The organism is Gracilibacillus pellucidus (genome assembly GCF_033949965.1).
Taxonomy (GTDB): Bacteria; Bacillota; Bacilli; order Bacillales; family Amphibacillaceae; genus Gracilibacillus; species Gracilibacillus pellucidus.
Genome location: NZ_JAWZSR010000001.1, coordinates 288356 through 346026, shown reverse-complemented (window position 1 = coordinate 346026; position 57671 = coordinate 288356). Strand labels below are relative to the sequence as shown.

The following is a 57671-nucleotide window of genomic DNA, read 5'->3' as shown; positions in this document are numbered from 1 at the left end:
AGGAATACCTAGTTTTTTGTATTGTGCACCAGTTGTAATGATTAATGTTTTTGTTTTATATTCTTTTGATCCTGCTACTACCGTTTTGTAGTGACCGTTATCGATTACTTCTTTAATATCACCGTACGCATATTCAGCACCGAATTTTTTCGCATGATCGAACATTTTGTTTGATAAATCTGGTCCAAGTATATTGTCATATCCAGGGTAGTTTTCGACATCTTCCGTATTAGCCATTTGTCCACCTGGAATTCCTCTTTCAAGCATTAATGTATCTAAATTTGCGCGTGATGTATATAATGCTGCTGTCATACCAGCAGGACCAGCACCCGCAATAATAACGTCATAAATTCTCTCTTCAGTCATTAATTGTCATCCTTTCTCTTCTAACTTAATTCCATTATGCTACGCATGTTGGAAAAGGTCTACTATTCTGCTCAATTGTCCCGCTTCCACGGCGGAGCCTCTACTGCTAAAATATTATGCTGCTTGCAACCTTCCTGCCATAGATCATTAGCCGCTTGCTCCATCCCTAAATAATATTGGCATGTACTATACCATCTATAATAAGAAGGGTGACCTTTTAATTTTGATTTGCGTAGTAATCTAAATCGATGTAGTGCCTTTTCATGTAAACCGATCTGCGTAAAAGTCACCGCAAGTCGTAGTTTTTGCTCTTCGTGAACTGGATAAACATTATCAAGTCTTTCCATACACATAGTAAGCCTTTCTTCCTTATTTTCGTATGCATAGAAAATCGCCAAATTCATGCAACTAAACAATGAATCTGGATGCTCACTCCAATATTTTTCTTCTAATTCAATGGCTTCTTCCCGTTCTCCAATGAAGAATAACGCATAATGATATTCATGTCTAGCTTGCGAGAATTCCGGAAACAAGGTGAGCATTTCATGCAATACCGCAATTGCCTCTTCCCACTCTTCACGTTCTAAATGATAAAACGCTGTTTCTTGATAGATTAATAGATCGTCCTCTTCTTCTAACATCCAATCGTCTTCATCATCTTCTTCACTTAGATTTAACATCTCCACTAATGTTTTGGCCTCTTCTGTAAAATCACCATCTGGGGCTTTTTCCATATATAGCTCTGCATACTTAATCGCGTCTTGCAATAAACCAAGATGTGCATAATTATTGGCAAGTAAATAATAACAATCTATATAATTTTCTCCATGCTTCTCCAATACTTGTGTTAACAATTGATTTGCATTGTGATAAGAACCTATTTCCGTGTAAACAATTGATGCTTGACATTGATAGAGAGGATTATCAGGCTTATCATTTATCGCTTTCTTAAACCATTTTAAAGAGAGATCAAATTTACGTTTTTGGTATGCTTCAACACCCTTCGCAAAATAAAAATCTCCTTCAGGTATGAAAGGTATAATGTTTCCTTCTAGTTGAAATTGATTTGTCACGCTCTGCCGTCCCCTCCTCTTCTTACTATTTTTTATATGATCTTTTCATTGTTTAAATATAATGACTAATGCATTATAACACACTTTAGCTACAATGAAAGATGTTTTAGTTAAAAATGCACAGATCACCTAATTGTAGGTACTATATTAAAAAAGAAGCAACTAATCTTGTTATTGATCAGTCGCTTCTTGAAAAAAAATATCCTTCTGTCTACGTTCTTCCATTTCTTGTTTTGTATACACTACTCGCATCGGGTTACCCGCTACAAAGGTACCTGCTGCTACATGATTATGGACAACTGTTCCTGCTGCAACAACCGCTCCATCACCAATTTCTACTCCAGGAAGAATCGTACAGTTAGCACCTATCATTACTCCATCGCCAATTTTTACATCACCCAATCGATACTCATCAATTAAGTATTCATGGGCTAAAATAGTCGTATTATAGCCTATGATTGAATTCGTTCCTACATGTATTTTCTCTGGGAACATTGTATCAATCATCACCATTAATCCAAAAGAGGTTTCCGTACCTACATCCATTTTTAATAAGGTGCGATACATCCAATTTTTCCATTTTAAAAAAGGAGTATACCTGGCAATTTGGGCAACGATAAAACTTCTCATAACCTTCCAAAATGAGACGGTTTTGTACATCTGCCATAAACTATTTGGTCCATGAACACGATGGCGCTCTGTTTTTCGCATTCTTATTCCACTCCAACAATTTGTAATAAGTCACGCATCTCTTCCAACATATAATCTGGCTCATGATCTTCTAATACTTTTCTACCTTTAATGGTCCATGCAACACCTGCAGTTTGCACGCCTGCATTATGACCTCCTTCGATATCATGGTAGTTATCACCAATCATCATGGTTGTCATTGGATTAGCTTTAAACTCATCAATTGCTTTTAAAATTGGTTCCGGATGTGGTTTCGCATGTTCCACATTGTCTAAACCGACAATCACATCAAACATTTGGTCCATTCCTGTTATTTTTAAACCTAATTTAGCTGTATCACTTAGCTTCGTTGTAACGATACCAAGTTGAAATCCTGCTTCTTTTAATTTTTTAATCGTCTCTACAACTGTCGGGAATGCTACTACATATTTCTCATGGTTAGCTAAATTATGTTCTCGATAAGTTGCCATCATTTCTTCCACTTTTTCTGGGTTTACTTTATTGAAACTGTCCACTAATGGTGGTCCGATAAACGAAAGAATATCTTCTCTCGTATAGCTTTGTTCAGAATATTTTTCTAAAGTATGTGCAAAGGATGCAATAATTAATTCATTCGTATCAATTAATGTTCCATCTAAATCAAATAATAATGTTTCTACTTTCATGACTTATACCTCCAAATGACGTGAAACGAGCTTTTGCCAAAACCTAAGCAAAAGCTCTATTTGTTATTGTTTAGTTGAATTGTTTTTTACTTTTTTCCCATCATACGTGCGATCTGCTAAACCTTTGTATCTACGGTAGAGCATCATAAGAATAGCAGCAACAATCAGTACAATAGATAGAAGCTGTGCCGTTCTTAATTCACCAATGATATATAAGCTATCTGTTCTCATTCCTTCGATAAAGTATCGACCAATGGAATACCAAATAACATAACTTAAGAACAGTTCACCACGGCGTAAGGTCAACTTACGACGTAAAATAAGCAAAATAACAAATCCAATTATATTCCAAAACGATTCATATAAAAAGGCCGGGTGATACATTGTTCCATCAATACACATTTGATTCATAATAAAATCTGGTAAGTACTGATGGAAACTTTGATATGTAGCTTCTGAAATCGGTCCACCATGCGCTTCTTGGTTCATAAAGTTACCCCAGCGACCAATTGCTTGCCCCAAAATAAGACTTGGCGCTACGATATCTGCTATTTGCCAAAAAGAAAGTTTTCTCACACGCGTATAAATGATTGCTGTAATAACTGCACCGATTAACGCACCATGAATTGCTATACCACCTTCCCATATAGCAAACACTTTCCACCATGGTCCATCTACATAACGCTCCCATTCAAATGCCACATAATATATTCGGGCAAAAATGATTGCGAGCGGTATCGCGAACATCACTAAGTCGACTATATAATCCTTTTTCACACCTAATCTGTCTGCTTCTCTTGTTGCTAGCCATAGAGCTATAAAGGCACCAGATGCAATAATTACACCATACCAATAAATAGATAATGGTCCTAACTGTAAAAACACAGGATTAAGCGCAGGTGCTTCACAAGCCAAAGTCGATCCCCTCCATCCATCATTTAATCCATTTCGAAGTCTGAATCATATTCAGATATATCTTGTTCTCCATTCTGAATCATTTTCGTTAATCGTTGAGAGAACTCCTCAGCCGCATTAACCCCCATTCGTTTCAAACGGAAATTCATTGCAGCTACTTCTATAATAACAGCTAAGTTACGGCCAGGTCGAACAGGAAGTGTTGCCATCGGGACTTTCACATCAATGATTTGCATCGTTTCTTCCTCTATTCCTAGTCGATCATACTGTTTATTTTGATCCCATGTCTCTAAATTTATCACAAGTGTAATGCGTTTATGCGAGCGTACAGATCCTGCACCAAATAGCGTCATTACGTTGATAATGCCCAGCCCTCTAATTTCTAGTAAATGCTCAATTAATGGAGGCGAACTTCCGATCAAGCGGTCATAATCCTCCTGTCTAATTTCCACACTATCATCCGCAACAAGTCGATGACCTCTTTTTACTAATTCAAGCGCTGTTTCACTTTTACCAACACCACTTTGTCCCGTAATAAGGACTCCAATACCGTAAATATCCACTAATACACCATGCACCGCTGTAAAAGGTGCAAATTTCGCTTCTAAAAAGTTTGTAATTCTACTGATCACTCTTGATGTTTTATATGGTGATCGCATTAATGGTACACCTGACGCTTCACACGCTTCCATTAATTCTTCCGGAACGTCCATATCACGTGTCACAACAACACCAGGTGTAATATCTGTACATAAACGATAGGCTCGATCCTTCTTCTCTTCATGTGTTAACTCTGCAAAGAAAGATAACTCCGTTTTTCCTAGTAGTTGCAGGCGATCTTTCGGATAGTATTTAAAATATCCTGTAAGTTCAATCCCAGGACGTGAAACTTCACTCATAAAAATTTCACGGTGAATCCCTTCTTCTCCTGCGATCAATTCAATTTGAAATCGTTCTAACAAATCTTGTGTACGCACTTTAGCCATTGCATAAGCCCCCTCTTTAACGAGCTGGATGAGCTTTGTCTCTCCCTGCCCCAGTTCTGCTACATCTCTTTTCTGTAACTATTGTAGCACTTTTTAAAAAGGATAGTACAGATTTACTGAAAAAAATTGCACCATTGAGCAAAAATTCACACTAATAACGAGAAAAAAAACCGTTATGCAAACACATAACGGTTTAATCTTTCATCACGCTGTTGATAAATAAGTTCATAATGGAGAAAAGGATCGCTGCGATAAATGCCATTCCAAAACCATCAATGACAAAATTACTACCTAATAATCCCTGAGTCATCCAAAGCGTAAAAGCATTGATTACTAGTAAGAATAACCCTAAGGTAACAATCGTAATAGGTAATGTTAAAATCACTAGAATTGGCCGGACAATCGCATTCAAGACTGCTAAAATAACACTAGCAATCAGCGCAATCCAAAAACCATCAATCGTAAAACTATCGAATAAATAGTCAATCAACATTAACGCTAAAGCATTCAATATAAGTGATAATATCCAACGCATTTAATACTCACCGCCTCTTTTAGGAATAATAATAGTAGCAGCAACATACAAAAGGAAAAGTGGCACACCATATGTGAATATTAACAGTAGAACGAAAATCAAACGTAAAATCGTTGCATCTAAATGAACCATTTCGGCAATGCCACCTAACACTCCTGAAATCATTACATTTGTATTGGAACGATATAACTTTCTTTCCATCTTAGCGCCCCCTATTATTGAGTCTTCTGGAGAAATATTGGTAAAGCAACAACATTCTCCAAAAAAGAGCCATCAAACGATGAACTTTACTAAGGAATTTGCAGGCATTTATTATTTACTCAGCTTTCTTGTTAAACTTGAAGCAGTAAAATGATGGACTCATACACCATGATAAACTTAGTATACTACACAATGCTTCATACGATGAACGAAGATTAGAATTTCCACGTGTAAAATGTTTCTTTACCAAAAATGACTTTAGCAGCTTCTTCTAAATCCTCTGCTTCATTGCGAACAGTTGACAACATCCCATCAGCTTGCGATTTGTGAGCAAGAATAGATTTGAATTTTGTCGTAAACACATCTGTCACATCATTTTGAATATCGGGCTCACCAAGCATTTCCAGATGATCTCGACTAAAAGCCTGTGCCCATACGGTTGGACGTTCCTCTTCCGCCATCATCTCCACCGCTCTGATCGCGGCTGCTCCGAATGCATCATGGTCAGGGTGAACAGCATATTTCGGATAATGTGTAATCACTAATGACGGTTTGATTTCATCTAAATAAGAGAAAAGGTGCTTAGCAACTTCCTCTGTTGATTCAAATTCCAATGTTTTATCACGGTAACCAAGCATCTCTAGATTCATATCTAATACTTCACACGCTTTGATTAACTCTTCTTTTCTAATGTTTGGCAACGTTTCTCTCGTCGCAAAAGTAGGGTTCCCCATATTACGCCCCATTTCCCCTAACGTACCACATAAGTACGTTACAGGTATTCCTTTTTCTCGAAAAGTTGCAATCGTTCCTGCTGCTCCAAATGCTTCATCATCTGGATGTGGATAAATAACAACTACATGTTCTGACACGATAAATCCCCTCTTTCCTATTACTCAAATGGTGTTTCACTAATTTGTAAGGCTACCATTAATCTACCTTCACGGTCATGACCAGCCATTAAAACACCTGTGTCTCCAACTAATTCGAACTGGTTCACACCCTCAGCATAAATCCAGCCAATGTCTAATTTTAATCCGACACGATAAGTTGTACCTGCCCCTACTACTTGTCCACGTTGATAAATAACTTTCGCGTTACGAATAAAGGCACCTACATTATAAGCCTCTTGATTATTATGACTTGCATATGCCCCATTAGTTGTTTCCAAATGAACATATACTTCTTTATTAGCAAAACGATCAATATGTTGTTGTAATTGACTAATTTCAATTGGTTCCATAGAAAATGGACTCCTCCTCTTCCTACATTCTGCTTTTCTATTTTATCATAGTCTGCAGAGAAGTTCTTGTTTGCGAATCGTACAATATTTCCACACATTTTTTAACTTAATAAATACTTTATCTACACTTTCGTACTTGTTCCTCTGTCTTTTTGTAAATAAACAGATTCCGAGTCGGTTTACCTATTTATTGGATTCACGAAAAAGATGACTGCCCAAATCGGACAGTCACTTTTTTAACTTCCTATTTTCGTTTCCATTCGTGCTTTATCTCGTTGTAGAATTGGTTTTAAATATCTTCCTGTATGTGATGCTTCAACTTCTGCGACTTCTTCAGGGGTTCCGGTTGCGACAATAGTTCCTCCACCGTCTCCTCCTTCAGGTCCGAGGTCAACAATATAATCTGCTGCTTTAATCACATCTAAATTATGCTCGATTACAATAACGGTATCACCATTATCAACAAGGCGCTGAATCACCGCTAGCAAACGAGAAATATCATCGATGTGTAAACCAGTTGTCGGTTCATCCAAAATATAAACAGACTTACCATTAGAACGACGATGTAATTCACTTGCTAGCTTAACTCGTTGTGCTTCTCCACCAGAAAGGGTAGTTGCTGGTTGTCCGAGTCTAACATAACCCAATCCTACATCATAGATTGTTTCTAACTTACGTTTAATTTTCGGGATGTTTTCAAAGAATTTCATCGCTTCTTCAATCGTCATATCAAGAACATCCGCAATATTTTTTCCTTTGTACTTCACTTCTAATGTTTCTCGATTATAACGTTTACCTTCACATACTTCACAAGGCACATATACATCCGGCAAAAAGTGCATCTCAATCTTAATAATACCATCGCCTCGACATGCTTCACAGCGACCACCTTTTACATTAAAACTAAAACGACCTTTCTTATAGCCGCGAATTTTAGCTTCATTAGTTCGAGCAAACACATCACGTATATCATCAAACGCACCAGTATATGTCGCAGGGTTTGAACGTGGTGTTCTACCGATTGGTGATTGATCAATATCAATTACTTTTTCTACATGGTCAATTCCTTTAATCTCTTTGTGTTTTCCAGGCTTCTGCTTACCACGATGTAGTTTAGCTGACAGACTTTTGTGTAATATTTCATTAATTAAAGAACTTTTACCCGATCCTGATACACCCGTCACTGCGGTAAACAGACCAATTGGAAGCTTCGCATCAACATTTTTCAAGTTATTCTCTTCCGCTCCGAGTATTTCAAGGAAACGCTCGTCCGCTTTTTTCCGCTCAGCTGGTACTGGAATAAACTTATCTCCTGCTAAGTACTGACCAGTTAATGATTTTTTCTTTTTCATTACTTGTTTCGGTGTTCCTTGTGCAATTACTTCTCCACCATGCTCACCTGCACCAGGTCCTATATCGATCAAATAGTCAGCTGCTAACATTGTATCTTCATCATGCTCAACTACAATCAATGTATTGCCTAAATCACGCATCCGCTCTAACGTTTGAATTAATCGATCATTATCGCGTTGATGCAACCCAATTGATGGCTCGTCAAGTACATATAGTACACCTGTTAAAGCAGAACCAATCTGTGTTGCAAGACGAATTCGTTGTGCTTCTCCACCAGATAACGTACCAGCAGCACGAGCTAATGTTAAGTAATCTAACCCGACATTTCTCAAAAAGGTGAGACGGTCATCCAATTCATTAATAATTAATTGCGCAACTTGCTGGTCTTTTTCTGATAATGGTAATGTTGTGAAGAATTGATGTGCATCTGTAACAGATAAAGCTGTTGCCTCACCAATGTGCATACCATTTATTTTAACTGCTAACGCTTGTTTATTTAAACGGTAGCCATCACATGTTGGACAAGGTTTCGTCGTCATATATTTTTCCATTTGTTCACGAACGAAATCAGATGATGTTTCATGATAACGACGCGAAACATTATTTAATACACCTTCAAAATAAATATCATTTTCACGAACGACACCATAGTCATTCTCATGGCGAAAATGAATTTTTTCTTTACCACTACCATTCAAAATTTTATCCATCTGCTTTTTAGGGAGTTTGCTTACAGGAGTATCCATATCAATGTCATAGTGGTCACAAACACATTTCAGTAGTTGCGGATAATATTGTGAACTAGTAGGTTCCCATGCAGCAATTGCTCCTTGGTTAAGCGTTAATTCTTTATTTGGTATCACAAGGTCTACATCGACTTCTAACTGGGAACCAAGCCCATCACATGTTTTACATGCTCCCCATGGACTGTTAAACGAAAATAGTCTTGGCTCTAATTCATCAATAGAAAAACCACAAATTGGACATGCATGATTTTCGCTAAATAATAATTCTTCCTCCCCAATAATGTCGACAACCACTTTCCCATCGCCTAGTTTTAAAGCTGTTTCTAATGAATCAGATAAACGACCAGCAACACCATCTTTTACAACTATACGGTCAATTACTACGTCAATGGAATGTTTTTTATTTTTATCTAATTGAATATCGTCACTGATTTCGCGCATTTCTCCATCAATACGTAAACGAATATATCCTTCTTTTTGCAAATCCTCTAACACTTTCGCATGTGTCCCTTTTCGACCAGAGATAATCGGTGCAAGAATTTGTAATTTTGTTCGTTCTGGATATTCCATAATGCGATCTACCATTTGCTCGACCGTTTGCGAAGTAATCTCTACTCCATGTTCTGGACAATATGGGTGACCAATTCTCGCATATAATAAACGCATATAGTCATAAATTTCTGTTACCGTAGCTACTGTTGAACGTGGGTTACGACTTGTTGTTTTTTGGTCAATCGAAATAGCTGGAGACAATCCTTCAATTGAATCAACATCAGGCTTGTCCATTTGTCCTAAAAACTGACGAGCATATGCCGATAGCGACTCCACATAGCGTCGTTGTCCTTCTGCATAAATCGTATCAAAAGCTAATGATGATTTACCAGAACCCGACAAACCAGTTAAGACTACTAATTTATCCTTTGGTATATCAATTGATACATCTTTTAAATTATGTGCACGTGCTCCTTTTACGGAAATGGATTTTTTAGCCATTTATTTCACCCTTCTGCTTTCAATTCTAAAACAAGGTCACGAAGCTCTGCTGCCCGTTCGAAATCTAAATCCCGTGCCGCTTGTTTCATTTCGTTTTCCATCTTCTCGATAAGTTCTTGTTTCTCTTTCTTCGTCATTTCGTTTACTTGTTTTGCTTCTGTTTCGTATGGCGCCTCATCTTCAGCCGCAGTTGTCGCACGGATTACATCACGAACACCTTTATTAATTGTTTGTGGCACAATTCCATGTTCTTCATTGTAAGCTTGTTGTTTTTCACGACGACGATAGGTTTCATCTATAGCAGTTTGCATTGAATCCGTTATTTTATCAGCATACATAATTACCTTACCATGTTCATTCCGGGCTGCTCGTCCCATTGTTTGAATTAAGGAACGTTCTGAACGTAGGAATCCTTCTTTATCAGCATCTAAAATGGTAACTAATGATACCTCTGGGATATCAAGTCCTTCACGTAAAAGGTTAATGCCGACTAATACATCATATTTGCCTACACGTAAATCACGAATAATTTCGATTCGTTCTAACGTTTTAATCTCAGAATGCAAATAGGCAACCTTGAGCCCAACTTCTTTTAAATAATCCGTTAAATCTTCCGACATTTTTTTCGTAAGCGTCGTGACTAACACACGTTCATTTTTTTCCATTCGTTGATTAATTTCACCGATTAAATCGTCTACTTGTCCATCGATTGGGCGAATCTCAACTTCTGGATCTAGTAAGCCTGTTGGACGAATAATTTGCTCGGTCATTTCCGGTGTATGCTCCAACTCATATGGACCAGGTGTTGCAGATACATAGACAAGTTGCCCAGCTTTTTGCTCAAATTCATCAAAAGTAAGTGGTCTGTTATCTAATGCAGATGGTAACCGAAAGCCGTGATCCACTAGTACTTGTTTACGGGCTTGGTCACCATTATACATACCACGTATTTGCGGCAATGTAACGTGAGACTCATCGATAACAATTAGTGAATCATCTGGAAAATAATCTAGTAATGTATATGGTGTCGAACCGGCTTCCCTTAATGTAAGGTGACGAGAATAATTTTCAATGCCTGAACAAAAACCCATCTCCTCCATCATTTCCAAATCATAATTTGTTCGTTGCTCTATGCGTTGTGCTTCTAATAATTTATCTTCTTCACGAAATTTTGCAAGTTGTTCATTTAATTCAGCTTTAATATTTTCCATCGCAAGCTTTAACTTCTCTTCACGTGTTACGAAGTGTGATGCTGGGAAAATAGCAATATGTTCACGATCTCCAATGATTTCACCTGTTAATGCATCCACTTCACGTATCCGATCAATTTCATCACCGAAAAATTCAACACGGACGCAATGTTCTTCTCTTGATGCAGGAATAATCTCAACAGAATCACCACGAACTCGGAATGTTCCACGCTGAAAATCTATATCATTACGCGCATACTGAATATCAACCAGCTCTCTAAGTAATTCATCACGATCTTTTTCCATACCTACTCGTAAAGATAATACTTGGCTTCGATATTCTTCTGGTGAACCTAGGCCGTAAATACAAGATACACTTGCAACAATTAATACATCTTTTCGTTCAAAAAGAGCAGATGTTGCGGAGTGTCGCAATTTATCAATCTCATCATTTATGCTAGCATCCTTTTCAATAAATGTATCTGTTGATGGTACATATGCTTCTGGTTGATAGTAATCATAATAACTAACAAAATACTCAACAGCATTATCCGGGAAAAATTCTTTAAATTCACTGTAGAGTTGTCCTGCCAATGTCTTATTATGTGCGATCACTAACGTTGGTTTGTTAACCTCTTTGACAACATTACTGATAGTAAATGTCTTACCTGTACCAGTTGCACCTAATAAGGTCTGGTGACGTTTATTTTTCTCTATACCTGTAACAAGCTCCTTAATTGCCTTAGGCTGATCTCCTTGTGGCTCATAAGGTGCTTGCAATGAAAAAGTTTGCTCTTCCACCATCATACCTCCGTTCTCTTTTCACTTACTAGTATACACTATATCTAAATCAAAAGCGAACAAATATTCGTTTTGTTTATTGTTTTCTTTTTACATTATAACCGAAGCCACCAGAATGATAAAAAGATACGAACTTTCACAATGAATCAATCATTATACCTCCCCTATAACGAAGAAGAACTGACAATTACGAAGTCTAAAAGCGAGAGTTGACGTTACTCCATATTTGATACTCCGTGAAATGCGCTCACCCATTCTATTTTTAGTGAGTGGTAGGCAATCGCTACGGCAGAACGCTTGCTTTCCGCAGGCTTGTCTTCAACTAACTTTTCAACAAGAACGGTTGAAAAGTGGATTTTCAGACTGCGCTTTTTCTGCAGGAGTCTGCGCATTCTGCCTTCGCTTTGGTTATATTCTCTATTGAAAGAAAGAGTAATGCTTAAAATTTTTATGTCCTTTGACTTAGCGCATTTCTTTCGGAAGTGAATCATCGTATTTCTACTCACAAATAGTAGAACACATCATATAGCGGAGACAAAACACGAAGACTCCAGCGGGAACAGTACGAGCTGAAGATCCACTTTGGGAAGTGGTCTTCTTCCCAAAGTTAGCTGAAGCCGTACCCGCGGCATAGAAAACACTACAAAAGCGTTCTTTGCTTGAGTAGATGTTGCGCTTGTGCCCAAAGGGTGAAAGCGTAGTGTTTTGTCGGAGCTCATGCCAGCGCTTATCATCATCAGAATAGGAGAAAGCTAACTAAACGGAAATTCTCGTTTTTAGACATCGTACTTTCTTCCCCATCAAAAAAGCCACAGCTATCTTCAGCTGTGGCTTCATTTCTTTTATTAAGTTGTTTGGTCATATTGATTTACTTCGTATAGATCGATTAAGTCAACTTCAGGGTGTTTATCAATGAACCATCTTAATGCAAAATCATTTTTGAAAAGGACGAGGAATTCGTCTTCTCTGTCTTTTACTAATAAGTTTCGCTCATCAAATAAAGCTGGATCCACTTGGTCTTTTTTCAACCATCGAGGAATTCTATCGCCAATCGATTCAAGTATGATTTCTACATTATACTCATTCCTCATACGATGCTGAAATACTTCATATTGTAGATGACCAACCGCACCAATAATCATCGAGTCAGTCGGGTAACCACGGAATAATTGGATGGCACCTTCCTGAACAAGTTGCTCGATTCCTTTTCTAAACTGCTTCGCTTTCATTACATTTTTCGCCATTACTCGTTGGAACATTTCTGGTGGGAACTGTGGTAATTCATCATATTCAAATGTTTTCTTACCTTCTATTAAGGTATCACCAATGCGATAAGAACCTGGATCATAAACACCGATAATATCACCAGCATATGCTTCTTCTACTGTACCACGTGAAGAAGCAACGAATTGTTGCGTCTGACCAAGACGAATCGTTTTACCAGTCCGAGCTAGTGTCACATTCATTCCTCGCTCAAACTTACCAGAACAAACACGTAAAAAGGCAATGCGATCACGGTGTTGTGGATTCATATTCGCTTGAATTTTGAAAATAAACCCTGAAAAATCAGGATAATCAGGACTAATGACTTCCTCTTCCGTACGACGAGGCCCTGGAGCAGGTGCCATATCAATAAACGTATCGAAGAAGGTTTGCACACCGAATGGAGCTAATGCACTACCAAAGAATACAGGCGTCTGTTCTCCCGCTAAAACACGATCAAGCGAGAATTGATCACCAGCTTCATTTAATAATTCCATCTCCTCTACCGTATCTTGATAAGTAGGATCATTAGCGATATCATCTTGATCTATTTCTGCCATTGGGATATATGTTTCTTCCTCATTACCATTAAACTTAACAAATTGATCATTATATCGATCTAAAATACCTAAAAAGCGTTTCCCCATACCAACTGGCCAATTCATCGGGTATGTCTCGATATCTAACACTTCTTCGATTTGATCTAATAATGCTAATGGTTCTCGGCCTTCACGGTCTAACTTATTAATAAATGTAAAGATCGGAATCCCTCTCATTTTACATACTTTAAACAATTTAATCGTTTGTGCCTCAATACCTTTTGTCGCATCAATAATCATGACAACACTATCCACCGCTGTCAATGTTCGGTACGTATCCTCACTAAAATCTTCGTGACCTGGTGTATCTAAAATGTTGACCTTATGGCCTTTATAATCAAAGTTCATCACACTAGATGTTACAGAAATCCCACGTTGCTTCTCAATTTCCATCCAATCTGACGTAGCATATTTACCTGATTTTTTCCCTTTAACTGTACCTGCTGAACGAATTAAATTACCGAACAGCAATAATTTTTCCGTCATTGTCGTTTTCCCTGCATCGGGGTGAGAAATGATGGCAAACGTCTTTCTTTTTTTCACTTCTTCTTGTAATCCCATTTCTGTTACCTACTTTCTAGTTTACGTTCCTGTTAGCGTAATCTATTTTACCACTTATCGTTCATACTGAAAATAAAAACATCAACAAGATGGCATCAATTTCAGAATCTGATATAATATAATGATGGATTCTTTAATATAAGGATGGGATCAATTTGCAGCAATTACAAATGACAGAACAATCAATTCGCCAGCTAACAGGTGAACGTTTTTATAATAGAGGCTATCAATATTACGTATCAGGAAAAGTATACGGACTTTCCTACAACCCAGAATCTAATTCATGGCGTGGACTTGTAAAAGGTTCCAAAATCTATACTGTTCGAATCAAATTTACTGATGACCTAAAAATCAACGCGACATGCAACTGTCCGGCTTACGAAACACATGATACGTGTAAACATGTCGCTGCTGTATTATTAGCTATTACTAAGGATGCACAATCTAATCGCAGAAAATTCGCTGTCGATCAAACGACTACTCAAGCTCCAACACAGGATACGGATCTGTTCGCCAAGCAATTAATACACACATTCAGGGATAAACGTGAGTGGAATGAGTCGCCACAGCCTGTCCAGACGGAGTATGTACTATCTTTAACAAAAGCAAATAAAAACGCGCAGTACGCACTAAGCATTGAAATGAAAATTGGTGATAAACGAGCCTATGTGATTCGTGATATTCGTGGATTTTTAAAAGCGCTCAATAGTATGGAATCATATAAAGTTAATCAAAGCTTTACATTCGATCCATCTATTCACTATTTTTCTACACGAGACCGTCATATGATCGAAATGCTACTAACTTGTTACGAGCAGGAGCGCCTTTTTGGTAATAGCTATGTATTGAAACTAGATCAGCCAAGAAGCATGTACATTCCTCCTAGCTTAATTGATCAATTATTAGAGCAACTAGTGGAGATGAATTACACATTCCGTCATGTGACCAACAAAGAGTATCAATCGATTAATGTAAGTGAAATGGATAACCAGTTACAATTCCAAATTGATTATCAATCATCGAACAATTATACATTAGAAATGACCGATTTATCTGATTACTATTTTCTTGATAGCTATCGATATGTCATTCATGAACACCATTTTTACAAAATTAGTTATCAACAAAAAAGTATTCTAGACAAATTGTTCCGTGTCGTGCCACTTCAAAACAAGAAAAAACAAGCAATTTCCCCTAATGAAATGGAGTTGTTTGTTAAAAATGTCATGCCACAGTTTGAACAAGTTGGTCAATTGAATATGACAGAAAAAATGGAACAACAAATAAACACATCTCCATTACAAACCAAAATATATGTCGATGAAATAGAAGGTGCACTAAAAGCCGAAGTTGAATACCATTATGGTACTTCTATTTTCACACCATTTAACGAACAAGAAACAGGCGAAAAGATCGTCAAACGAGAGACACATGCTGAATATAAGATTTTACAACAGCTGCGTGACGAAGCATTTATTGAAATGAATCAATCTTTCTATTTGTTTAATGATGCTGCGATCTACTCGTTTATTCATGAAGGTGTCTATGTATTAGAAGAAAACGCCGATGTCTATTTATCGAGCAGTGTCAAACGTATGTTAGAAGGTATCGAGCAGATTAAGCTACAATCTAATGTCGACTATCAACCATCAGTAGGAATGCTAGATATTTCCTTTGATATGGAGGGTATTTCGGATGAGGATGTCTCTCATATCTTGCAAGCATTGATTGAAAAGAAAAGATATTACCGTATTCCAAATGGAGCGCTTATTCACTTGGAAACAGATGATTTCTCCTCTTTCCAACGGCTACAAACAACGTTAGACTTATCGAAAAAACAAATGGAAGACGGAAAAATTTCAATCCCTGCTGCTCGTAGTTTTCAAGTAGAAGAAGCATTAAACAAAACCGACTTTCGCTATAGTGAGTCGTTCCAACAAATGCTGGAAGAGTTAAAGCATCCAGAAAAGCTACAGTTTGAACTGCCACAAGAGTTACAGGCAGATGTTCGCGATTATCAACTCACAGGTTTCCAGTGGATGAAGGCACTATCCCATTATCACTTAGGCGGTATTTTAGCGGATGATATGGGATTAGGAAAAACATTACAGACAATTAGTTACCTGCTTTCTGAAGCAAATGAAAAAACTGAAAACTACCAAGCACTTGTTATTGCACCCGCATCGCTTTTATACAATTGGAAAAAAGAAATTGAAAAATTCGCTCCAACACTTTCATCATGTGTTATTATCGGACCAAAGCAAGAACGTCGCGATTTGTTAGAAGAACATAAGGATGCGAATATATTCATTACTTCTTATCCGACATTACGAAAAGATCAGGAACTTTATGAAGATCATTTGTTTGATTGTATTATTCTTGATGAAGCACAAGCTATTAAAAACCATTTAACTTTAACAGCTAAAGCCGTAAGATCACTACAAGCCAAGCAATTTTTTGGCTTAAGTGGAACACCTATCGAAAATGCCTTAGATGAATTATGGTCGATCTTTTACACTATTTCACCTGGTTTATTTGGTAGTAAAAAAGCATTCAGTAACTTAGAAACAGATTATGTCTCGAAAATCACACGGCCATTCATTTTACGTCGGGTCAAAAAAGATGTATTAGAAGAGCTACCAGACAAAATCGAATCTGTCCGATATTCTGAACTAACAAAAGATCAGAAAGAAGTCTATATTGGTTACTTACAACGAATTCAACATGAGCTTGACGAAACGATCGAAACAAAAGGTTTTGACCGTGGTAAGCTACAAATTTTAGCAGGACTTACGCGATTAAGACAGATCTGCTGCCATCCTAGCCTCTTCTTAGAAAATTATTCAGGAGAGTCTGGCAAATTAAATCAGCTCATGAATTTAACTGCAGAATTAGAAGCCAGCGGTAAACGAACATTAATTTTCTCTCAGTTTTCTAGCATGTTGGAAATCATTCGAGATGCACTTGAAGCAAATGGCCAGGAGGTATTTTATCTAGATGGATCTACCCCATCACAAGAACGAATGAACATGGTGGAAGCATTTAACGAAGGAGAAAAAGGATTTTTCCTCATATCCTTAAAAGCCGGTGGAACTGGTCTGAACTTAACTGGAGCAGATACCGTTATACTATATGACCTATGGTGGAATCCTGCTGTTGAAGAACAAGCAACTGGAAGAGCACACCGTATCGGTCAGAAAAATGTCGTTCAAGTTATTCGTTTTATTACAGAGGGAACGATAGAAGAAAAAATATATACGTTACAACAGAAAAAGCGTGAACTAGTCGATCAAATCATCCAGCCTGGCGAAACGTTATTATCTAAACTATCAGAAGCAGAAATTCGTGAATTACTGCAATTTAACGAAAAACAAGAGAGCTAAAAATTAGCCCTCTTGTTTTTCTGCTATTTGTTCTAATACATATGGCTCTTGCTCTTTAACAAACAAGATACCTAACTTATAGTGATCATCTTCATACAATGAACGTTGAGCAAAGCGAACTTCACCTTGTAAATCTTCCACAGCTAACTTACAGAATGCACGATTCTGATTAACCGCTTGATAGAACTCTTCCTCATTATTCACCTTTATGTCGTTCACTTTCACAATTTTTTCTCCTGGAACTAATTCCAAATCAACAGCTGGGGTATCAGGCATCACACCGAGTACTAGCAATCCTTTTTCAGAAGGCTGAAAATGTGGTGTTCGTCCTTTTTCTTTCGATTGGAAAATTAACAGGATAACTTCTTTACCGATAAAAGCAACAACTAAGGCCACCACTGTTAACATCGGCATTTTATAGCTTGCACCTGCAATAAGTAACACAACAATAGCCAATACCGCATGTCCCTTCGCAAGCCATTTACTCGCATCTGTTGCAAGACGCGCTTTTACTATGTACTCAAAACCTAATAAATACGGAACAACTAATAAACCGTATGATTCCCCTCCAATATCTAAAAGCGGCCATCCATTAAATGGTTCAAGCCATCCGCCAGGTATTAATGTGACAAAAGGAATAATCGCTAACTTCTTCAGACGATGTTGTCCTAAATATTTCCCACGACCACTTTTAATCAATTCTGGGAATGTATCTTTACTTCGAACTCGTCCTAACAACCATGTTTCAACGAATAACAAAACACCTATCAAAAATGGTACATAAAATAGATTTGTCGCATCTAATAGCGGCTGCCAACTACTCGGTATGTAATCTTGTAAATAAATCCCCGCAAAATAGATTACTGCTGCTGTAATAGCTAATGGATAACTAGCAGATAGCCATGTAAATCGATTACCGATTGCGACAATGAACATTACTGCGCCTAATACAAGTGCAAATGGAAGAGACAGAACCAACCCGAACCCTATAGCTAGTGCTGACAGAACGATTCCTGCAGTAACTGCAACTAGCCATGTTCTCCTCGCTTCATAAAAATAAGGATAGACCTTCGCTCGGAAATTTCTACGATCCTTTTTTATCCGAAAGTAACCACTCATTAAAATAAAGAGAAAAAACAAATAAATAAATGGTTGCATAAATACATGTGCAATGATAGTTCCAATTTCAACAACCCAGTTCACCCAAAACTCCCCCTTCTCCGCAACAAATAAATCAATGTACATTCTATTCATATAAAGTGAGACTTATCAGGGCGTTAGCGTCCGTTTCGTTTATCCCCACTTAGCTTCTTTGGTTTAACTCGAACCTTGAAGTGGGGGTTTTACGGACTCATGCACCGTGATAAAAATGAATACACGACGGTGATTATAACAACACTTTACTATTAATTATTTAAAAACGCAAATAAGAATGAAAATGAAAAAACAAGAGTGGTAATGAAGCTGTTTACCTACTCTTGTTTTTTATCTTCTATGGTCCTATTGCTTAATCTGTTGTACTAACTCACTGATTTTTCATTCGATCACTTAGACAATACCTCTAGCGCTTTTTCTAATTGCGTGTCCTCCTCATTATTTCGAATCTTTTCTATTATTGTTGTCTGTAAAATTTCTGCGGTTTTCTCATCTACTTCACCATTAACAGTCAATTCTTGATCACGCTGGAAAGCTTCAACAGCTTCTTTAGTTGCTTCACTGAAATATCCGTCTGTTCTATCCGTATCATATCCTAAACCTTCTAACATAATTTGTACGTTAGCAATTTGATTATTACTTTGATTAAATGTTAACGACTCATCAATCTGCACCGGATTTGTGTAATAATAATCTGGCATTTCTTGCTCAATAGTTGGTTCCACACCTACTTCATTAATCGAATTTCCTTCTGGAGTTAACCATCTAAAGCGGGTTAGCTTAATTGTGCTACCATCACCCATCGATACGGTCTGCTGTACTGTACCTTTTCCAAATGACGTTTCTCCCACAATATCATAATCCAGCGCTTCATTTAAAGCTGCTGCTAAAATTTCTGAAGCAGAAGCACTCCCTTCATTTACTAGAGTGACAACTGGATATTCTTTAGCTGAATCGATGTTGGAAAAATATCTTGTTTTCTTACCAGTTGGATCTTCAATCTGGATATATGGTGTATCTTTTGGAACGAAATTTTTCAAAATATCTTCTACTGCAGGTAGTAAACCACCTGGATTACCACGGACATCAATAACTAGTCCATCCATTCCATCTTTCTCCAGTTTGTTAAGCTCTTCCTCAAATTCATCTGCTGTATGCTCTGAGAAGGAAGTCAATTCTATAACACCGATTTGCTTACCATTTTGCTCATACATATCTGAATATACTGTTTCAACAGGGATGGAATCTCGAGTAATTTCTATTTCTAAATTATCTTCCACACCAGCTCTTCTAATTTCTAATACAACTTGGGAACCTTTTTCACCTCTGATCTTATTCACCGCTTCATAAAGGTCCAATCCTTCTACACTTTCACCATCTACTGATAAGACTTGATCATTTGGTTTCAAACCTGCTTTTTCAGCAGGAGAATCTTTAATGGGAGCTATAATTGTTACATTTCCATCTGTCATTGAGACTTCTGCACCAATACCTTCAAAAGAAGATTCAATTTGCTCATTAAATTGCTCCATCGTTTCTTGATCCATGTATACACTATACGGATCCTCTAAAGATTGAAGCATACCTTGAATAGCTCCTTCAATTAATTGCTTATCTTCTACATCTTCCAAATAATTGTCTTGAATCACTGTGAAAGCATCTACGACTTTTGTCATTTTCCCCATATTAGCTTCTAAAGCTTCTTGGTGATCTGCAAGCTCCACTAATAATTCACGATCCGAACTTGCTACATTAGTAGAAGAATTGGATCCTCCCGCAAAAAATGTAAATCCTACGTATGTACCGATCGCGCCAATCGCAACCGCCATGATTAAGTACATGACTAAATATCTTTTTTTAATCTTCATTTTTCCACCCCATAGCTTTTATAAAGTGTGACTTCAATCAGTGGGAGTTTTTGACTCCCACTGATTGTTAGCAAAACTTATCAGGGAGTTAGCGTCCGTTTATCCCACACTTAGCTTCCTCGTTGTCACTCGAACCTTGAAGTGGGGGTTTTACGGACGTTTGCACCGTGATAAAACTTTCTTTCTCACACTATCAATTTTAGATTTAAACTTTCATCTATATACATCTTTATACTTTTATATTATGAAGGTTTAAAAAAGACATCACAACTATTTTGTGATGTCTTTTTATTTTTCTTATTACATGCTTTATATATTGGACTTAGATAAAGTGAAACTTCTTATTTAATTAAGATATGTCATTGGATCAACAGGATTTTTATATCCACCTGGATGAATTTCAAAGTGCAAATGAAGTCCCGTTGATGTTCCAGTAGTACCCATTACCGCAATTTGTTCACCTTGACTTACAGTTTGTCCATTAGATACAGCTACACTACTTAAATGAGCATATAATGTGGTATAAATTTGACCATCAATCGAATGAGTAATCATTATGGTATTACCATATCCACCCATCCAACCAGCGAATGAGACGACTCCACCAGCTGCTGCTTTAATATTAGTCGCACCTGAAGCTCTACCACCAAAGTCTACACCACTATGAAGTTTATTAATTTTATGTACCGGATGATATCTATAACCGAATGAAGATGTTATACGACCTGTTGTAGGACGAATAAACTTACCACCACCGCTACTGCTCACTTCAGGTGTTGCACTCGTGTCAGCATTCGAACTGCTGGAACTTTCTGAGTTATTATTTGAGTTTTTATTAGCTGCTTGTTGTTGCTTTTCTTTCTCTTTTCTTTCCGCTTCTTCTTTCGCTAATTGCTCTAAACGATTTTTTTCTTGTTCTGCCTGTTCAATAGCTTTCTGTACACTGGCTGCTTGTGCATCTATTAATTGTTGCTCTTCTTCAGCAGATAAGATAATTTCATTTAGTTCTTCTTCTTCCATTTCAAGCTCTTCCATAATACTTTCTTTCTCATCCATTTGTTCACTTAATGTATCGTTTAATGTATCTAACTCACCTTTTTGAGACTTCAAAGTGGCTTTCGTTGTCTCTAATGAGCTTTTATCTTCCTCTAATGAAGCTTGTTTCTCTTCCACTTCTTCTTTACTTTCTTCCACTTGTTCTTTTGTTTGTTCTAATTTTGCTTTATCTTCTTCTTGCTCTTCCATAATACTCTTATCGGAGTCCATAATTTTTGTTACCGCAGCGGCACGATTAATTAAGTCTACAAAATCTTGCGCACCCAAGATTACCTCTAAGTAACTCTTATTACCACCATTTTCTTGAATGGAACGCAGTCGATTCTTTAATAATTCATCTCGCGCTTCAATACTTTCTTCTAGTTCTTTTATTTCTTTTTTTAGATCTTTAATTTCCGCTTTTAATTTCTTAATCTCTTTCTCTGTTTCTTCAATCTTATTTTCCGTTTCAGCAATTTGATTATTCGTATCTGCGATTTCTTCCTCTTTTTGTACAAGCTCTGCTTGTGTCTCTTCTAGTTCATTATTAATCTGATTCAAATCATCTTTTGTCTCTTCTTGTTGACCTTTATTACTAGCTAACTTATCTTCTGTTTCATCCAATTTACTCTTTTTCGTTTGAGACTCTTCATCCAATTGATTTTTTTCTTCTTCTAAATCACCGATCTTGTGATCAAGACTATCTGTTGTCTCTCCAAGCACTGAAGTTGCTGTGAAAATGCTAGATACTAGTAAAATAATTAGAAGTGGAAATAGTCTTTTCATGTAATTCTCCTCTCAAGCAAAACTTTTCTCGTATCTGTATTAAACTTTTAAGAATTTACGAACACTCATGACACTACCCCAGATTCCGATGCAAGCTCCTATACCTAATATGATAAGGGATACCTGTATAGCAAACGGATAAAAATCTAGAATTCTCATAAAATTAAATTGCTGCAAGAAAGCCATAATATTTTGTGTAATAAAATAATAGCCTCCAAGGATTATCCCAATCGGAATGACACTTCCAAGTATTCCTAAAATTAACCCTTCAACAAAGAACGGCCAACGAATAAAGCTATTTGTCGCACCTACTAGTTTCATAATTCCAATCTCTTTTTTACGAGCCAATATCGTAATTTTAATCGTATTAGAGATTAAGAAAATAGCTGTAAATACTAACGCAACAATTAGCACTAATCCTACATTTCGAGAATATTTATTAAAAGTAAATAACGTATCGACATATTCTTGACCATAGTTAACACTATTAATGAAGTCAAGTTCTTCCATTTGTTCTGCAACCTTATTAGTATTTTGTGGATCAACCGCTTTAACTAGAAACGTATCATTTAAGGGGTTATCTTGTTCAAACATTCCCCATGATTTTGATTGCGGACCAAAGCTCTCCATTAAATTCTGCAATTCATCTTCCTTGGTTAGATATTCAATTGTGTCAATTCCACTAATTTCGCTAATATCATCTTCCATTTCTTGTACATCATTATCTTCGGCAGAATGTTTAATTAATGCTTTAATTTGAACATCGCCTTCTAACTCATTTGCTATGTGATTCAAATTCAACATCAATACTAGAAACACCCCTACTAATATTAATGTAGTTGTAACTGCACCAACTGATGCAAATGTCATCCATCCATTACGCCATGTATTTTTAGCGCCCTCTTTTAAATGACGCTTCACTGTACTAAGCTTCATATCCATACTCTCCTCGATGCTCGTCACGTACAATAATACCATCTTCTATAGCAATAACTCGTTTCTTCACAGCATTTACAATCTCTTTGCTGTGTGTTGCCATTAAAACAGTTGTACCACTTGCATTAATTTCTTCTAATATTTGCATAATTTCCCATGAAGTTTCTGGGTCAAGGTTACCTGTCGGCTCATCGGCAATCAATATACCTGGTCGGTTTACAATCGCTCTCGCAATTGCCACACGCTGCTGTTCTCCTCCTGATAACTCATCAGGAATGAAACGTGCCTTATTTTTAAGACCGACTAAGTCTAATACTTCCATTACACGTTTTCTAATATTCTTAGGAGATTCCTCGATTACTTCCAAAGCAAAGGCAATATTTTCATAGACTGTTAGCTTTGGTAACAACCGGAAATCTTGATATACCACCCCAATGTTTCTCCTGTGGTACGGAACTTCTTTCCATTTTAATTTTGAGGTATCTACCCCCTGTATTAAAACTTTACCAGTGGTAGGTACAACTTCACGAAATAACATTTTTGTGAAAGTTGACTTTCCGGCACCACTAGGCCCTACTATGTACACAAATTCACCAGTTTTAATTTTTACGTTTAATCCATTTAAAGCGACAACTCCATTTGGATATGTCATATAAACATCTTGCATCTCTATCATATACTTCTCACCTTTTTTATCGAATGATATATATATTTCCCGAATAACGGAATTGATTTTTTTACTCTTTTTTTCACACTTTACATTATAACATCATTTTCGATAATTTTTAGCTTATTTTTTATTACAATTTCATTTCAAATTGTTAATATTATTCCCTCACATACCGAATTATGGATAATTATGATGCTTAATGGAGTTGTTCATTAGGTATTACGCTCGCTAATTTTCTGATCTGTCTCGACATCAATTACCAGAAACCTCGCTTTATCGCTTAAATCCTTCACCTAGTACTTCCGTCGCATTCATCACAATGACAAACGCATTTGGATCAATTTCTTTAATAACTCTTGTTGTTTTACTAAATTCATTTTGCTGCACAACACACATAAGTACTTTACGCTCCTCATCTGTATATCCACCTGAACCGTGAAACACGGTTACACCACGATCAATATCCTCCAAGATCATTCGACGAACTTCTTCTGGATGATTCGTAATAACCACCACATTTTTTGAGGTATTAAGGCCAACTTGAACAAAATCTATCGTTCTGCTCGTAATAAACAAGGCAATTAATGCATATAAACCTTGTTCTAATGAGAAAACAAAGCATGCAGTTAACACAATTAACCCATCAAATAGTGCGACACATATGCCTAGTGGAATAGAAGTGAATTTATGCAAAATTTGTGCAGCTAAGTCGATCCCACCTGTCGATGCTTTACCACGAAACACAATTCCTATCCCAATTCCGATCAACATTCCACCAAAAATCGCAGCTAAAAGCGGTTCCTCTATAGCCGTAGGAATATCACGCGTTAGAAATACAAAAAAGGGAAGGACAATGGTTCCAAGCAATGATTTCACACCAAAGTTTTTACCTAGAATTACGACTCCAGCAATAAATAATGGGATATTTAATGACCATTGTACAATTGATGGTTCCCAATCAAATAGCGCCTTTGTAATGGTACTAATCCCTGATACTCCACCAGAAGCAATTTCATTCGGAAGTAAAAAGAGATTAAAGGCCACTGCTACGAAAGCCGAGCCAATTAACACATAGACATAATCCAATAGTTGACGTAACCAAAAAGGAATATACCCTCTTCTATATTTAGTGATCATTTTTAATACTCCTTCTCTTAACAAACTTCATCCACATGAAAACGAGCAAAAGGAGAGCATTTCCCCTTTTGCTCGTTTATTCCATGATAGATCGTAAATATGCATCAATAAAATTGTCTAATTCTCCATCCATCACTGCTTGCGTATTACCTGTTTCGTAATTTGTTCGATGATCTTTCACCATGGAGTATGGATGGAATACATATGAACGAATTTGACTACCCCAACCAATTTCCTTCTGTTCACCACGGATCTCATCCATTTGTTGTCTTTGTTTTTCGATTTCTAATTGATAAAGTTTCGCTTTCAACATCTTCATTGCTTGCTCTCTGTTCTTAATCTGGGATCTTTCCGATTGACAAGTTACCACTGTATTTGTAGGTATGTGCGTGATTCGAACAGCTGAATCTGTCGTATTAACGTGCTGACCACCAGCACCACTTGAACGATACGTATCAATCTTTAATTCTTCTGCATTGATTTCAATATCAATATCATCATCCAGTTCTGGTGTAACATCACATGAAACAAATGATGTATGACGTCTACCAGATGAATCAAATGGTGAAATACGTACAAGACGATGAACACCTTTTTCTGCTTTAAGATAGCCATAAGCATTATGACCTTTAATCAGCAATGTAACACTTTTGACTCCAGCTTCTTCACCAGGGAGATAATCTAAAGTTTCTACTTTGAACCCTTTCGTTTCTGCCCATCGTGTATACATTCTTAACAACATGCTTGCCCAGTCCTGTGATTCTGTTCCACCAGCACCAGGGTGTAACTCTAATATGGCATTATTTTTATCATATGGTTCACTTAACAAAATGAATAGTTCAAATTGGTTAAGTGCTTCTGTTAACTCTGCTACTTCATTTTCTAAATCTGCTCGAAGGTCCTCATCTCCTTCTTCCTTCACAAGTTCATAGGAGACTTCAGCATTTTCTAATGTTTCTTCATTTTTATCAAAGGCTTGGACTAGCTCCTTCACTCCATTTGCTTCATTAATAATTTTTTGCGCTGCTTGTTGATCATTCCAGAAGCTTGGTTCTGACATGATTTCGTCCAACTCAGCAATACGGGCTCTCTTTGAATCTAAGTCAAAGAGACCCCCTGAAGTCCGCTAATCGCTTAGCCATTTTCTCTAATTCTTGTTTAATCTCTACTAATTCCATCTTTCCACCTCATTTAAACTTAGCGTCCATGACAATTTTTATATTTTTTACCACTACCACATGGACATGGATCATTTCTGCCAACCGTTTCACCTTTCACAAAAGGTTTTTTCACTTTTTTCTTTTGCTGATCACTTCCACCGGCAACAGCCTGCGTATCTTTAACCACTTCTTCACGTTTCAAATTTTCACGAATTTCTGCTTTCATAACATATTTCGCTACTTCTTCATTAATGACCGCAATCATTTGCTCAAACATTGCGAATCCTTCCATCTGGTATTCACGCAATGGATCATTTTGTCCATATGCACGCAAGTGAATACCTTGACGAAGTTGATCCATTTGATCAATATGATCCATCCATTTCGTATCAACTGTACGCAGAACAATAACTTTTTCAAACTCACGCATTTTTTCCGGTGTGAATTCTTCTTCTTTCTGGTCATATTTTTCTCTAATTTTCGTCATAATCAAATCAATGATTTCGTCTTTTTCTTTACCTTTTAGATCTGCTTCGGTAATCCATTCTTCTTCCACTAGATTTGCATGAAGATATTCTGTTAAACCGGCTATATTCCATTCTTCTGGAATGTCACCTGGCATATACGTATCTGCCACATTTTCTAATGAAGTTTGAATCATTTGTTCTACAATATCACGAAGATTATCACTATCAATTACATCGAAACGCTGTTTATAAATAACTTCACGCTGCTGACGTAATACATCATCATAAGAAAGAATTGTTTTACGTGCATCAAAGTTATTACCTTCTACTCGTTTTTGTGCAGATTCTACAGCACGCGAAACCATCTTACTTTCGATTGGCTGTGTATCGTCCATACCTAATCGATCCATCATTGTTTTCATATTGTCTGACCCGAACCTGCGCATTAACTCATCTTCCATTGATAAATAGAATTGTGTAACACCTGGATCTCCTTGACGACCAGAACGACCACGCAACTGATTATCAATACGTCGTGATTCGTGACGTTCAGTACCAATTACAGCAAGTCCACCTAGCTCTTTAACACCTTCACCAAGTTTAATATCTGTACCACGACCGGCCATGTTCGTCGCAATAGTGACTGCCTGTTTTTGACCGGCATTTTCAATAATCTCTGCCTCGCGATAGTGGTTTTTCGCATTTAATACGTTGTGTCTAACACCTGCTTTTTTCAGCAGTTTAGAAATTAATTCTGATGTTTCTACAGCGACTGTTCCGACCAATACCGGCTGACCAAGTTGATATTTTTCTTTAATTTCTTCCACAACTGCTTGAAATTTACCTTCAATTGTCTTATAAATCAAGTCTGCTCTATCATCACGAATAATAGGATTGTTTGTAGGTATTGCAATAACATCCATTGCATAGATATTACGGAACTCTTCTTCTTCTGTTTTAGCTGTACCCGTCATACCTGCAAGTTTTTCATACATACGGAAGTAATTTTGGAATGTAATCGAAGCAAGCGTCATGCTTTCATTTTGAATTTGTAAGCCTTCTTTTGCCTCAATTGCTTGGTGTAAACCATCACTATAACGGCGGCCCTTCATCAGACGACCAGTAAATTGATCGACAATGACTACTTGATCGTCTTCCACTACATAGTCCGTATCACGATGCATCGCAACATGTGCTTTTAATGCTTGATTAATATGATGTGTGATCGACACATTATCAATATCAAATAAGTTTTCAATATTAAAGAAGTTTTCCGCTTTATTCATTCCTTCTTCTGTTAATTGAACACCTTTTGTCTTTTCATCATATGTGTAGTCTTCTTCATTTTTTAAATTGCGAACGAAAGAGTTAGCCTGTTGATAAAGACTCGCTGATTTTTGAGCTGTTCCGGAAATAATTAATGGTGTACGTGCCTCATCAATCAAAATCGAGTCAACCTCATCAATAATGGCGAAATGTAATGGTCTTTGTACCATTTGTTCTTTGTACAGTACCATATTATCTCGTAAATAGTCGAAACCATACTCATTGTTTGTACCATAAGTAATATCTGCGTTATATGCCTCACGTTTTTCTTCTTTTGACATACCATTTTTATTCAACCCGACCGTTAAGCCTAGAAATTCATATAACTCTCCCATTTCTCGAGCATCACGATCAGCTAAATAATCATTGACGGTAATGATATGAACACCTTTACCAGTTAGTGCATTTAAATATGCAGGCATAGTAGATGCTAATGTTTTACCTTCCCCTGTTTTCATTTCGGCAATATTACCTTTGTGCATAGCTATTGCACCTAGTAATTGCACATGAAATGGGCGCATTCCTAATACACGATTTGCTGCTTCACGAATAACAGCATATGCTTCTGCTAATAAGTCATCCAATGCTTCACCATTTTGATAACGTTGCTTGAATTCTTCTGTTTTATTTTTTAATTCATCATCTGATAGTTGTTGGATCGATGGCTCTAACGCATCAATCTCTGTAGCTATTTTATCTAACGTCTTCACCTGACGTTGATTACCATCACCAAATACCTTTTTCAACAATCCACGCATTGTAGCCGCTCCTCTTTATTATAAAATCCATCCATATTTCTTATATTAATTCTCCACCCTCTATAATAACACTTGATAGAGAAAAATGGCAACAATCTGAAAAAAGAGTAGAGAAGCAGTAGGAAGAGGGGAGGATACTGCTTCTCTACAGAGACGAAGGAAAGGTTCCTTCTATGTTAAGGAGCTATTCCTTTTATACCATGAGTTCGTAGATGTTCAAAATGTTGATTTACTTATTTTACAGACAAAACATTGGTCGGTTAGCTTTCTTTTATTAGTAATATTGAACTTTTTATCACCTTATAGAACTAGAAAAAAAAGAAATGAACCTTTTTTCAAAAAATGTTGTACTCATCAATCAACGGTTACGAACTTCATGCACCATGATACATACAAAAAACGAGCCACTTCCATCATAAAATGAAATGACTCGTTTTTTTACACTTACCTGGTAAACTATGCTAATCGATGACCACAATTCCCACAAAAATTCATGCCATTAGTCGGGGTTCCACATTGTGGACAGAAGTTTGGAATTTCTCCTGCTCCATTGTCTGTTGCTTGCTGCCCTTGTTGAGCTTGTGATTGTTGTGGTTGTTGAGGTGCTTGCTGTTGCTGATTTTGTGGATTAGCACCATTTTGATTCATACCGTTCATCATTTGTTGGGCCATATTCATTCCCATCATCATACCAGCCATATCTGTTGCTGTATTGGCACCTGGTGAATTACCAGAAGAGATGGCGTCTGTCATCGCGACATCTTTATAACGATCCATATCACCAATCATGCTATGTGAAGCAGATTTTTTCACCATTTCTTGAATCTCTTCTGGGAAAGAAAAGCTCATCACGTTAAATTCGGTAATTTCAAATCCTTCTTTATTAACACGCATATCTAATTCTTCTCTAATTCCTTCTCCAATTTCATAGGAATAAGCTTGCAGGTTAAATAAGTCTTTTCCTTCTCTAGTAATCCATTTCATCAATAACTGATCAATACTAGGGACAATAAGCTTACGAACATCTTCAACCAAATAACTATTGCGAACACCAACAACATTTTCAATTAAGCTTAAATAATCTTTCACTCTAAATTTAAATGTTCCGTTTGCACGAATTGGTACACCACCTGGCAATTGCGGGGAAGGAATATTGATCGCATTTTTTGTTCCCCACTTCACAACAAATTGTCTTGTGTTAACGAATAATACTTCAATACGCATACCACTATTGAAACCAAACTTGAACCCTTTTAACGTAGATAAAAACGGGATAATCTCTGATTCGACCTCATATTGACCAGGCTCTTTAAAAATACCTTCAATTTTTCCATGATCGAAAAAGATAGCATCTTGACCAGGCCCAATGATTAATTTACTACCTTTTTTGATTTCTCGGTTATTCCACTTCCAAAAAATCATATCATCTCTAAATTCTTCCCATTCTACTACATTAGCAAATTGCCCTCTAAAAAAACTCATTATATATCCAATCCTTTCAGAACTTATTAGAATCCACCGCGACTTCCGGTACGAGAATGACCGCCACTGGTCATTCCTCCCCCGCCGAATCCGCCACCACTCTTATTATTATTTTTCTGGATTTTCGTTTTGTGAACTGTTTTTCGAATAAATCTATCACGCTTATTTACGACACGAGAGTTTTGCTGGTCAACATATGTACCGTGATTAACCGTTACACGACCACCCATATTAAATATCATCGAACCGACTACTACAGCTCCTACCACAAGCGCTACCGCTAATTGAAACCAAGTTTTCAAAAAGATACCTTCTGGATTGACATTAGGATTAACCTCTAGATACTCTTCTACTTTGTCAAAAAATTGCTTAGCGGCATCCACAAAGTTCCCATCAGTTAATGTAGGTGCTATCATCTCGCGTATTTGTATCATTCGTTCATCTGATAAATGCTCCTTAGCAACACCATAAGCACCTAAGTCTACTTCTCTATCCTGTTTTGTATCTGCCATTTTTATTGTTAAAATAGCTGTAGATCCGTGTGAATGGTCATAGCCAGGTCCCGCATCATCATAAAAATCATTCGCATATTCTGTAGCATTCCTACCACCCATATCATCTGATGTTAGGACGATCAGTTCAACCTCACTCTTTTCACTATATTGTGCTGCTAATTGTTCTAGCTCTGCTTTTTCTGTATCGGTGAAAAGTGCCGCGTCATCATACACATGCTGACCATCTGCCATAACAGGAATAGTAAAAGCAAAGAATAGTAAAAAAACAAGTACTAATTTTCTCATAGTAGACCACCACCTAAAAACATCGCAATCGATTTAAGAACTACAAAGGTTCCACCAGCAATACCAGAAAACCATAAAGCTGCCTTCCCATAGCTGAGTGGTGGTTTTCCAACTATTTTACCTGTTTGACCATTCATCGCAAAGGTGTGCTCTTGCTTATCAAAGTCATAATAAACCATCCAAACTGGTAATAATACATAATAGCTTTTTCGTTGTCTTGTGCGAATATCTTTATGCTTATATTGCACAGATGAATAGCCAGAAATGGTTGATGCCACATAGGAATCTATAAATGTCTTAATCTTTTCTTTTACTCTACCAAATAACTCTTTATCTGTATAATTATATTTTTCCGCTAAATACCCAGCTAAGTATGGTGTTTTAAAATCTTTTAATTCGTTGTAATGATATGGTTCTAGTTTATCCATTAATTCATCATTCATCTTCTCTGAAGCATCTACTGGTACTTTCAAATAATTTACATCAATATCACGATAGACGTCATAATAACGTGTTTCGGTATAGCGATAGTCACCACGGCGATATGTTTTAACCTTAGTAGCTGTTGCTTCTACTTCCACATCATTTTCTAGATCATACATCCAAAACGGTACATACATACCAGTGATCCCTTTCACACGATTAGCTGTCATAAATCCTTTTGGTGTCAATCTTCCATTTTTACACCATTTCTTAAAGGCTTGCATTGCTTCATCCTTACTAATAGTAAAAGGAATTACCATAGTGGGAGCAAGCTTCCCTGTCAATCGATCTGCCAGCACAACTCCAGCTCCACAAAAGCTACACGATGTTGATGTAGTATCTGCATCTGTTAACACAACAGCGCCACAATTTTTACAGTGGTATTCCTTTGCCTCATCTTCTTCAAACTGTTGCGTAATATAATCATCCTCATATGTATCTATATGCTCATGTCTGCCACAACTGTCACAGGACAGACGCCCTGATTCACTATCAAAACGCATATCGGATCCACAACTAGGACATTTATAATGTAATAACATACGTTCACCTCTATTTTATTGTCATATTTATCGTAAAGTGAGCCTTTAATCAGCAGGATTTTCAATTCCTATTAATCGGTAGGAAAGCTTATTAGAAAATTAGCGTCATACCTCCACTTATACTTGGAGGTATGACGGACATTCGCTCCATAAAACTTTACTAATGGTTACAAATGTTCTTTTCTTAACTCTAATAATGCTTCTGCTTCCGCTAATTCACGACGCACTCGTTCTTCATACTCATGTACACTCGCAATTGATTCAGCCATATTCTTATTAGTTTTCGCTTCCATCTCCATCACTTCCAAATAGTTACTTTTATCATCTTGCAGTCCCACTATGCGGTCATAAGCTGCTTCCATTTGTTGTTTACTATTTTGCATTTCTATTCTATTTTGTTCTAATTCTTGTAATTCTTTTTGTGCTTGATTTTTTTGCAATTCAAATCTTTGTGTATCTGCCGGTTGTGTTGCTTTTTCTTGATATCTGGTAAATTTATTTATTTGCCCTTGTCGTTCGATCATTTTCTGGTCAATTTGCATGATTTTTGTATTTCTAGTATCAAGCTTGGCTTTTAATTCGCGTATAACTTGCTCCATGTCTTTTTCCATTTTGTGCAAATCCTTCTTATTAACATGTACATTGCTTTTCATTATATTAAGTGCTCGCCTAAACAATCCCACGGTTATCACCTCTTTCTATATTATATACGTTTCAAAACGAATTTTGTTTCAGTATAGCAATTTTTCTCCATATGGTAAAAGAATCTCTGGGTTTTCAGTACTATTGGCATAAGGATAGGGCTAATGTAGTATAACTTGATTTAAAGGGGGATAAAGAGTGACTTCAATCAGTGGGGGTTTTACGGACCTTTGCACCGTGATAAAATCAGATTTCAATTAATTGTGGTTACGAACATTTGCGCCGTAATAAATGGAAAAACCCGCTTCACTTAATGAAACGGGTTTTTCTTACACATATATTAACTTGGTTCGATCAGGCCATATCTACCATCACGACGTTTATAAACAACATTAGTATTTCCGGTAATAGCATTTTCAAAAACGAAGAATGCGTGTCCTAACATGTCCATTTGCAAAACTGCCTCTTCTGAATCCATCGGTTTTAAATCAAATCTCTTTGTTCTGACAATTTCAATTTCATCATCATCAACCTGTGCTTCCTCATTTATTTTTGCCTCTTTTTCTAATTCGGCAAAAATGTGTTTAGCTGCACCTCGTTGACGGAACTTACGGTTAACTTTTGTTTTATGCTTACGAATCTGCCTTTCTAGTTTGTCAACAACAAGATCGATCGCGGCGTATAAATCAACATTAGTATCTTCTGCTCTTAGCAATAGATTTGTCATCGGGATCGTTACTTCGATTTGCTGCTCATCATTATAGACACTTATATTTACATTTACATCAGAAGTAGGTGGAGTATCAAAATATCTTTCTAGTTTACCTATTTTTCGTTCTACATACTCCCTCATTGCACTTGTCACTTCTACATTTTCTCCTCGGATGTTGTATTTCATGAAAGTGTCCTCCTTTCAAACTATCAAGCTTTAATAAGCTATATATATATATAATACCACACTTTGTAAAAGTTAAACGAATATTATGTAAATAAATTCAGAATTATTTAACAATTTTATAACAATTTATCTAAAGTAGGCGTTCTACAGACTTTTGCACCGCAACAAAGAAAGACCCGATCAAATTCGAGTCTTTAACAAATCTAGCAATTATTTTTTGGAATCTAAAAATCTACCATCATAACTAGCAACATTTTTATACGGGTTCAAATAAGAATGATTTGATCGTGACTGCTTTTTGGCATTACGCATATCCTTCTTAATATGACGGAAAAGATTAGCTAGTTGCTGCTGAAACTGGTTATCTAGTTCAATAGCTTTTTTACCTAATTGCTCTTCCTCTTTAGAAAAAGGTGGCTTAATATCTTTTGTCAGCTCACCACGTTCTTCCATTAATTGGTCAATCTTCGTTATCGCACGTTCCCGTTGTTCATTCGTTAGCGGCTGTGCTAATAGCTGTAGCATGATTTGCGTCTTTTCTATGTACTGTTTTAATGCCTCCATTATGCATTAGCACCTTGACCATGCTGACGAATACGCTCCTGCTTAATTACTTCTTGCCATGTATTGCGAAAGTCTTCCATAATTTCACGAGCCTGCTCTAGTTGATCTGAATCATTTTTTACATTTGCTTGTGTTAGCGCATGATAAACAAAATCATATAATGGCATCACTTGCTTCGTGATAGGTGCATCTTGATCCAACGTAACCATTAATTCACGTATAATATTTTGTGTTTTTTGAATCATTTCATTTTTTCTTTGATAGTTGTTATCTTCCATAGCCTTCTTCGCTTGTTTAATAAACTTTAAGCACCCATTGTATAACATCAACGTTAATTCCGCAGGTGTTGCCGTATTAACTGAATTATTTTGATACGCTTGATACTGTTGATATGCCATAGATTTCACGCTCCTCTATTACAAGTTGCTATATTTTCTCATCGACAATAAATCCCATCAACTCTGCCATCGATGCATAAACATCTAGCATCTTTTTCGGTGGAATTTCTTTGACCACTTCTTCTGTTGTACGGTCAATGATTGTCACATAATATCTATCTAATTTTTCATGTAGTTCATATTTAATTCCTGTATTGGAAGGTTCTAAGAAGGAGTTTAATCCTTCTATCATATCTACCAATTGTTCTTTATTTAACTCACCATTTTCTGACAATAATTGTTGTTTCACTTGTTCATCGTTATTGGATCGTTCTCTTGCCATTGTAGTAGTTCCCAAGGTAGCTGTTGTCTGTTGCATGAGTGGAGATCCTGTAATCATTTTACCAACTTCCATGACAAAATTCATCTCCTTATGATTAAGATCTATTAGAATATAAAGCAAGACTTCAATCATTTAGAGTTTTTTACTCCCAATGATTGTTAGCGAAACTTATCAGGGCGTTAGCATCTGTTTATCCCAGTAAACTTCCTCGTTTTCACTTGAACCTTGAAGTGGGGGATTTTACGGACACATGTACCGTGATAAAGTAGATTGTTAGCCTTTGATATCTATATTACTACCTAAGTGCGACTGCACAGATTGTTCTAACATTTTGATCATATCTGTCGATTGCGTTTCCGCTTGATCTATCGCTTTACTTAACAACGAAACATTGGCTTGCTGCTTTACTTGAGATTGATTCATCATAATAGATAATAATGCTACATCCATCTTCTGACTCCTTCCTAACTTACTTTGATTATTGCATCATTCCACCAAGTTGTTGCTGTAAATAAGCTGCTTGCTCATTTGCTTGTGCCATAGCTTTCTCCATTGCCGTAAATTGTCGCCAGTAACGATCTTCAATTTGTGTTAAACGATCTTGGAATCGTTGAATTTGGTCTTCCACCTGATCTAAATTACGTCCTAATGTAAATTGCTGATTTGTGTATGTTGCTCGGCCAGCACGTTCATTGATTTTGTCCATTGCACTATTAACAGAATCTGTTAGACGGCGAGCAATGCCTTGCTCTTCGTACGTATCACCATCACCACGAAATAGATTCTCTACCCCTTGTGGATCACTCTCGATAGCTTCACGCAATTTAGCTTCATCTTTTATCTCCAGCTTACCACCACTCATATAATCACTTGTCGTTGTAATACCAATTGCCGCTAACTGATTAAATGTGCCTGCTGAATCAGCATTGTTTACAGGTGCATAAAAATCGGTACGCATACTGGACAACACATCACGAAGAATCGGATCATTTTTTAATAATCCACTTTTCGCTCTGTCTTCCCAGTCTTCCTGCTGCTTATCAGTAAGAGCTGATCTTTCTTCATCTGTAAGTGGTTCATAGTCACGATAATACTCTTCTGTTGCTTTCCCGTTAATGGCATCGATTAATGTATTATATGTGTCGACAAACTCTGTAATATTGTCAAAAACAGCATCAGTATCGTTAGAAACATTGACAGTGACAGCTTCATCTGATTCAAAAGTTTTCTTCAAGTTAAATGTAACACCATCGATTTGAAAATTGTTTGTTGCGCGTTCTGTTTCCAGACCATTGATGGTGAATTTTGCGTTTTGACCAGCGCTATATGTTGCATTTGTATCATTAAATCCTAAAGTTTCAGTCATAAACGATCCACTAACAGATATTTCTTTTTCGTCTGCGCCAAAATCACCTGTTTCTGTTCTTCTTAACGAAACTCTATCACTGAAGGAATCATACATCATGGAGACGCCAATATCTGCATTGTTCACTTTATTTACGACTTGGTTTAATGTTTCATCGCCTGTTATGATAAACGTTTCATGTGTTTCACCTTTGGAAGTGTTTGCCCCAATAGAGAAAACAGCGTATTGCCCAGATTCTTCAGTATTAGAAGCATATTCGACCGAAATCCTATCGCTTGATTTAATTGTTCCATCAGCGAATTTCAATTCATTATTTACTAATAATACAGAATCAGCATCCAAAGCTGACTCATTATCTACCACTTTATAACTTTGTCCATTCACTTTCACACTTACTGCTTCCGTAGAATCAGGCGTATTAGTTAACGTAAACGTATCATCACTACCGACGAATTTATCTGTGTATACTTCACCTGTCTTCCACTCGATATTTAATGCATCTGACTGGCTAGATAATGATTGGCTTGCATCTAACTGTTTTCCGGAAATCGCCTCATTATTCGTCCAAGAAGCTGAAGTCGCTAATTGCTCCACTTTGGACAATTCAAATGACGACTGGCTTGCCGAACTGTTAGCTGTCACTGAAACAAGATCTTCATTTGTTGAAGAAGTTTCTCGAGCACGATAACTTGTCGTTAATCGCATATCTGATAATGAATTACGAAAATCTAGTAATAATGTATTAATAGAACGGTAATCATCACGCTTCCATTCTAGTTCTTGCTTTTCTTTTTGCATACGTTCAAGTGGCACACTCTCTGCTTTCATCAAGTCCTTAACCATTTGATCGGTATCCATACCGCTGGCAAAACCATTAATTCTCATTCTACATTCACGTCCTTCTCTCTATTCGTTATCTTTATTATCGGAAGGAATCGCTATATCTTTAATTATTCTCAACAATTATTTTTGATTTAATTCTTGCCACAATTGCTCCAGCTTCACAGTCGTTTCGTGATCAATACTTTTTTGACCATAACGAATATCATCATACCACTTCTCTAATTGCTTCAACTTTTCTCGATTTTCTGTTAAATATAGCACTTCATGTGCAGTTAGTGATGGATGCCATTTGTCCATTTCTCGCAATTCACTAGCAAGCTTGTTGTATAAAAAACGGACCCTCTCTTCCGACGATAATTGATTAAATTTTGGTTTTCTTCTCGTTACCCGTTGCACAACCGAATACAATTTTTCTCGATTTTCCTTTCGCCATTTCTTCCAATCCATTAAACTTTCCTTTTCATCTTGATAATCTGTATGTGTCTCTTGATCAGAGGTCTTACCAAATACTTGTTGCATCGTTTGCCAAAGTGCTCTTACCGCTCTTATCACAAATCTACGAAACTTTTTAAACAACATTGCAACAAATAATAAAACCGTTAAAACAACTAGAATACCACCAATAACATATGTAATCGTCTCGACCCATTCTCGAATCCATGATGGGTCTGTTTCCTCACTAGGTAGCATTGGTCTTTCCATTGATTGTGATGGTTCTTCCACCACAACCTCTTCACCACCTCCAAATAGAGAAACAAACCATACAAATGATTGAATAATAGATCGTAAGCCATGGAATAACGCAGACTGTACCACTTGAAAATTCGTTAAAGCAAACACAATAAGTAGCATAATAACTAAATAGACACGATTTAATTTTGTTATTTCCGGTCCGATCCGTTTCTTCCCTTTTGCTAGTGATTCTTTTTGTAAATGATCTTGATTGGTCATAAATAATAAAATGGCAATAAAAATAAAGCCTGCTACACTAATCCAATGTTGAAAATCACTTAAGGAACTCGTGTATCGAAAAATAAGATAAAAGACAAAATAAAGCGGCATACATAACATCCAGAAAAAGCGAATCGGAAAAATAGCATGCCAGTCATTTTCTGCATGCTGAATACCTCGGTAGTTAACAACGAAACCAACAATAACACCTAGTAGTATTGCCCATATAGTTGGCGCCATAACGATATGGAGTACTATTGCTATAACAGCCATCATACCTATCACAAACCAACGATTTTGTAGCAACTGGCGAACAGTGTAGCCGCACACAAACAACAAAAATAAACAGACAAACCAAAGGTATTGCACTGGTTCATGAAAAAACAATACACCCACCAACATAAGAACCGGGAAAAAGCCAATAAATTCAACGAAACCGTGCCAGATTACTTTTTGATGTGTTGTGGTGGTCATTCTCCCACTCCTTCCTGGATGATAACGACTTCCACTGCATTTCCTAATGACTCTAATTGAGCAATTTGTCTCTCCATTTTTTCCGTTACACGGATCGTAAAAATAATCACATCTGTTTTCGTTAAGCCTTGATCAATATCTTCTTGTAAAAACGCACGAAAATTGCGACTCCGGTCCATTTTTATCTTAGCAATCGCATCAAAAATAAAAGAAATCTGCTGACTACTATTCGACGGCTGGATACGGACTGAATCTTTTATTTTTTCAAGTGAATTCGTAAACGGTTCGACAAAATAGCCATTACAACCAAATCCTGTTGAAACACCTTGCTTAATTGCATAATTAGCTAATGAAGCAGCATAGGATAAGGCTTTTTCAATGGAGTCTGCTTCTTCAATCGGCATACGGATATCTTCATTCGTATCAAAATTCACATAGATCAGTAAATGATGATCAGCAGTAAAATCTTTTTTATTAATTTGTAAGTCCTGTGTTCTTGCTGTTGCTTTCCAGTTAATCGAATTCAATGGATCACCTTGTTGGTATTCCCTCACCCCCGCTTGTAAAAAGGGATCTTCTACGATCCACCGCTTAACCGTTATGTCACCTAACCAGCTATGGGAAGGAAGAGGAATGTCATCAAGCTGCAAAAGCTGTGGATAAACAGTTACTGCTGTATGTGCTTCAAATGAATCAAACACTTCACCAAAACCGACTACATCACCTGTTGTGACAGAAACAGTATGTAATGGATAATAACCACGTTTTGCGCCAATTAACTGATGGCGCCTTGTAACTTTTTGATAAGGAAGCAAGCTAAACAAAGTGCGATGGAACATGTCACCTTCTCCTGCACTCGTCAACAAATGCGGACTCATTTTTGACTCTAAACGTATCCATGGAATAGGTAACATTTTTTTATTAGCGATTTGATCTACCATTTCAATCGATTCACCTTCAAACACGGCCTTTTCTTTAAAATCTCGCTTGTAGCTAATTCCCTTCAAGCCGATCTTGCTAAATAATGCAGCTTGCAACAAAACAAACAGCACTAAAACGATAATCATCCAAGCTATATTCATCCCTTAACCCATTCCTTCTCTTTTTCTGTTGGGACCGTCACTTTTGCTAAAATCTCGGTTATTACTTTGTCTATTTCTCCTTGTTGGACACCAATTTGCTGACGAAGGACAATTCGATGACCTAAAACAGGCTTTGCCATCTGCTTCACATCATCTGGAATGACATATGTCCTTCCTTGTAATAGAGCATATACTTGAACTGCTTTTAATAATGCTTGGCTTCCACGCGGACTAACGCCAAGTGCTACATGATCATGACTACGTGTTTCCTCAATAACATCCATTAAATAACGGAGAACATCATCACTAATCTTTACCTCACTATATATCGATTGCATCTTCACGACATCGTCAACAGAAACAATTGATTGTAATGTCTCAAGTGGATTACCATCTTTAAAACGCTTCAAGATTTCTAATCCATTTTCTCTACTAGGATAGCCAAGATTAATTTTCAGTAAAAAACGATCTAACTGTGCTTCTGGCAGCGGGAATGTTCCTTGGCTTTCAATTGGGTTTTGTGTGGCAATAACGAGGAAGGGGCTTCTAAGTTGGTGTGTATTACCATCAATCGTTACCTGACGTTCTTCCATCGCTTCTAGCAAGCTGGATTGTGTCCTTGGTGTTGCACGATTAATTTCATCTGCTAATAAAACATTCGTAAAAATCGGACCAGCACGAAACTCAAACTCACTTTTTTGCTGACTATAAAAGTGAATACCTGTAATATCTGTTGGCAATAAATCTGGTGTAAACTGGATTCGTTTAAACTGACCTGATAATGATTTCGCAAGTGACTTTGCCATTAAGGTTTTACCAGTACCAGGTACATCCTCCAATAAGACATGACCAGAGGAAATCATTGCTACCAATAGAAGATCAATCGTCTCCTCTTGGCCAACAACTACCTGCTGCACATTTGCTTTTACCTTATCTGTAAATTGCTGTATATCCGTTAATTCCATCACGAAAACCCCTCTCGTTTTGTTTGCGTTTACATACCTATATAATACATCTATACATGAAACAAATCAAAATATTCCCATTTCGTTTTATGAACATTTTGTGTCTTTTTGATAGTGTTATTTGTTGAATTTTGTTAATCTTATAATAGGCAAGTATGACAAGTTGATTCTATGATGGACAGGGGTTTTGAAAATGAAAAAAGTAATAATTATTGGTGGCGGCTATGGTGGAATGAATGCCTTACACCAATTAATCAATAATGGTATACCTGAAGATGTACATATTACATTAATCGATAAAAATCCATACCACTCATTAAAAACAGAATTTTATGCAATCGCCGCAGGAACGAAAGGTGATAAAGAAGTACGCATCACCTTTCCTACTCATGACCAAGTATCCTATAAATTTGGTGAAATAGTGGAAATTGACTCAGAAAATGAATTAATCCGTTTGAAAGACAATGAAGAACCTATTGAATATGATTACTTACTGATCGGCCTTGGCTGTGAGGATAATTATCATGGTATTCAAGGTGCAAAAGAATATACAGATAGTGTTCAAACCATCGAGAAAGCACGTAGAACAGGGATTAAAGTAAATAACTTACCAGCTTTTAGTCAAATATCTGTTGTTGGTGCTGGACTAAGTGGGATTGAAGTTGCTTCTGAAATTAGAGAAAGTCGACCTGATTTGAACATCCGTCTTATTGACCGTGGATCGTCTGTTCTTTCTGCATTCGACGAGAAGATTCAAACCTATGTAGAAGACTGGTTCCAAAAAAATAACGTTACGATATTACATCATAGTAATGTAGAGTTAGTAGCAGAAGGAATCTTTTATAATAACGGCGAAGGAATCGATAGTGACGTCATCATCTGGACTGCTGGTGTACGTCCACATTATTTAGTTCGTACGCTTCCTTTTGAAAAAGATCGCCAAGACAAAATTATTGTAAATGACTTTTATCAAGTCCCAACAAATCCTAACGTATATGTCGTAGGAGATTGTGTTTCCTCCGAACATTCACCAAGTGCACAACTTGCAGGGATTCAAGGAGAAGATATTGGTAATATTCTATCTGATGTATTGGCAGGCAATGAACCACGCAAGCCTAAAGCAATTAAGCTGAAAGGACAACTTGGTTCACTTGGAAAATCAGATGGCTTCGGTAACATGTATAGTCGAGCATTAACTGGATTCTTACCACGCTTAGCTAAATCAGGTGTACTTTGGTTAAATAAACGACATTAAAATAGCAGATAAAAACCAGCGCTCCTTTCGCTGGTTTCTTTTGTTTTATCGATAGAAAAACACCGAAAATTGAGATTTTAATCAATAGAGGTTTTACACTTTCACTGGTTGTTAGTAAAACTCATCAGAACGTTTAAAATCATGATTAACTCTTCGAAAATTCGCATTTTTTGTAGAAAAGTATGAGGTATTAGTGTAAAATGATAGGTATATTGTAGCAATGGTTTGTAAGAAAAGTTGCGATTTCATCGTCGAGGAGGCTGGCTAAATGTCTATTGCAAAAGTGAACGACTTAATTGATAATGAAAAATTTGAACATCACTTCCAAGCGCTTTATGACTTGCATACATTAACGCCAATTGGATACGAAGCATTACTTCGAAGTACGGTATTTAGCAATCCCGAAATACTCTTTGAAAAAGCTAGTCATACCGATCGCTTCTTTGAGTTGGAAATGCGTTCGATAAAAAAGGCATTATTTTACTACAACACTATCGTTAAAGACACATGTAGCAACAAAAAAATCCTAATTAATGTATTCCCTTCCAACCTTGCTAATCCTAATTTTCTGCAACAAATAAATGACTTAATGATGAAAACTCACCTCTCTTCAAGTCAAATTATCATCGAAATAAACGAGTCCGAAATAAATCAACGCATAGATGTTTTTGGCTTAACTGTATCCAAATTGCAATCTGCTGGATATTTAATTGCCATAGACGACGTCGGCAAAGGGGTTTCCTCTCTTCAAGCTATCGTTGAGCTTGAACCAGATTATGTAAAAATGGATCGTTACTTTGCCAAGCATTTAGCGAAATCAACCCGAAAACAAGAAATGGTCAGCTCCATCGCAACTTATTGTCTCAATACAGGGACTAAATTTGTGCTAGAAGGAATTGAAATACCAGAAGACTTGGAAGTGGCAAAATCAATAGGTGTGTCGATTGTTCAAGGCTTTTTGTTAGCAAAACCACAGCCTCTTGAAACGATTCGAAAGTTTGAGATGGGTGATAGTGATTTTGTTGTGTAAATAAGAGATTGGTTTCTTTCACATCGGAATACCTGTTCAAAAATATGTTCATAATACACTAGAGAAAAAAGTTGCTTTTTTGCTAGTAGAATTCGTTTCTTCACAAAAAGCAAGTTATATTAAACTATAATCAAAGTAGCTAGGTGGAATCGAATATGTTCTTTTTTAGTGTCTAATTGTTTCTTTGGTAGTATTTATCTTACATACTTCTTTATTTAACACGAACCATAAAATAATCGTATCTTTGGTGAGTTCACTAGTTGTCAGTGTGTTGGTACAAGTTCTAGAGCAATTTTATTTGAGCAGCATCATGAGCGCTGCTCTCATTTTTTATTTTATAATAACTAATATCAAGGCATTTAAAAATGAACAGCTCAGGCTAATTGTTGCTGTATTATTTAGTACAACCATCGTGACACTTGTGCTTACTTTTACATACTTTAATCAAATTGCTAATCTGTCTAATTCTAATGAAGTGTTAAGAGTAATGTTTATCTATTATCCGCTGTTGATCATATTTATCGCTTGTTAAACATACATGCTTCTTTGCCTTTTTAATTTCAAAAATTTCAAGAAGCTAACCCACTTCTATATATCGTGAATAAAATTCGCGGGTTTAGGCGAATGATTCAACTATTATGGATAGCTTCCAGAAAAGGTTTAAATCATTTGATTCAACAAGATCACGCAAAACTTCCGTATGTAATAGCTAAGATTCTAGATAACATGGGGGGAGTTTTTGTTAAATTTGCGCAAGTATTATCTACAAAAAAAGATATTTTACCTAGCAATTACATTCATGCATTTTCCAAATTACATGATCAAGTACAACCTCTCCACAAACATGAACTAAAAAAATAATTGATAATAAAATTGGTAATATTGATGATATCTATGAATCATTTGATATGCAACCAATCGTAGCAGCTTCTATAGGACAAGTTCATCTAGCAACACTTAAGTTAACTGGAGAGAAAGTGGTAGTTAAAATTTTGAGACCTAATGTAAAACAAAAAATGACAGTGGATTTAGACTTATTAATTCAATTTGTATCATGGCTTTCAGAAATGATTGGTATTTTTCATGCTGACCCACACCCTGGGAATATCATGTTAACAATCGATGGAGAAGTTGCACTTATTGATTTTGGATCAGTAGGTTATTTATCAGATGATGAACGAGATAGGATGTTACGCTTCCTAGTTATTTATAGCAATAATGATACGAAGTAGATGACACAGGGGTTAATGAGAATATGTGAAAGTACCGATGATTTACTCAGTGAAGATCTTGTAGAACGACGTCTCAGTAGACTTTTATCAGAAGCATCTTTCTCACATGACCCAACCAGTATCACGATGAAGAGACTAATATCGATGATAACAGAGATGGGACTATCTTTAAAACCGACTGTTGCAGGATCTTTTCGATCCATTGTTACTTTAGATGGAACCTTGTCATCTGTAGATGAAAAATACTCGTTAACAACAACGAGTGAATCATACGCAAGTCATATTGATAAAGGACAATTAGCTGAGAAACGTCTAAATAAAGTCAAGGGACGGTTAGAGGACTATCTCCCTCAATTATTAGAGTTGCCTATTCTTAAGGACGATAAAATCACTATAGTTCATGAAAAAAACCATAACTTAAGTGAGTGGATAGGAATTTTAACAGTCAGTATTTTTACTGTGATATGTATGGTTGTCATGCTTACGAGTTTTGTCATACAAAATGAATTAATACAGTTTTTGCTTGCCCCTTTATTGATATCAGGATTTGGAACAGGTATGATAACACTCATCATGGCAATGATTAGGCATCTGAAACCAACATGATATGCTTACACTTACTAAGGATTAAAAGGATATTTCGAAATAAACAAATCTACATACTAACAAATAAAACAGGAGAAACGACCATGCAACATTAGGTTGTATGGATCGATTCTCCTGTTAAGTAACTATTAGAATTCTAGAATGAACTGCTCTGCTTTAAAACAACTAATTTGATTGAAGATATGTCGTTGAGACTCTCTCGTAGACACAACTTTCTCTTTTCTCTGTGTTATGTCCGTGAGACGCTCTCTCATAGACATAACTTTCTCTTTTCTCTGTGTTATGTCCGTGAGAGCCTCTCTGATAGACATAACTTTCTCTTTTTTCTGTGTTATGTCCGTGAGAGCCTCTTCACAGACATAACTTTTCTTTTTCTCCGAGTTTTGTCCATGAGAACCTCTCTCATAGACATAACTTTTCCTTTTCACTGAGTTTTGTCCGTGAGACACGCCTTCTCGAACATTCACCTATAGTTTAAATTGGCGGATTAAACTGTTAAGTTCTTCTGATAGTTTGGCAAGTCGGTTAGAACTATTTGCCACTTCTTCAACAGAACTACTTGCTTGTTGGGCCGAGGCAGCTGTTTGTTCTACACCTGCTGCTGATTCTTCTGAAATAGAAGCAATTTCTTCAATAGAGGCATTCATTTCTTGACTATTCGATGACATAGTAGCTAGTCGTTCAATTACTAATTTGATATTTTCTGTCATTTGTTCAACCGATTGATTGATCGTTGTGAATGAAGTCATCGTTTCTGCTGCTTGTTCGTTCCCTTCTTCAACAGCTTGATATCCACTTTCGAGCGATGTTACGACATCAGTTGTTTCACTTTGGATATTATCGACAATTGTCGTAATGTCCCCGATTGACTCACCCACTTGTTCAGCCAGCTTACGAACTTCATCTGCTACGACAGCAAAACCTTGGCCATGCTCACCAGCACGAGCCGCTTCAATCGCTGCATTTAGCGCTAAAAGGTTTGTTTGTTCTGCTATATCTTTTATGACGTAGACTATTTTTGTTATCTCTCGCGAATGATGATCAAGCACTTTTACTCTTTCAACAGATGATTGAACAAGTTCCGTAATACTTGACATTTGTTCAAGAGATGCCTCCATTACTTGCTTACCTTCTCTTGTAATATCTAGCATTTCTGTTGAAGAAGCATAGATTTGTTCTCCATTTTCATTCGCTTCCTGCATTTGTCCTGCAAAGGAATCCATCACTTCGGAAATATCACTAGCATTATTAGCTTGTGCTTCAGAACCAGAAGCAAGTTCTTGCATCGTTGTTGCGATTTGTTGTGTGCCTGTTTTTACTTCATTAGCTGATTGGCTTAGTTCCTCACTTTGACCAGTTAAGTTTTCTGATGTTTGTGAAACATGTTGAATAATATTCCGCAAATTATTTTGCATATCTTGTACACCTGAGGTTAACTGACCAATCTCGTCCTCTGACTCCACTGTTAATGAGTCTGTTAGATCTCCTTCACTTATTTTCTTCACACTAGAAGTTAACGAGTTTAATGGTTTGGTGATAGAGCGTGTAATCATAATGACAACGAATAAGCCGATGATTACTGCTACAACAATCACAATAGTCGTAATGAGCATAATCCCTTGGGCAGCATCTTTTAGTTCACTCGTATACATCGTTCCTGCTATTTTCCATCCTGTTAATTCATTTGTCGCAAACACCATTTCTTTTGCATCACCATCAAGTGAATAAGTGAATTTTCCATTATCCTGATCAAAAAGCTTCTCTGTCCAATCTCCTTCAGGCTGCGTACCGTGTTCTTCATGTGGATGAACGAGATACGTATTGTCTTGGTCAAGAATAAAGGCATATCCTTCTTCACCTATGTGTACTTCATTCGTTATCTCAGCTAAGTTAGTCAGGTTGATATCCATTCCCATTACACCTGAACCATCATTCATTACTTGCGCAACCGTTATAACCATTTCATCCGTAGCTTTATCTAAATAAGGCTCTGTAATAATCACTTCCTCTTGATCAGCCATTGCTTCTTCATACCACAATTGTTCTCTTGGATCAAAATCATCAGGTAATGAATGTGATGGTTCAATCATTGTTTCACCTGTATCCGCTCCAATATAGATGTTCATTACCTCTGGATGAAATTGTATATATTGATGCAACATCTTATTTAATTGTTGTTTATCTGCATACATTTCGCGATCAATTTCGTCGGTCAAGTGGTTTAAATCGGTCGATTTTGTTTCAAATGTTTCATTCACTTCTTCGTTTACTTGTACAATACCATTTAAAGCTGTATCAATAATATAATCACCTAATACTGTTTGAGCTTTTTGATATGAGCTAATTCCAATTACAATGCTTGGCACTAACAAAATAAGTAGGAATGTAACATATAGTTTTGTTTTTAAACTCCAATTCTTAATAGAAAAAAACTTGTTTTGCTTCTTCATTATGTATCTCCTTCTCTGTCTTCAAAATGATTCTTTTCACTTATTCAATAGCGTTCAAAATCAGTAGTAATAAATACCTAAAAAAGAAAGTCAGATAGGTATATTATCACGCGATATTTACAAGGTCAATTATTTTGAATGATGAAGTAAGGTATATAATAGTTAAAAACCCTCTCATTAACGAGGGGGCTTTAAAAAAATAATCATCTATTCATTCACATCATTTGTTAACACTTCAATGTGTCTTTTTAACGAATTAGTTATTTGATTTAGTTCTTCCGTCGTACTAGAAAAGGTTTCTGCATCCATTTCTTGTGTATCTACTGCTTGAGCTAATTCCGAAAGTTGTTCAGAGGTTTTTTGAATATTATTCAAGGTATCCTTAATTACCTCGTTAATTTTTTGTGAGCCTTCTGCAGAACCTGATGCCATTTTTCGAATTTCATCTGCTACAACAGAAAATGTTCTACCATGCTCTCCAGCTCGCGCTGCTTCAATTGAAGCATTTAATCCAAGTAAATTCGATTGCTCCGCAATATTATTGATAATTTGTGTCACTTCATGAATTTCACTAGAGTTTTTCTCCACATTGTCCGCATATGTAGCGATCTCTCTTGTCGTTGCCGAAAGTTGCTCTGTTTGTGCCAGCATGGTATGTGCTTTGTCTTGTACAACATCCGAAATACTTTCAAGGTTATTAATAATATCCAGGAATTCATATTCTTGATCGAGACTAATTCCAATCCCGATACAACCAACAAGTTCTCCTTCATCAAAAATCGGAATGCCCACCCCTTTAAACGGAGCACCGTATTCTGGAGGTGTCTTAATCACTGTTCGTTCTCGATTTTTGATCACTTGACCAAATAAATCATGCTCATAGAAAGGGTCCCCTACTTTTACTTGTGCATCTAGCGTAGTTCCAGGTGCATAATACAAATATTGCTCCATATCAACAATTCCAATTAAGATATTTTCCTTTTGCAATAATTCACTAATGATCGGTCCCATTTCTACAACTTTACGCAATTTTTCAGATTGAATTTGTTCTAAAATATAATTGGTCATCTTATTCCCTCCATTTATAAATTTTCAGCATTAATTGTTCGTTGTTTATAAAAATCGACTAGTGTATTCACTTCAAATGCATAGCCAGCTCTCACTAAAACAGATTCATGATTATATGGACCTACAAGTTGTAAGCCTGCTGGTAAACCTGCTTCTGTTAGTCCCATAGGAATCGATAATGCAGGGTGTCCGGTTAAACTAAATAAACGTGTATATCTTGTCATACACGAGAAGATATCTTCCTCAAGTCCATTTGTTTTCACCATTTCAGCACCAATTCGTTGCGGACTTACAGGCAATGTTGGGGTTGCGATGACATCAACATTTACAAATAATTCATCGACTTGGCTTTTGAATTGTTCCTGCTTATTTAATGCATGTATGTAATCCATCGCTGTGTATTGTTCATGGCTTACCAATAAAGCTCTGACATCTTCTCCAAACTGATCGATCTTATTAGCCAAATTGTCACGGTGAAGATATCCACCTTCTGCAATCGCCAGGACAAACACAAGATTGCTAGCTTCTTCTGCAAATAGTAAATCAATATCTACTAAAATAGCACCAAGTTGTTCATATTCTTTAAGTGCCTTTTTGTATAAATCATACACTTCTGGCTCTATATGTTCATTAAAAAAGTTAGTTGGTACACCAATTCTCAAGCCGCGAATATCTGAACGGCAGTGCTTCTGATATGGTTTATTCGTTAAAGCTTCTAGCATCATTGCCATATCAGTCATATTCAATGTCATTGGCCCTACATGATCTAATGACCAGGAAATTCCTTGAATCCCTTTGGTACTCAGCCTATCTTTAGTAAGTTTCATACCAACAACACCTGTTGCAGCAGCTGGAATTCGAATAGAGCCACCTGTATCTGTACCAACTGAAGCAACTCCTAAGTGAGCCGCTACTGCAGCAGCCGAACCTCCACTCGATCCACCCGGAATATAATCAACATTCCAAGGGTTTCTCACCGCTCCATAAAACGGATTGGTTGAAGTAATCCCAAAAGCATATTCATGTAGATTATTTTTTCCTAGATTTATAGCTCCTGCATGATCAAGTTGACGAACCACGTCTGCATCTGAATGTGGTACATATTGTTGATTAATCTGAGAACCACTCGTCGTGACAATTCCATTCGTATTAATAAGGTCTTTATAGGAAATAGGAATTCCTTGTAATGGTAGGGACTGATAGCCTTTCATCCACTCAGTTGTAGTCGTCTTAGCTTGGTTTAATGCATGCTCTGATGAAACGGTAATAAATGCATTTATCTTCTTATTCACTCGTTCAATTCTGTCGAGATACATTTCTGTGATCTCAATAGGCGAAAATTCTTTTTGCTTATATCCTTGTAAAATTTCCGCTAATGTTAACACCTGCTTCACTTTCATTCCTCCCCCTCCCTTATTCTATCGGACTATTTCATCATATTTTAAGCCTGAACAGAATAAGAAAGAGAAATTTGGCTGTTCTTCACCAATAGATAGATCATTCAAAATAACTATTTCTCGAATTGAAATGGTTATATATGGATTTTCCAAATGTTCCTCATACTCATTTTTGCTTCACTGTTACTTCTTTTTCACGCTGTTCCATCGCTTCACCGCAAATGGGACATTGTTTTTGTTCTTGAATGGTATCTTCGTGTGAAGTAATCCGTATCCAAGCATTACAGGTAACACTAGTACAGTCCCATGCTAATACCTTTGCGGTTTGTTTAGGTACAGTAGCAGCTGATTTTTTAGATGGATTTTTGTTAATTGAAACCCTCTTTGTCGCACGAGACTTTTCCGATGTTTGTTCTTCAGGAATGGAGAACGCTTCTTTCATAAATCTCGAAGCTCCTACCTTACCACCTCGATATTGGGCAGGTGAACTAACATATAATTCTTCTTCCGCTCTTGTGATAGCGACATATGCAAGACGACGCTCACCTTCTATCTCCTGACCATTCTCAACAGAACTATGTGGTAGAATATCTTCAGAAGCACCAACCAAATAAACAACCGGAAACTCCAGTCCTTTTGACTTATGAATCGTCATTAGTTTAACTGCATCTACTTTAAGATCTTTGCGCATTTCTTCCATCTGCTGATTCTTTGTAATAATTTCCGTTACAAAAGCTAAAAAATTATGGATAGTATCAAAGCGTTTAGCTGCTGATTCTATTTCGAAAAGCGTTTCTTTTAACATTTCTTTATGTACCGTAACGTTTTTCTCTTGAAGGGCATCTAAATATTTGTCATATACTTTTCGAATTGCTTGTACAGCTTTTATCGGCTTCATATCTTTCAAATTTTGTATCAGTTTGATTCGATGAAGGATTTGATTTTTTTGAAATTCTTTTAAATTTGGATAATCAATAGCATGCATTAGTAATGTTTCTTTTGGATCGAACCGTTCTCTATCTTGAATGAATGCAGTCAATTTCTCTCGATTCAAATAAAGAGAAGGCAATACCCCTTTAACTGCCTCGATATCTTGCCCGTCCATCGCTAATCTTAAGTGGTCAATCACAGGCTTTACCACCGATTGTTCATAAAAACTATTCGAATCCCCGTAAATAACAAAAGGGATATCCTTTAATACTAATTGGTCAAAAATTGCTCTGTTATAACTATTAGTGCGATAAAGGATCGCAAAATCTCTAAATGACCGTTTCCCTTGTTTCACATCATGCAACATCTTCTCGATAATCATTTCCGCTTCTTGATCTGACGAATCTAGCCGGAGAAAAGATGGTTCATCTTCTCTTTCTTTCGTTGCTTTCAACTTTTTTTGGTAACGTTTTTCATTAAACGCTATTACCTTATTTGCTAACCCTACAATGCTTGTTGTCGAACGATAATTAATATTTAAATGAAAGGTTTTAGCTTTCGGATAATCTTTCGTAAAGTTTAAAATGATAGAGGAATCGGCACCATTAAATTCATAGATCGTCTGGTCATCGTCTCCCACCACAAATAGATTGTCTTGCAGTTTGGCAATCATTTGAACTAATTCATATTGTATCGGATTGGTATCTTGCCACTCATCACATAATACGTATGCAAACCTTTGTTGAAGCAATCTGAGATAATTCGGATTTTGCCGTAGAAAAAAGTAAGCATCTAATAAGATGTCATCAAAATCCATATAACCATTCGTTTGTTTCATTTGCTCATACTTTTGCAATATTTTTTTGACTTCCTTATCAACCGATGATTTTACCGGAATCTGATGAACTTGCGTCATATTATTTTTGTAATGTGACAAAACCTCCAGTAATGACTCTGGCTCATAGTCATCCATTTGTAATTCCTTCATAATTATTTTCAAGGAAGTATGTTTTTGCCTTTCCGATGATAATATTCTGCGGTTATCTCCTTGACTTCTTAGTATTCTGAGGAAGATAGAATGATAAGTACCACTAGTAATACCACGTACCAATGATTGACTAAGCCCTGGCAAATCCGCGATTCTTTCTTTCATCTCCTCTGCAGCTTTTTTGGTAAATGTGAGTAGTAGAATTTGTTTGGGATTCACCTTATGTACAGAAATCAAATAGCCTGCTCTTGTTGAAAGAACTCGTGTTTTCCCGCTCCCTGCACCAGCCAACACTAAAGAAGAGCCGTTAAAGTGGCGTACAGCATGTAACTGAGGTTCATTTAACTTTATTCCCTTAGCCTCTAGAGCACGAAAATAAGGAGCATCTACTTGTTCGTCAGATACTAATTCCACCGTTGTTTGAGTGTTTGCTAGTTCGGCCTCTTCGATTTCTTTTTTGGTTGTACTAGATGGCGAGTTTTGTGATGCAGGTTGGTTCGTTACAGTTGACTCTCCACGTTCTATCATTGAAGACCACTGCTCTATAATCTTTCGAGCACTGGACTGATTGTATTCTTTTGGATCAGTTTCTTTTATCTTTTCAATTAACGCTACATCTTCTTTCGTCACGTCACCTTTTTTCAAAGCTAATGTATGGATCGCTTTTAACGTATATTGACGTACTTGTGACTGCTCAGATGATAAGTTTTGTAAAAGGAACGGAAGAGCTTCTTTACATTCATCTGATAACTGTTTGGCAAGTTTTGCAATAGCTGATGCTGCTAATCTTTTTTCGTTATCCTCCCCTTTTTCTAAATAAGCTAATAGAAAAGGAATTGCTTCTTGTTGATTCGTTTCTCCTAATTCATATGGAGTTAATGTAGAAAAATCAGTCATATTCTAGATAACCCTCCTGAGGCTAATTTACGTTGTCGCATACCGACTATTTTAACATGATTTGTGGTTTGGAGGATAATTAGTGGAGGTTACGAATGTTTGGCACGAAAAAACAAGCAGGGATATCTTTAGTAAAGGGGGCATTTTATAAGTTTTTTCACAAATTAATTGATCCAGAGCATAAATACTGGATCAATAATCACCCGATTGATTCTAACTCTCTTCTGTCTCTAACTGCTCCACATACTTCCTATACTCATCAACTAACTTCTGAAGCACCAATGGATCCTTTTCATATAGTTTCTGTTCAAGGGCTTCATCTACTTTTTTTCGATAAAAAGCAATCTTTGTTTTCGCTACAATTGTCTCCACGTCTTTCTGATAAATTCCAGGTCTATCCACTGGTTCAAGCATTGTATCTGTATACGTGTGAAGCACATCAATATCCAATTGGTATCCAACTGTTGTGAAGGCAGCTATTTGACAAATTTCCCCGCAATTGGTGCTCATTCTTAGTGTAAAAACATCTTTACCATTCGTCACACTATCATAATATGTTTCTCCCGCTTGTAAATCGATCTTTATTCTAACCGTATCCCCAATACTAAACCTTCTTAGTTTTCCCCTCATATGCTCATCTCCTTGTATGGAATTGATAGCTCATCGTAAGTGTTCTAAGATTTGCAATGTCCGCAAAAAGGGATTCCCTAAATCATTCGTATTATTAGCAGCAATTTCTTTCATTTCATTAGCGAGCAGTATAATCTTTATTAATAACCGTTTCTAACATATCTATCTTCTTTAATTCATTCGTTGTATACCCTATCTGGACATAAGGAGACCAAAACATGTATACCTTATTAGAAAAATTGGATAGAATTATATTTGCATATTCTTTTTGCACTTCATGTTTTTTCTTAATCTTCTGGACTGTTTCCAAATTATTACCGTACTGTAAACCTCTAATATGCGTCGTAACTTCACATAAATAGGCTGTATTCGTTTTGAAATTTAGTCCAACTACATCCAATTCGCCTAATCCTTTCAAACCTCCACAGGGTAAAAAGAACAATTTCTTGTTTTATTTATATACCCTTGAATGAAGGTTTTAACCATACTCTCCACATTAACTAGCTTACAAACTTCATCTTGCTGTCATGTAAATAATTTTGATGAATAGTTATACTGATTTACGTTGTCGTATAGCTTAAGAATAGTGATTTACACTCTAACATACGAACAATTTAATCAAAAGTTTACATTTAACAATGCCTCATTACGTTATAATTATAAGTAAAATTGGATGATATGAACTATCCTCCATACTTGAGGTGGTGTTTATTATGTTCGCAGGTCACTTTGGCGTTGCCGCTGCAGTAAAAAGTAAAGCACCAAAATTACCACTATGGTCTCTACTAGTCAGTACCCAATTACTTGATATCTTCTATATTCTATTTGATTTAGCCGGACTGGAATATATGGAACCTATCGGTGAGGGTGGTTATGCTAGTATGATGATTTATGCATTCTACACCCATTCTTTAGTCGGGGCACTAATACTTTCGCTTCTTTTTGGATTTATTAGTTTTAAATTATGGGATAAAAAATCAGGAGTGATTATCGGTGCTGTTATATTTAGCCACTGGGTGTTAGACTTGATTGTTCACAGACCAGATATAGCTATTCTGCCAGGCAATGTAGGTGATTTTCCGCTTCTTGGCTTGGGACTATGGCAGTCTGTACCTGCAAGTATTCTAGTCGAATTCCTGCTTATTACTATTGGTTCCATCCTGTATTTCCAATACGCAATCAAATCTTCTGGACCTAAGCACAAAGTGAAAGGAATTGTGGCTGGCTGTGTGATGACAGTATTTCTTTTTCTTTCTTTAGGCATTGATGTTTTTTTATAGTGTAGTTGGTACAATCAGTGATCAGGTATAAAAACATACTATTAAAAACCGTAGGCATTGCACACGCTACGGTTATAATAGTTCGGTCCACTAAAGAGAAACGGTCACTTTCAGAAGATAAGCTCTCCAAGCAACAAACCTTCTCACTCTTCTCATAAATAAAGCAAGCTAGTGTTCCTTTATACTTAAGCTAAAACATGAAAATGTTCTTGCTTAACCTGCCATTGTAAAGGAACACCGTTTATATATCTCTTAAACTCCTCTAGCATATAATAACCTAATCTTCCACATTCTTTCCCTTCACTTCCTGCTAAGTGTGGTGTTAATACGACATTTTCTAAATGGTACAGCGGAGATTGTTGATTTGGTGGTTCTGGAAACGTAACATCTAAGACAGCCGTTATATCTGATCTATCTTGCAAAACCTCAATCATTTCAACTTCTCTCACGATAGCCCCTCGAGATGTATTAATAAAACTAGCGTTTGGAAGCATTTGAACAAAATGCTCTTTCCCTATCATTCCCTTTGTCTCATTCAATAACGGAGTATGTAAAGAAACTACCTCTGATTTGCTAAAAACCTCTTCTAAACTACAAAGCTCCACACCTAACTTTTTTGCCTCGTCTTCTTTTACATATGGGTCATATCCCAAAACTTTAATATCAAAAGGCTTCAGTAGCTCACACACCATTCTACCTACAGTACTAAGTGAAATGATGCCAACCGTACTTCCGAATGCACCTGGGATTATAAAAGGTTTTTGTGGAAACTGTTTAGTCCTTCTTATGTTTCTAGTAAATGCCCAACCATTCTTTAAACAGAATAAGATCTGTGATAACACAAATTCCGCAACCGGGATAGCATTTGCTTTCACTGCATTAGTAATTAACAATTCACGTTCCCAAGCAGCGTCTGTTACGATATTTTTGAGCGATCCGGCAGCATAAAAAAAAGCTTTTAGATTTGGTGCTGCATCAAGTAATCGCTGATCAAGCTTAGGGCCACCCCAACCAGAAAAAATCACTTCTACTTCCTTTAAGACGGACAGATCTTGTCGAAGCTGTTCTGTGTTCATCGGTAACCGATCGATATCTGATAACTTCGCCATTTCATTCCGTACTTTTTCTGGGTATACCCATTCAAATGCATCTTGGTTCATAACATATAACCCTTTTACCATCGTTGTCACCCCTTCTTAGACTGAAATAATGTAGTGCTGACTATCACTAATTGATAAGAAGGAGGATAAATATACCCTCCTTCCTATGGATACTTCAATGATTCTATCTATTCTCTAACCATTCCGTACTTTCTTTTTGAGCCTTTTCCAACGCTTCTTCAGCACTTCGTTTACCGGTTAAAGCAGATTCAACCTCTGAAGTTAGGATAAATCTTGGTTGCCCTGCTGCCCAATGATATCTTGGTATATATGGTGTTGCCATCGCTTCAAAGACAGGGCCTAACAATTCTTCATGTTCCTTTACACTTTCCCATTCAAGTGCCGATTTAACAGATGGAAATGCACCAGTTTCATAGAAATATTCCTGAGCAAAATCACTAGTAGCAAATTTTAACCATTCCCATGCTAAATCTTTGTTTTCACTATCTTTGGCAATGGTTAATGGACTACCAGCAAATAAACCACCCATTCCCTCTTCATTCTTAAATTCTTGTGCAATAGCAATGCGATCTTCTAATCCTTGAGCTTGGGTTTGTTCTACTAATTCTCCAGGCCCCGTGCTTAACATAATGGCAATATTGTTATCTTGCGTCATCCATTTCTCATTACCTTGGTTACTTACAATACCTTCCGGTGCTAATTCTTGCATATCAAGCAACCAATTTAGTGCTTCAAGCATTTCAGGAGAATCAAATTCAAACTCAACTTCATCCCATGCGAAACCTGTTCCCCATCTTCCATCTATTCCTTCCGCCGCATTAATTAATGTAAAGGCAGAAGACCAATCTCCACGGAACCAAACACCATAATTTTGTTCACCTGTTACTGGATTCGTACCAGTCATTTGTGCAGCTTTATCATGAATTTCTTCCATGGTTGGATTGTCAGAAAGATATTCTACTCCCCAATCATCAAATAATTTCTTATCATACGTAATAAAGCGCGCATCACCGAAGAACGGTAAACCAAAAATCTCTAGTTCACTACTATCAGGTCCTAAAGCTTTCCAACCTTCTACTTGTTGATCAATAAAAATATCTGTACTAAATTCATCATCTTCATCAATATATGGTTGAAGCGGTTCTAATATACCTTGTGCTGCAAAATCAGCAATACCAGGCATTTGATAAACATCCGCATCACCTGAAGTTAACATCGACTGTGTTTTTTCTGTGTAACCTTCCCAAGGCATTAGAATAAATTCAACCGTTGCACCAGGGTGTTGCTTTTCAAACTCTTCTTTCAAGTTCGTCAATCCCGGAGTCGTTTCCCCTGTAATCGGATCTGTTGAATCTTCCATTGAAAAGTCACCTATTAACTGAACCTTAACTTTTTGCCCATCCCAATCACCACCTGCTGTTTCTCCGTTATCACTAGCTCCAGAGTTCTCATCTGACCCAGAGCTACAACCTGCAAGAACGGAAATAAACAAAAACAGAAGCACCAGCGTCAACAATGAATCTTTTTTTAATAATCTTTTAACCATTGTCCTACCTCCTGATATATGCATTTTTAATTAATACTTGCTTATTCACCCTTCACTCCACTCAAGGCAATACTTTGGATAATGTATCTTTGTAAAAACAAATATAAAACAATAATAGGCAGTACACTTACGGTTGCTAAAGCCATTGTAAGTCCTCCTAAACTAGTACCATTCTCTAAGGAGAAACTAGCTAAATAAAGTGGGACCGTGTGTAAATCTTGACTATTCAATACAACTAGTGGCCAGAGAAAGTCATTCCAACTCCAAATAAATGCTAAAATCACCATCGTCGCAGCAATGGGCCCCGCAAGTGGAAAGTAGACTCTGAAGAAAATCTTAAATTCCCCTGCTCCATCAATTTGTGCCGCTTCCCTCAATGTATCTGGTAATTGATCAAAAAACTGTTTACAGAGAAAAATCAACATTCCATTAATAATTGGTGGTAATACTAGTGGCCAAAACGTATTTAATAAATCTACAGAATTAAACAGTTTATATAATGGAATCAATCGAGGTTCCATCGGTATCATTAATGTACAAAGTACAAGAACAAAAAGGACTTTCTTGC

49 protein-coding genes (2 of these 49 running past the window's edge) are annotated in these 57671 nt (G+C 36.7%); 6 read left to right on the top strand and 43 right to left on the bottom strand.

Annotation, left to right across the window (positions count from 1 at the left end):
- From trxB to SH601_RS01515, 13 genes are all read right to left on the bottom strand, one after another.
- Window positions 1-366: the 5' end (the start) of a thioredoxin-disulfide reductase gene (gene trxB / locus SH601_RS01575; RefSeq protein WP_319956468.1), read on the bottom strand. Its footprint begins 585 nt before the window's first position; only the first 366 of its 951 coding nucleotides appear in the window; it begins with the start codon at window positions 364-366; its stop codon lies off the left edge, out of view.
- Window positions 367-437: 71 nt separating this feature from the next.
- Window positions 438-1439 carry a tetratricopeptide repeat protein gene (locus SH601_RS01570; protein ID WP_319956467.1) on the bottom strand — a complete coding sequence of 334 codons (1002 nt, stop codon included), beginning with the start codon at window positions 1437-1439 and terminating at the stop codon, window positions 438-440.
- 171 nt (window positions 1440-1610) lie between these two features.
- Window positions 1611-2150: an acyltransferase gene (locus SH601_RS01565; RefSeq protein ID WP_319956466.1), complete on the bottom strand. Its 540-nt coding sequence runs from the start codon at window positions 2148-2150 to the stop codon at window positions 1611-1613.
- 2 nt (window positions 2151-2152) lie between these two features.
- Window positions 2153-2794, bottom strand: a complete 642-nt coding sequence (gene ppaX / locus SH601_RS01560) for a pyrophosphatase PpaX (RefSeq protein WP_319956465.1) — start codon at window positions 2792-2794, stop codon at window positions 2153-2155.
- A gap of 63 nt (window positions 2795-2857) precedes the next feature.
- On the bottom strand, window positions 2858-3709 hold the full coding sequence (gene lgt / locus SH601_RS01555) for a prolipoprotein diacylglyceryl transferase (RefSeq protein ID WP_319956464.1): 852 nt from the start codon (window positions 3707-3709) through the stop codon (window positions 2858-2860).
- A gap of 23 nt (window positions 3710-3732) precedes the next feature.
- Window positions 3733-4695: an HPr(Ser) kinase/phosphatase gene (gene hprK / locus SH601_RS01550; RefSeq protein ID WP_319956463.1), complete on the bottom strand. Its 963-nt coding sequence runs from the start codon at window positions 4693-4695 to the stop codon at window positions 3733-3735.
- A 193-nt stretch (window positions 4696-4888) separates the two neighbouring features.
- On the bottom strand, window positions 4889-5230 hold the full coding sequence (locus tag SH601_RS01545) for a phage holin family protein (RefSeq protein WP_319956462.1): 342 nt from the start codon (window positions 5228-5230) through the stop codon (window positions 4889-4891).
- On the bottom strand, window positions 5231-5431 hold the full coding sequence (locus SH601_RS01540) for a PspC domain-containing protein (RefSeq protein WP_319956461.1): 201 nt from the start codon (window positions 5429-5431) through the stop codon (window positions 5231-5233).
- A gap of 215 nt (window positions 5432-5646) precedes the next feature.
- Entirely contained in the window at window positions 5647-6303 is a 657-nt protein-coding gene (bshB2, locus tag SH601_RS01535; RefSeq protein WP_319956460.1) for a bacillithiol biosynthesis deacetylase BshB2, read from the bottom strand.
- A 20-nt stretch (window positions 6304-6323) separates the two neighbouring features.
- Window positions 6324-6674: a YojF family protein gene (locus SH601_RS01530; protein WP_319956459.1), complete on the bottom strand. Its 351-nt coding sequence runs from the start codon at window positions 6672-6674 to the stop codon at window positions 6324-6326.
- 236 nt (window positions 6675-6910) lie between these two features.
- Entirely contained in the window at window positions 6911-9766 is a 2856-nt protein-coding gene (uvrA, locus tag SH601_RS01525; RefSeq protein ID WP_319956458.1) for an excinuclease ABC subunit UvrA, read from the bottom strand.
- A gap of 5 nt (window positions 9767-9771) precedes the next feature.
- On the bottom strand, window positions 9772-11760 hold the full coding sequence (uvrB, locus tag SH601_RS01520; RefSeq protein WP_319956835.1) for an excinuclease ABC subunit UvrB: 1989 nt from the start codon (window positions 11758-11760) through the stop codon (window positions 9772-9774).
- A gap of 842 nt (window positions 11761-12602) precedes the next feature.
- Complete coding sequence (locus tag SH601_RS01515) at window positions 12603-14180, bottom strand: peptide chain release factor 3 (protein WP_319956457.1); 1578 nt, start codon at window positions 14178-14180, stop codon at window positions 12603-12605.
- A 155-nt stretch (window positions 14181-14335) separates the two neighbouring features.
- Between SH601_RS01515 and SH601_RS01510 the strand changes: the two genes are divergently transcribed.
- Window positions 14336-17563: a DEAD/DEAH box helicase gene (locus SH601_RS01510; RefSeq protein ID WP_319956456.1), complete on the top strand. Its 3228-nt coding sequence runs from the start codon at window positions 14336-14338 to the stop codon at window positions 17561-17563.
- A 3-nt stretch (window positions 17564-17566) separates the two neighbouring features.
- Here SH601_RS01510 and SH601_RS01505 read toward each other — a convergent pair whose 3' ends face one another.
- The 21 genes from SH601_RS01505 to SH601_RS01405 form a co-directional block, all read right to left on the bottom strand.
- On the bottom strand, window positions 17567-18766 hold the full coding sequence (locus tag SH601_RS01505) for a PDZ domain-containing protein (RefSeq protein WP_319956455.1): 1200 nt from the start codon (window positions 18764-18766) through the stop codon (window positions 17567-17569).
- Between the two features lie 341 nt (window positions 18767-19107).
- Window positions 19108-20586 (bottom strand): S41 family peptidase, encoded by a 1479-nt coding sequence (locus tag SH601_RS01500; protein WP_319956454.1) that lies wholly within the window; start codon window positions 20584-20586, stop codon window positions 19108-19110.
- Between the two features lie 345 nt (window positions 20587-20931).
- Window positions 20932-22407, bottom strand: a complete 1476-nt coding sequence (locus SH601_RS01495) for a murein hydrolase activator EnvC family protein (protein ID WP_319956453.1) — start codon at window positions 22405-22407, stop codon at window positions 20932-20934.
- Between the two features lie 39 nt (window positions 22408-22446).
- Window positions 22447-23343: a permease-like cell division protein FtsX gene (gene ftsX, locus SH601_RS01490; protein WP_319956452.1), complete on the bottom strand. Its 897-nt coding sequence runs from the start codon at window positions 23341-23343 to the stop codon at window positions 22447-22449.
- Window positions 23333-24019 carry a cell division ATP-binding protein FtsE gene (gene ftsE, locus SH601_RS01485; protein ID WP_319956451.1) on the bottom strand — a complete coding sequence of 229 codons (687 nt, stop codon included), beginning with the start codon at window positions 24017-24019 and terminating at the stop codon, window positions 23333-23335. The genes ftsX and ftsE overlap by 11 nt, the downstream gene beginning before the upstream one ends.
- Before the next feature lie 267 nt (window positions 24020-24286).
- Window positions 24287-25150: a YitT family protein gene (locus tag SH601_RS01480; protein WP_319956450.1), complete on the bottom strand. Its 864-nt coding sequence runs from the start codon at window positions 25148-25150 to the stop codon at window positions 24287-24289.
- A 76-nt stretch (window positions 25151-25226) separates the two neighbouring features.
- Window positions 25227-26328, bottom strand: a protein-coding gene (prfB, locus tag SH601_RS01475; RefSeq protein WP_319956449.1) for a peptide chain release factor 2 whose coding sequence is annotated in 2 segments (ribosomal slippage) — window positions 25227-26255 and window positions 26257-26328 — 1101 coding nt in all. Because the reading frame shifts where the segments join, the coding sequence is not laid out codon by codon here.
- Window positions 26329-26347: 19 nt separating this feature from the next.
- Entirely contained in the window at window positions 26348-28861 is a 2514-nt protein-coding gene (gene secA / locus SH601_RS01470; protein WP_319956448.1) for a preprotein translocase subunit SecA, read from the bottom strand.
- A gap of 456 nt (window positions 28862-29317) precedes the next feature.
- Window positions 29318-30343, bottom strand: a complete 1026-nt coding sequence (locus tag SH601_RS01465) for an SPFH domain-containing protein (protein ID WP_319956447.1) — start codon at window positions 30341-30343, stop codon at window positions 29318-29320.
- 26 nt (window positions 30344-30369) lie between these two features.
- A complete protein-coding gene (locus SH601_RS01460; RefSeq protein WP_319956446.1) occupies window positions 30370-31143 on the bottom strand; it encodes a TPM domain-containing protein in 774 nt (257 codons plus the stop codon).
- The gene (locus SH601_RS01455) at window positions 31140-32168 is read right to left on the bottom strand and encodes a TFIIB-type zinc ribbon-containing protein (protein WP_319956445.1); all 1029 of its coding nucleotides are present in this window, start codon (window positions 32166-32168) and stop codon (window positions 31140-31142) included. The genes SH601_RS01460 and SH601_RS01455 overlap by 4 nt, the downstream gene beginning before the upstream one ends.
- A 167-nt stretch (window positions 32169-32335) precedes the next feature.
- Window positions 32336-32779: a hypothetical protein gene (locus SH601_RS01450; protein WP_319956444.1), complete on the bottom strand. Its 444-nt coding sequence runs from the start codon at window positions 32777-32779 to the stop codon at window positions 32336-32338.
- 371 nt (window positions 32780-33150) lie between these two features.
- Window positions 33151-33708 (bottom strand): ribosome hibernation-promoting factor, HPF/YfiA family, encoded by a 558-nt coding sequence (hpf, locus tag SH601_RS01445; protein ID WP_319956443.1) that lies wholly within the window; start codon window positions 33706-33708, stop codon window positions 33151-33153.
- Between the two features lie 210 nt (window positions 33709-33918).
- Window positions 33919-34272: a flagellar protein FliT gene (fliT, locus tag SH601_RS01440; protein ID WP_319956442.1), complete on the bottom strand. Its 354-nt coding sequence runs from the start codon at window positions 34270-34272 to the stop codon at window positions 33919-33921.
- The gene (gene fliS / locus SH601_RS01435) at window positions 34272-34670 is read right to left on the bottom strand and encodes a flagellar export chaperone FliS (RefSeq protein ID WP_319956441.1); all 399 of its coding nucleotides are present in this window, start codon (window positions 34668-34670) and stop codon (window positions 34272-34274) included. Before fliS ends, fliT begins: the two co-directional genes overlap by 1 nt.
- 28 nt (window positions 34671-34698) lie before the next feature.
- Window positions 34699-35064, bottom strand: coding sequence for a flagellar protein FlaG (gene flaG / locus SH601_RS01430; RefSeq protein WP_319956440.1), 366 nt, complete (start codon window positions 35062-35064; stop codon window positions 34699-34701).
- A 201-nt stretch (window positions 35065-35265) separates the two neighbouring features.
- Window positions 35266-35442: a YjfB family protein gene (locus SH601_RS01425; RefSeq protein ID WP_319956439.1), complete on the bottom strand. Its 177-nt coding sequence runs from the start codon at window positions 35440-35442 to the stop codon at window positions 35266-35268.
- 28 nt (window positions 35443-35470) lie between these two features.
- Entirely contained in the window at window positions 35471-37243 is a 1773-nt protein-coding gene (gene fliD / locus SH601_RS01420) for a flagellar filament capping protein FliD (protein WP_319956438.1), read from the bottom strand.
- Between the two features lie 78 nt (window positions 37244-37321).
- Window positions 37322-38626: a hypothetical protein gene (locus tag SH601_RS01415; protein ID WP_319956437.1), complete on the bottom strand. Its 1305-nt coding sequence runs from the start codon at window positions 38624-38626 to the stop codon at window positions 37322-37324.
- On the bottom strand, window positions 38623-39708 hold the full coding sequence (locus SH601_RS01410) for a DUF58 domain-containing protein (protein WP_319956436.1): 1086 nt from the start codon (window positions 39706-39708) through the stop codon (window positions 38623-38625). The genes SH601_RS01415 and SH601_RS01410 overlap by 4 nt, the downstream gene beginning before the upstream one ends.
- On the bottom strand, window positions 39705-40673 hold the full coding sequence (locus SH601_RS01405) for an AAA family ATPase (protein WP_319956435.1): 969 nt from the start codon (window positions 40671-40673) through the stop codon (window positions 39705-39707). The genes SH601_RS01410 and SH601_RS01405 overlap by 4 nt, the downstream gene beginning before the upstream one ends.
- A 193-nt stretch (window positions 40674-40866) precedes the next feature.
- Here SH601_RS01405 and SH601_RS01400 point away from each other — a divergent pair, with 193 nt between their 5' ends.
- From SH601_RS01400 to SH601_RS01385, 4 genes are all read left to right on the top strand, one after another.
- The gene (locus SH601_RS01400) at window positions 40867-41928 is read left to right on the top strand and encodes an NAD(P)/FAD-dependent oxidoreductase (RefSeq protein ID WP_319956433.1); all 1062 of its coding nucleotides are present in this window, start codon (window positions 40867-40869) and stop codon (window positions 41926-41928) included.
- Window positions 41929-42196: 268 nt separating this feature from the next.
- Window positions 42197-42958 (top strand): EAL domain-containing protein, encoded by a 762-nt coding sequence (locus SH601_RS01395; RefSeq protein WP_319956432.1) that lies wholly within the window; start codon window positions 42197-42199, stop codon window positions 42956-42958.
- Window positions 42959-43815: 857 nt separating this feature from the next.
- A complete protein-coding gene (locus SH601_RS01390; protein ID WP_319956834.1) occupies window positions 43816-44190 on the top strand; it encodes an AarF/UbiB family protein in 375 nt (124 codons plus the stop codon).
- Between the two features lie 144 nt (window positions 44191-44334).
- Entirely contained in the window at window positions 44335-44796 is a 462-nt protein-coding gene (locus tag SH601_RS01385; RefSeq protein ID WP_319956431.1) for a hypothetical protein, read from the top strand.
- Window positions 44797-45263: 467 nt separating this feature from the next.
- Here SH601_RS01385 and SH601_RS01380 read toward each other — a convergent pair whose 3' ends face one another.
- From SH601_RS01380 to SH601_RS01355, 6 genes are all read right to left on the bottom strand, one after another.
- Window positions 45264-47246, bottom strand: a complete 1983-nt coding sequence (locus SH601_RS01380) for a methyl-accepting chemotaxis protein (RefSeq protein ID WP_319956430.1) — start codon at window positions 47244-47246, stop codon at window positions 45264-45266.
- Between the two features lie 207 nt (window positions 47247-47453).
- Window positions 47454-48314: a methyl-accepting chemotaxis protein gene (locus SH601_RS01375; RefSeq protein ID WP_319956429.1), complete on the bottom strand. Its 861-nt coding sequence runs from the start codon at window positions 48312-48314 to the stop codon at window positions 47454-47456.
- A gap of 14 nt (window positions 48315-48328) precedes the next feature.
- On the bottom strand, window positions 48329-49714 hold the full coding sequence (locus tag SH601_RS01370; protein WP_319956428.1) for an amidase: 1386 nt from the start codon (window positions 49712-49714) through the stop codon (window positions 48329-48331).
- Between the two features lie 163 nt (window positions 49715-49877).
- Window positions 49878-52526 (bottom strand): UvrD-helicase domain-containing protein, encoded by a 2649-nt coding sequence (locus SH601_RS01365; RefSeq protein ID WP_319956427.1) that lies wholly within the window; start codon window positions 52524-52526, stop codon window positions 49878-49880.
- Between the two features lie 213 nt (window positions 52527-52739).
- Window positions 52740-53156, bottom strand: coding sequence for a hypothetical protein (locus SH601_RS01360; RefSeq protein WP_319956426.1), 417 nt, complete (start codon window positions 53154-53156; stop codon window positions 52740-52742).
- Window positions 53157-53274: 118 nt separating this feature from the next.
- Entirely contained in the window at window positions 53275-53574 is a 300-nt protein-coding gene (locus SH601_RS01355; RefSeq protein ID WP_319956425.1) for a hypothetical protein, read from the bottom strand.
- 295 nt (window positions 53575-53869) lie between these two features.
- Between SH601_RS01355 and SH601_RS01350 the strand changes: the two genes are divergently transcribed.
- Window positions 53870-54436 carry a permease gene (locus tag SH601_RS01350; RefSeq protein WP_319956424.1) on the top strand — a complete coding sequence of 189 codons (567 nt, stop codon included), beginning with the start codon at window positions 53870-53872 and terminating at the stop codon, window positions 54434-54436.
- A gap of 185 nt (window positions 54437-54621) precedes the next feature.
- On the opposite strand, the gene SH601_RS01345 is transcribed toward SH601_RS01350, so the two are convergent.
- The 3 genes from SH601_RS01345 to SH601_RS01335 form a co-directional block, all read right to left on the bottom strand.
- Entirely contained in the window at window positions 54622-55617 is a 996-nt protein-coding gene (locus SH601_RS01345; RefSeq protein WP_319956423.1) for a hydroxyacid dehydrogenase, read from the bottom strand.
- A 103-nt stretch (window positions 55618-55720) separates the two neighbouring features.
- Window positions 55721-57103 (bottom strand): extracellular solute-binding protein, encoded by a 1383-nt coding sequence (locus tag SH601_RS01340; protein ID WP_319956422.1) that lies wholly within the window; start codon window positions 57101-57103, stop codon window positions 55721-55723.
- A gap of 41 nt (window positions 57104-57144) precedes the next feature.
- Window positions 57145-57671, bottom strand: partial view of a carbohydrate ABC transporter permease gene (locus SH601_RS01335; RefSeq protein WP_319956421.1) — the 3' portion only. 328 nt of this gene lie beyond the right edge of the window; only the last 527 of its 855 coding nucleotides appear in the window; the start codon falls outside the window, past its right edge; the stop codon is at window positions 57145-57147.

Coding starts and splice junctions, on each gene's coding strand:
- SH601_RS01565 (WP_319956466.1), bottom strand. CDS start 2,150: ATGCGAAAAACAGAGCGCCATCGTGTTCATGGACCAAATAGTTTATGG.
- ppaX (WP_319956465.1), bottom strand. CDS start 2,794: ATGAAAGTAGAAACATTATTATTTGATTTAGATGGAACATTAATTGAT.
- hprK (WP_319956463.1), bottom strand. CDS start 4,695: ATGGCTAAAGTGCGTACACAAGATTTGTTAGAACGATTTCAAATTGAA.
- SH601_RS01545 (WP_319956462.1), bottom strand. CDS start 5,230: ATGCGTTGGATATTATCACTTATATTGAATGCTTTAGCGTTAATGTTG.
- SH601_RS01540 (WP_319956461.1), bottom strand. CDS start 5,431: ATGGAAAGAAAGTTATATCGTTCCAATACAAATGTAATGATTTCAGGA.
- SH601_RS01530 (WP_319956459.1), bottom strand. CDS start 6,674: ATGGAACCAATTGAAATTAGTCAATTACAACAACATATTGATCGTTTT.
- uvrA (WP_319956458.1), bottom strand. CDS start 9,766: ATGGCTAAAAAATCCATTTCCGTAAAAGGAGCACGTGCACATAATTTA.
- uvrB (WP_319956835.1), bottom strand. CDS start 11,760: ATGGTGGAAGAGCAAACTTTTTCATTGCAAGCACCTTATGAGCCACAA.
- SH601_RS01515 (WP_319956457.1), bottom strand. CDS start 14,180: ATGGGATTACAAGAAGAAGTGAAAAAAAGAAAGACGTTTGCCATCATT.
- SH601_RS01500 (WP_319956454.1), bottom strand. CDS start 20,586: ATGAAGATTAAAAAAAGATATTTAGTCATGTACTTAATCATGGCGGTT.
- SH601_RS01495 (WP_319956453.1), bottom strand. CDS start 22,407: ATGAAAAGACTATTTCCACTTCTAATTATTTTACTAGTATCTAGCATT.
- ftsX (WP_319956452.1), bottom strand. CDS start 23,343: ATGAAGCTTAGTACAGTGAAGCGTCATTTAAAAGAGGGCGCTAAAAAT.
- ftsE (WP_319956451.1), bottom strand. CDS start 24,019: ATGATAGAGATGCAAGATGTTTATATGACATATCCAAATGGAGTTGTC.
- SH601_RS01480 (WP_319956450.1), bottom strand. CDS start 25,150: ATGATCACTAAATATAGAAGAGGGTATATTCCTTTTTGGTTACGTCAA.
- secA (WP_319956448.1), bottom strand. CDS start 28,861: ATGCGTGGATTGTTGAAAAAGGTATTTGGTGATGGTAATCAACGTCAG.
- SH601_RS01465 (WP_319956447.1), bottom strand. CDS start 30,343: ATGAGTTTTTTTAGAGGGCAATTTGCTAATGTAGTAGAATGGGAAGAA.
- SH601_RS01460 (WP_319956446.1), bottom strand. CDS start 31,143: ATGAGAAAATTAGTACTTGTTTTTTTACTATTCTTTGCTTTTACTATT.
- SH601_RS01455 (WP_319956445.1), bottom strand. CDS start 32,168: ATGTTATTACATTATAAATGTCCTAGTTGTGGATCCGATATGCGTTTT.
- SH601_RS01450 (WP_319956444.1), bottom strand. CDS start 32,779: ATGGAAAAAGACATGGAGCAAGTTATACGCGAATTAAAAGCCAAGCTT.
- hpf (WP_319956443.1), bottom strand. CDS start 33,708: ATGAAATACAACATCCGAGGAGAAAATGTAGAAGTGACAAGTGCAATG.
- fliT (WP_319956442.1), bottom strand. CDS start 34,272: ATGGAGGCATTAAAACAGTACATAGAAAAGACGCAAATCATGCTACAG.
- fliS (WP_319956441.1), bottom strand. CDS start 34,670: ATGGCATATCAACAGTATCAAGCGTATCAAAATAATTCAGTTAATACG.
- flaG (WP_319956440.1), bottom strand. CDS start 35,064: ATGGAAGTTGGTAAAATGATTACAGGATCTCCACTCATGCAACAGACA.
- SH601_RS01425 (WP_319956439.1), bottom strand. CDS start 35,442: ATGGATGTAGCATTATTATCTATTATGATGAATCAATCTCAAGTAAAG.
- fliD (WP_319956438.1), bottom strand. CDS start 37,243: ATGAGAATTAATGGTTTTGCCAGCGGTATGGATACCGATCAAATGGTT.
- SH601_RS01415 (WP_319956437.1), bottom strand. CDS start 38,626: ATGACCACCACAACACATCAAAAAGTAATCTGGCACGGTTTCGTTGAA.
- SH601_RS01410 (WP_319956436.1), bottom strand. CDS start 39,708: ATGAATATAGCTTGGATGATTATCGTTTTAGTGCTGTTTGTTTTGTTG.
- SH601_RS01405 (WP_319956435.1), bottom strand. CDS start 40,673: ATGGAATTAACGGATATACAGCAATTTACAGATAAGGTAAAAGCAAAT.
- SH601_RS01400 (WP_319956433.1), top strand. CDS start 40,867: ATGAAAAAAGTAATAATTATTGGTGGCGGCTATGGTGGAATGAATGCC.
- SH601_RS01395 (WP_319956432.1), top strand. CDS start 42,197: ATGTCTATTGCAAAAGTGAACGACTTAATTGATAATGAAAAATTTGAA.
- SH601_RS01385 (WP_319956431.1), top strand. CDS start 44,335: ATGATAACAGAGATGGGACTATCTTTAAAACCGACTGTTGCAGGATCT.
- SH601_RS01380 (WP_319956430.1), bottom strand. CDS start 47,246: ATGAAGAAGCAAAACAAGTTTTTTTCTATTAAGAATTGGAGTTTAAAA.
- SH601_RS01375 (WP_319956429.1), bottom strand. CDS start 48,314: ATGACCAATTATATTTTAGAACAAATTCAATCTGAAAAATTGCGTAAA.
- SH601_RS01370 (WP_319956428.1), bottom strand. CDS start 49,714: ATGAAAGTGAAGCAGGTGTTAACATTAGCGGAAATTTTACAAGGATAT.
- SH601_RS01365 (WP_319956427.1), bottom strand. CDS start 52,526: ATGACTGATTTTTCTACATTAACTCCATATGAATTAGGAGAAACGAAT.
- SH601_RS01360 (WP_319956426.1), bottom strand. CDS start 53,156: ATGAGGGGAAAACTAAGAAGGTTTAGTATTGGGGATACGGTTAGAATA.
- SH601_RS01350 (WP_319956424.1), top strand. CDS start 53,870: ATGTTCGCAGGTCACTTTGGCGTTGCCGCTGCAGTAAAAAGTAAAGCA.
- SH601_RS01345 (WP_319956423.1), bottom strand. CDS start 55,617: ATGGTAAAAGGGTTATATGTTATGAACCAAGATGCATTTGAATGGGTA.
- SH601_RS01340 (WP_319956422.1), bottom strand. CDS start 57,103: ATGGTTAAAAGATTATTAAAAAAAGATTCATTGTTGACGCTGGTGCTT.